Here is a 57167-nt window from a genome sequence, read left to right on the forward strand (position 1 = left end):
GGCCATGGCCGTAATTCCAAACATGATGCTCGACGAAGTGCCGACCGGCGAAGACGAAAGCGGCAATGTCGAGTATTTTGGTCCCAACGGTTCGGCCGAAACGGCTGCTCGTGTCCGTCCGGCCAAGCCAAGCTTCTCGTTCGCTCCCAAGGAGCACTACGAGATCGGCGTCGCCACCAAGGACATGGACTTCGAAGTGGCGGCCAAGCTATCCGGCAGCCGCTTCGTCATCTTGAAGGGCCAGGTCGCGCGGCTGGAACGTGCCATCGGACAATTCATGCTCGATCTTCACACCACGGAGCACGGCTATCTCGAAGTGCAGCCGCCGCTGCTCGTGCGCGATGAGGCGTTGTTTGGCACCAACCAATTGCCGAAATTCGAGGAAGACCTGTTTTTCACGCCACATGGCGACAGCCGTCTCGCGCTGATCCCGACGGCCGAAGTGCCGCTGACCAATATGGTCCGCGAGTCGATTCTGTCTGAAGAAGAACTGCCGCTGCGCTTTTCGGCGCTGACGCCTTGCTTCCGGTCTGAGGCTGGCTCGGCTGGACGCGATACGCGCGGCATGCTGCGCCAGCATCAGTTCGATAAGGTGGAAATGGTGTCGGTGACGACGCCCGAAGCCTCGATCGAAGAACATGAGCGCATGCTCGTTTGTGCCGAGACAGTGCTGCAACGCCTTGGTCTCCATTACCGGGTTATGACCCTCTGCACCGGCGACGTCGGCTTCGGTGCGCAAAAGACCTACGACATTGAGGTCTGGCTGCCTGGGCAGGATACCTATCGCGAGATTTCGTCTGTTTCTGTCTGCGGTGATTTTCAGGCGCGCCGTATGGAAGCGCGTTATCGCCCTTCCGGCGAAAAGCAGGCGCCAAGGTATGTGCACACGCTCAATGGCTCCGGAACGGCCGTCGGCCGCTGCCTCATCGCGGTGCTCGAAAACTATCAGCAGGAAGACGGCTCCGTGCTGATTCCCGAAGCGTTGCAGCCCTATATGGGCGGGCTCACCTCCATCGGAGGCAAGTAAAGCCATGCGCATCCTCATCACCAATGACGATGGTGTGGATGCGCCCGGCATCGCCATCATGGCGGAAATCGCGGCGGCTTTGTCCGACGACGTTTGGATCGTCGCGCCCGACGGCAATCAATCGGGCGCAGGCCACAGGTTCACCTTGGGCCGCGAACTGGCTCTCGAGCAACTAGGGCCCAAAAGATTTGCAGTTATCGGCGGCTCTCCGGCCGACTGCGTCGTCGCTGGGATGACGCATCTGCTCGGCGATCGGCCTGCGGATCTCGTTCTCTCGGGCGTGAATGCCGGCCAGAACCTTGGCGATATCGTCAACTGTTCTGGCACTGCGGCCGGCGCGCGCGAGGGCGCTTTGCAGGGTGCCATCGGCATCGCGATGAGTCAGGCAATCGATTACGAGAAGAGCCATACGATCGATTGGTCGAACGCGACCCGATTTGGCGCCGCAACTGTCGAAGCGATCCTGCGCTCCAAGGGCGATGAAGACGTCTTTTACAACGTCAATTTTCCCGCGTGTGAGCCGGGTGAAGTCAATGGAATCGCTGCGGTGCCGCATCAGCGCTTTTCACGATCAGCTTTCCGGTATCACCCAAGCGACAGTCACAGCGCGTTCTACGTCTCGATTCCCGAAACGCCACAGCCGCTCGATCCCGGCGCAGATTTCGAGACTTTGAGACGGCAGAACACCATTACGGTGACGCCATTTGCGCTGCAGCAAAGCGAAGCACGCGCTCTCGCAACGCTGGCCGGAATGCGCTTATCCCCAGATCGGCAATCTTAACCTTACCTATTCGACAATTTAGCCATGTCGAATTCACTCAATTCGCATCGACTTTAAATTCGTCTTTACCTTACCGGCCTAGTCTCGATTCCAGTGTTAAGTACCTGCGTGCGAGTTAGCCGATGCGTAAAAACCTGTTAGCCAGGGTGCCTAAAGGTACAGTAGCCGTCGCTGGTTTGATTGTTGCTGCAGTCGGTTTGTCCGGTTGCTCCAGCCTCGGTGCTAGAACTTTTGGTGACCCGACAACTACCGGCTCGGTCGCGCAGTCGCCGGCGCCGCAATCAATGAATCAGCAGATGCCCTCGTCGCTCGGTCCGCAGGGATCGATGCAGGTCGCTGATGCCCGTTTCCTGCCACCAGCGCCGATTGGCTCCTCGTTCGGAGCACCCAGTCAGCCTATTTCGCCCGTTCAGTCGGGCTTCATGCAGCCGGCCGGCGCGACGTCGCCGATCGGAATGGGGGCGGGTTCGCCCTCGGTTCAATCCCAGGATCTTCCTGTACTGAGTCAATCCGCTTCCATGGGAACCTCGCAAGCCATGCCCGCCATGCAGTCCTTGCCCACCGCGCCGGCAATGCCGCCCGCCGTGGCTCTCAATTCCGCTCCTTCCGGTGTCGCTCTTGGCGCGCCTCCATCCAATCTGGCTCTGCCGACCAATAGCAATGTGCCCGTCGCCGCTGCGCAGGGTGCACAGGCTGGGACGTTCACCCACACCATTGCCGGTGGCGAGTCGCTCTACACCATCGCCCGCCGCTACGAGGTCACGACCCAGTCACTCGTGCAGGCCAATGGTCTTTCCTCGCCCGACAAGATCGTCGTTGGCCAGGCGCTGATCATCCCGGGCCGTCCGGACCTCGTCCGCACGCCCACTGCGGCTCCGGCCGCGCAGCCGGTCACCCAGGTTGCAAGCGTCGGCGGCAATCTCGGCGCGCCGCCGGCCCCACTTGGTAGCCGCCCACAGGCAATGCCTCAGGCCGTGCCGCAGCAAGCTGCCGTCGCTCCCGCCGCCACGCCGGCACCGGTTGCTCAGCCAACCGCTGCTCCAGCGCCGACCCAGGTTGCCAACGTTCCGGCCGCCGAACCTGTCGCTTCGGGTAATGACAAGTTCCGTTGGCCAGTCAGCGGCCGCGTCATCACCGATTTCGCCGCATCGCGCGGCACCGGTATCAATATCGACGTGCCGGAAGGCTCTTCGGTCAAGGCCGCCGAAAACGGTACAGTCATCTATGTCGGCTCGGGCGTCGAAGGTTACGGCAACCTGATCCTGATCCGCCATCCCAATGGTTACGTCTCCGCCTATGCCCATCTCGATGGCATGTCGGTTGCCAAGGGTGCTGCAGTGTCACGCGGCGACGCGATCGGTACGGTCGGCATGACGGGTTCGGTGTCCAAGCCCCAGCTGCACTTCGAACTGCGCAAGGGCGCGACCCCGGTCGATCCGATGCCGCTGCTCGCCAGCTAAGCGACATACGTTCAAATTTTAAAGGCCGGAGCCGATCGCTCCGGCCTTTTTGTTTGTGCTCAGACCGCTTTGCCCATCTCACCCGCGAGCGTGCGGATCAGCTGAATGGCGACACGGCCGGATCGTGCGCCTCGTGTTGCGGCCCATTCGATGGCGCGGGCGCGCAGTGTTTCTTCGTCGAGGCCCAGATCATAATGGGCCGCATAGCCGCGGACCATGGCGAGATAGGTGTCCTGATCGCAATTGTGGAAGCCGAGCCATAGGCCGAAGCGGTCCGAAAGCGAGACCTTTTCTTCCACTGCCTCGCCGGGATTGATCGCCGTAGAGCGCTCGTTCTCGATCATGTCTCGCGGCATCAAATGCCGGCGGTTCGAGGTGGCATAGAAAAGGACATTGTCCGGCCGTCCCTCGAGCCCACCATCAAGAATGGTCTTCAGCGATTTGTAGCTGGTCTCGCCACTGTCAAAGCTGAGATCATCGCAAAATACGATGAACCGGGCAGGGGCGCCGGCAATGGCCCGCATCAGTTGCGGCAGGGTCTCGAGATCCTCTCGCGCAATTTCAATAAGGACCAGACGCTCAAAGTCCTCACGCGACGCGATGTCGCCGTGGATCGCCTTGACCAGCGAGCTCTTGCCCATCCCCCGCGCTCCCCATAGCAGGGCGTTGTTCGCGCCATGGCCGCGGGCAAATTGTTCGGTATTGGTCAAAAGCAGATCGCGCACATGGTCGATGCCCCGCAGCATGGACAACGGGACGCGGCTGACGCGCGGCACAGGGAGCAGCGTTCCCGCTTCTCCCTGCCAGTGAAAGGCGTCGGCGATGTCGAGATCGAGGCCAGAAGTGCTCGACGTCTCTGGGACCAACGTAACGGCAATGGCTTCGAGAGCAGTGGCGATACGGCCAAGATAGTCTTTGGTTTTCACCAGTCTATTCCTTCAAAAGACGCGCGGCATTGTGTTCCGTGAATAGCTTTGCAATCACAGGGGCCCAAATGTATAGTCCGCGCGATTTTGGCCGGGGTGCAAGTGCACAAGACCCCATACGCGTCCAGTCTTTTCAAGCGAGACTGTGTGGCGCCCTTCTCCCCACACAAGAAGAATCGTAAGGAGTTCGCCTGATGTTTGTAACGCCCGCTTTTGCGCAGGATGCAGCTGCACCCGCCACGGGAGGTTTCCAGGACATTCTGATCCAGCTTATGCCGATCGTGCTGCTGGTCATCATTTTCTGGCTGCTGATCTTCCGCCCGCAGCAAAAGCGGTTGAAAGCACAGCAGGCTATGCTCTCGGCTATCCGTCGCGGCGACACGGTCGTCACCACCGGCGGCATCGTCGGCAAGGTGACCAAGGCCGTTGACGGCGAAGATCTGGAAGTCGAAATCTCCCAGGGCGTTAAGGTCAAGCTCGTGCGCGGCATGATTGCCGACGTGCGCTCCAAGGCCGAGCCGGTGAACGACAACAAGCCGGCCTAAGCCGGAAACCAATTGGCCGGAGCCCGCGCGGCTCCGGCTTTCTGACTCTTTGAAGCCGCATGTTTTCGTCCCGAACCCGATATCTGCTTCGGGAAACATGCTCTAGGACGCCGTTTCATGAACCAGTCGCCGTTCCGCGTTGCCATCATTCTGATCGTCGCGATTGCGGGCATTCTGTTTGCCGCTCCCAATTTTCTGCCAAAAGACGTGCAGGATTCCTTGCCGGGGTGGCTGCCCAAGCCTGGGCTGGTTCTAGGTCTCGATCTCCAGGGCGGTTCGCACCTGCTGCTCGGCGTTGACGAAAATAGCATCGTTTCCCAGCGCCTTTCCGACGTGCGCCGCGACGCACGAAACGTGCTCGCCAATCAAAATGGTATCGGCAACATCATCACGACCGATGATGCCAAGCGCGCCATCTATATCGAGCTGACCGATCCTGCCCAAAAAGAGCAGGCGATGACGGCACTTCAGGGTATTCAGAACACGGTCAATAACTCGTTGTTCTCGACCGGCGTCGGCGTCAACGAACTCGCATTCAGCGACATGCCGGATGGGCGCATCCAGATTGCTCTGACGCCTGAAGGCATTACCCAGCGCATGAGCTCGCTGGTGTCGCAGTCGGTCGAAGTCATCCGCAATCGTATTGACGAGCTTGGCACGACCGAACCGACCATCCAGCGCCAGGGTGATACCCGCGTTCTCGTCCAGGTTCCGGGCTTCGGCGATTCGACACGCCTCAAGAACATCGTTTCGCAGACCGCGCGCCTGACATTCCACATGGTCTATCCGGGACTGACGGCTGATCAGGCCGAGGCGCAGGGCCTCCCCGCTGGCACCATGATCCTGCCGAGCCAGGATGGTACGCGCGAACTGCTCTATGAAGACGTTGCCCTTGGCGGTGAATCGCTCGTCGATGCCCAGCCATCCTATGATTCTCAGCGCGGTATTCCGGTCGTCAGCTTCAAGTTCGACACGCGCGGCGCCATCACCTTTGGCGAAATCACCTCCGCCAATGTCGGCAAGCGCTTTGCCATCGTCCTCGACAACACCGTGATCACCGCGCCTGTGATCCAACAGCCGATCACTGGCGGCACGGGCCAGATCAGCGGTAACTTCACGACGGCCTCAGCCAACGATCTCGCCGTTCTGCTGCGAGCCGGTGCGCTGCCAGCTAGCCTCAACGTTATCGAAGAACGCACTGTGGACGCCAGCCTCGGCGCCGATTCGATCCGCGCCGGTGTGACTGCCGGTGTCGTCGCCTCCGTGCTGGTCGTCAGCTTCATGATCATCGCCTATGGCGTGTGGGGCGTCTTCGCAAACGTCTCCTTGATCCTCAATGTCATCCTGATCTTCGGCGCTCTGTCCGTCCTCGGCTCGACGCTAACACTGCCCGGTATTGCCGGTATCGTTCTGACGATCGGTATGGCTGTGGACGCCAACGTTCTCATCTACGAACGAATGCGCGAAGAACAGCGGGCAGGGCGCACGCCATTACAGGCTATCAATGCCGGCTTCGAACGCGCCTGGGGCACGATCGTCGACTCGCATTTGACCCAGCTCGTGGCCGCCGTCGTCCTCTATTTCATGGGCTCCGGCCCGGTTCAGGGCTTTGCCGTGACGCTTGGTCTCGGCATTCTGACATCGCTCTTCACCTCCTATACGGTCACGTCCTACCAGGTGAACCTCTGGTTCAAGCGCGTTCGTCCCAAGACCCTCAAAATCCAGCATTTCCGGTTCATTCCGGATGGCACCACCATCCCCTTCATGAAGATCTCGCGCTACGTCATCGCGCTCTCGATCATCATGTCCGTGGTCTCGATCGGGGCGGCCTATTTCAAGGGCTTCAATCTCGGCATCGACTTTGTCGGCGGTACGGCTATCGAACTGCAGCACACGGGCGGGCCGGCTGACGTAGGCCAAGTCCGCACCTTGCTCGATGGGCTCGAACTCGGCGAAATTCAGGTACAGGGCTTTGGTACGCCGGAAGACGTTCTGGTCCGCGTTCAGGCGCAGCAAGGCGGCGAGGGGGCCGACCAGATTGCCGTCCAGAAGGTCAAGGATGCGCTAGCGAGCGCAGACTATGTCGAGCGCCGCACAGAAGCAGTCAGCGGTACGGTTTCGGGCGAATTGGCTTGGACCGGTACGCTCGCCGTCATCATCGCGCTCGGATGTATTCTCCTCTACATCTGGTTCCGCTTCGAGTGGCAGTTCGCGCTCGCGGCCGTCACGACGACGTCGCACGACATCATCATGACTATCGGCCTCTTCTCGCTCACCGGGCTGGAGTTCAATCTCAGCTCGATTGCGGCAGTGCTGACGTTGGTGGGTCTATCGCTCAACGAGACCGTCGTTGTTTCCGACCGTATCCGTGAAAACCTCCGGAAACACCGCAAGATGCCGCTGCCTGAATTGATCGACTTGTCGATCAACCAAACCATCGTGCGTACCTCCTTGACCCAGTTCACCGTGCTGCTGGCCTTGGTGCCGCTGGTGCTGTTTGGCGGTGAAGTGCTCCGCAGCTTCACGATCGCAATGACCTTCGGCTCGCTCGTCGGCATGTATTCTTCGGTGATCATCAACGGCCCGATCCTCATCAATTTCGGCCTCAAGCAGAAGACCGAGGAAGAAGAGGCTGCGGCCAAGAAGGAAAAGGCGACGGATGGCGCATCCGTCTGATCCAAGCGCAGCCGGCGCGGGGCATTTCCCGCGCCAGGTCGGCATCGACGCCTATGGCAATGGCGGCTTCCGTTTTGCGGATATGTCCCATCGAGGGTCATTGCTGTGCCTGCCTACAGGCATGCATAGCTGGGCGGTCGAGACGACTTCGCAATTGACCCTCGAAGCGCTGCAGCCCGTCCTTGCATTGGCCAGTCAGCTTGACGTCTTGCTCATCGGGCTCGGGTCCGACATCAGCTTCATCGCCCCTTCGATCCGCGACGCGTTTCGCGAGCATCGCGTGATCGTCGAGGCGATCCAAACCGGTGGCGCCGTACGAACCTACAACGTCCTGCTGGCCGAAGAGCGCGCGGTCGCAGGCGCCTTCATTGCCGTCGAGAACGCACGCTGATGGCTTCCGAGAGTTTTGCTCACGCTGCCAATGTGCTGCGCGAGACTGACCGTGATCGCTACATTTCGACTTTGGCTTTGCCGGCCCAACATCGCGACGGGGTTGTCGCTTTGCTGGCGTTCAACGCCGAAGTAGCGGGGATTCGCGAGCGCGTGAGCGGCCCGGCCCCGGGCGAAATTCGGCTGCAATGGTGGAACGATGCACTGACCGGCGAAGGGCACGGCTCGGTCAGGCAAAATCCAGTGGCGGATGCGCTGCTGGATACGCTGGATCGATATGCCCTGCCGCCCGGTACGCTGCAGCGACTGATCGGCGCGCGGCGGTTCGACCTCTACGATGATCCTATGCCCGATCTCGAAACGTTCGAGGGCTATGCCGGAGAGACGGCGTCGACACTGCTTCAGCTCAGCGCCATGATTCTCAATGAGGGGTTGCCAGTGGAGCCGGGCGATGCGGCCGGGCATCTCGGTGTAGCGCAGGCCATGGTTGGGCACCTTCGGGCCTTTGGCTATGTTTCGTCGCAAGGTCGAATCGTCCTGCCTTGGGCAGTACTCGAGGCCAATGGCGTGCGCGAAAGCGAGGTGTTTTCGGGCACTGAGAGCGAAGGACTGCACGAGGCACTGGGGCAGATTGCCGAGCTGGCTTCAGGTCATCTCGAAAAGGCCCGGATCGCCATCGAGGCGGCGCCGGCCGCAATCAGGCCGGCCTTCGCGATCTATCCGATTGTCGCGTCGCAGCTCAAACAGTGGCACGGCCAAAAGCATGGGGCTTTCGCTGCAAGCAAGAACGAGCCTGATTGGCGCAAGATAGCGCGGGTCGCGTGGTGGACGCTGCGCAACCGGTAGTTGCGCAGCTTTCGTTTATTGCCAGACCTTTAGATCGTCGAGAGCGCGGCTGGTAATGGCACGGCGCTTGGCCATGGTCTTTTCAGGACCGCGCCAGCGCTTGACGCCTTCGGGCTTGGTGATCGTCACTTCGGGAAAGAGGCCAAAATTGACGTTCATCGGCTGGAAGCTGCGGGCGCCGCTATAGCTTTCAGCTTCGATGTGCCCGCCGGTGACGTGGCCGATCAGCGCGCCAAGCGCGGTCGTGACGGGTGGCAGGGTCAGCGTTTCGCCACGGGCTTCGGCCGCAGTCAGGCGGCCAGTGATAAGACCGACAGCAGCGCTTTCGACATAGCCTTCGACGCCCGTTACTTGGCCGGCAAAGCGGATGCGCGGATCCGCCTTGAGGCGCATGTCTGGCCCTAAGACCTTCGGCGAATTAATGAATGTGTTGCGATGGAGGCCGCCGAGACGCGCGAATTGCGCGTTTTCGAGGCCCGGGATCATGCGGAAGACTTCGGCCTGGATGCCATAGCGCATCTTGGTCTGGAAGCCGACCATGTTCCAGAGCGTGCCCAGCGCATTGTCCTGGCGAAGCTGGACAATGGCATAGGGTTTGACCGTGGGATTGCGCGGATTGGTCAGCCCAACCGGCTTCATCGGACCGTGACGGAGCGTTTCGTCACCGCGCTCGGCCATGACTTCGATAGGCAGGCAGCCGTCGAAATAGGGGACCTTTTCCCAATCCTTGAATTCATGGAGTGGCGCGGTTTTGAGAGCCTCGACAAAGGCATAGTACTGGTCGCGGTCCATCGGCAGGTTGAGATAGTCTGCACCGGTGCCGCCGGGGCCGGCCTTGTCATAGCGCGATTGCTTCCAGGCGATGTTGTGGTCGATGCTGTCATAGTGGACGATCGGCGCGATGGCATCGAAGAAGGCCAAGGAGTCTTCGCCGGTCTTGGCGAGGATTGCTTCGGCCAATGCAGGCGAGGTGAGCGGGCCGCTGGCGATGATGACGTGACGCCAATCTTCCGGCGGCCAGCCGGCGACTTCCTCGCGCTCGATGGAAATTCGCGGATGATTTTCAATGGCTTGCGTGACCGCGGCCGAAAACGCATGGCGATCGACGGCCAGGGCGCCACCAGCGGGCAGTTTGTGCTCGTCGGCCGCGCGCATGATCAGCGAATTGCAGCGCCGCATCTCTTCGTGGAGGAGTCCGACGGCGTTCTGCTCGTGGTCGTCGGAGCGGAAACTGTTGGAGCAGACGAGCTCGGCAAAGTCCGTGGTCGAATGAGCGTCGGTGGCTTTGACGCCGCGCATTTCGTGGACGATGACAGTGGCGCCGGCTTCAGCGGCTTGCCAAGCGGCTTCAGAACCAGCGAGGCCGCCGCCGATGATGTGAATGGGTTCGTTTGACATGGCGAGCCAATAGCAAGCCCGCCATGTCGCGGCAATGGTTGAGTTAGGCGGCGCGGCGTTCGTGGCGGCCTTCGTTGATTTCTTCGGCGATCTTTTCGCAGAAGGCATCGAGGTCGCCCGGATTGCGGCTGGTGATCAGGCCCTGATCGGTAACGACCTGGCTATCTTCCCAGAGGCCGCCGGCGTTGATCACATCGGTCTTGATCGAATTGTAAGAGGTCACCTTGCGGCCCTTCACGATACCAGCTTCAACGAGCAGCCAAGGCGCGTGACAAACGGCTGCGACGACCTTTTTGTTGTCCCAGAAGGACTTGATGAATGCGATGGCATCGGGCTCTACACGCAGCAAGTCGGGATTGATCTGGCCGCCAGGAAGCACGATGGCGTCATAGTCGTCCTGCTTCGCGTCCTTGAGAGTCTTGTCGACGGGGACAGCATTGCCCCAATCCTTCTTGTCCCATCCCTTGATCTCGCCCGCTTCGAGCGAAATGACATGCACCGTGGCGCCGGCCTCCCGCAGCTTGTGCAGGGGAACTTCCAGTTCCGACTGCTCGAAGCCATTGGTGGCGACGATGGCGATCATTTTACCGGATAGATTTTGCACGGGGATAACTCCTCTGTTGCCAGGTTGGGCTAGGGCAACGAAGGGGAGTGGAGCGAGTTCCGGCCCGGCTGATCACAAGGCGCCGAAAACGAAAACACCCGCGTCTCAGAAAGATGCGGGTGTTCGGTTTATAGTGTGTAGGCAGTAAGACTTAGAGCGAATTTGCATGATCGCGAGCAACGCGATTGATATCGGTGCGCGAAATGCCCAGATCGTTGAGCTGACGATTGTCGAGAGCGCCGAGTTCACGAACGGTCTGCTGGTAAGCGGCCCACTTCTTGAAGGTTTTACGAATGTCCATTTGAATTCTCCTGTCGTTTGCAAGGAGAGATATAGTCTAACCCAACCCGGGCGAGCAGATGGAGAATGCTCAGACAAGCCATGCATTCTGTGCAGGCCAAATGGGGTCGTCGTTAAGCCTCGGTTAAGGCGCACGGCAAAAGCATGGCCGCCGGTGGGCAAACCGGCGGCCATGCTGTCTTTTGGGTGAGGCGTGACTAGCGGTCGAAGAGCGACTTGGTCATCTTCGAGAAGTCTGGGCCCGAAAGGCCCAGTAAATCGGCATCTCTCGTCGAGGGAACGTCCATTTCCCGCAACGTCTGCTTGATGTCGACGAGGCGCTTTATGCGCCAGACGGCACGTACAAACATGGGTCTATTCCCATCCGGCTGGTGGCGGCAAAGTGAGGATCGGCGCATTTTTGCTGCTTCGCCATCGGGCAAACAGCAGGCGCGGCATGCGTGGCGCGCATGCCAATTTAACCATTTTTCAGCATGACGCTTCGGCGACTGTCTAACTATCCGTCACTAAACGGGTATCTTCGGGTAACAACACGTTATCATCGAGCGCGTCCTAAGCCCGAATGCGACAAAGGGACGCTCGCTTTTGGCGAACGTCCCCTTCTTGTGATCGCTTGCCGCAGCCTATTCGGCGGCGCGGGTCGCATATTGAGGACGGCGGTCCATGACTTCCTTGAGGAAGTGACCGGTATGCGAGCGCGTGTTCGTGGCCACCTCTTCGGGGGTGCCGATGGCAACCACCTCGCCGCCGCCGTCGCCGCCCTCGGGACCCATATCGATGATCCAATCGGCCGTCTTGATGACTTCGAGATTGTGCTCGATGACGATCACAGTATTGCCGCCGTCGACCAGCTCGTGGAGAACTTCGAGAAGTTTGGCCACGTCGTGGAAATGGAGACCAGTGGTCGGCTCGTCGAGCATGTAGAGCGTGCGACCAGTGGCGCGCTTGGACAGCTCCTTAGAGAGTTTTACGCGTTGGGCTTCGCCGCCTGAGAGGGTCGTGGCCGGTTGGCCGACCTTGACGTAGCCGAGGCCGACGCGCTGCAGGGTGGCGAACTTGTCGCGGATGACCGGGACGGCCGAGAAGAACTCGACGCCTTCATCGATCGTCATATCGAGGACGTCGGAGATCGACTTACCCTTGAACTGGACTTCGAGCGTTTCGCGGTTGTAGCGCTTGCCCTTGCAGACGTCGCAGGTGACGTAAACATCGGGCAGGAAGTGCATCTCAATCTTGAGGACACCATCGCCTTCGCACTTCTCGCAGCGGCCGCCCTTGACGTTGAAGGAGAAACGGCCCGGTCCATAACCGCGCGCTTTCGCTTCCGGCAGGCCGGAAAACCACTCGCGCAGCGGCGTGAACGCGCCGGTATAGGTCGCAGGATTGGACCGTGGGGTGCGGCCGATCGGCGACTGATCGATATCGATGACCTTGTCGAGGAATTCGAGCCCGGTCAGCGAGTCATGCGGGGCAGGGACAACGCGGGCGCCGTTCAGACGACGCGCGATGGCCTGGTACATGGTGTCGATCATCAGGGTCGATTTGCCGCCGCCGCTAACGCCCGTGATGGCGACGAACAGACCGAGCGGGACATCGACCGACACGTTCTTGAGATTGTTGCCAGTCGCGCCTTTGATCGACAGCGCCTTGCCCTTCTTGCCCTCGCGGCGTTCGGGCGGGATCTGAATGCCCATGCGGCCCGAGAGATATTTGCCCGTCAGGGAATCGGGGTGATTGAGAATGTCCTGCGGCGTGCCCTCGGCGACGATATGGCCGCCATTGACGCCAGCGCCGGGACCGATGTCGAGCACGTAGTCGGCCGTCAGGATCGCATCTTCATCGTGTTCGACGACGATGACGGTGTTGCCCAGATCGCGGAGGCGCTGCAGGGTTTCAAGGAGGCGGGCATTGTCGCGCTGGTGGAGACCGATGGAGGGCTCGTCGAGCACATAGAGCACGCCGGTCAGACCCGAGCCGATCTGGCTGGCCAGACGAATGCGCTGGCTCTCGCCACCCGATAGCGTGCCCGAATTGCGCGACATGGACAGGTATTCAAGGCCCACATCGTTGAGGAAGTTGAGGCGCTCGCGGATTTCCTTGAGGATGCGCTCGCCGATCTGGCTCTGCGTTGCCGAGAGCTTGTCGGAGAGATCGACGAACCACTTCGACGCTACCTTGATCGACATATTGCTGACCTGGCCGATATGAAGGCCATCGATCTTGACCGCCAGCGTTTCGGGCTTGAGGCGATAACCGCCGCAGGCAACGCATGGCTTGGCCGACATGTAGCGCTCGATTTCTTCGCGCATGCCGGCGCTTTCGGTTTCCTTGTAGCGACGCTCAAGATTGCCGATGACGCCCTCGAAGGGCTTGCTGGTCTTGTATTGACGGAGGCCATCGTCATAGACGAAATCTATCGCTACCTTTCCCGTGCCGAACAGCACGGCGTGCTGAACCTCGAACGGCAGCTCGTTCCATGCCGTACCCGTCGAGGCACCGTAGTGCTTTACGACGGCTTGCAGGGTCTGCTGGTAATAGGGTGCAGAGGTTTTAGACCATGGCAGGATGGCGCCATCGCGCAGCGACAGGCTGGCATCCGGCACGATCTGATCGGGATCGATCTTCTGCTCGGTGCCAAGACCATCGCAAACCGGGCAAGCGCCAAAGGGGTTGTTGAAGGAAAAGAGCCGCGGCTCGATTTCGGCAATGGTGAAGCCGGAGACGGGGCAGGCGAACTTTTCCGAGAACGTGATCTGGCGAGCAGAACCGTCTTCGTTTTTCTCATCGGCATATTCGACCAGCGCGATGCCTTCGGCCAACTTCAGCGCGGTTTCAAAACTTTCGGCAAGACGGCCGGAAATATCGGGCGAGACGACGACGCGATCGACCACGACCTCGATGTCATGCTTGAATTTCTTGTCGAGCGTCGGAGCGTCTTCGATTTCATGGTATTCGCCATCGATCTTGACGCGCTGGAAGCCCTTGCGCATCAAATCGGCCAATTCCTTCTTGTACTCGCCCTTGCGGCCGCGGGCGATCGGCGCAAGCAGATAAAGGCGCGTGCCTTCGGGCAGCTCCATGGTGCGATCTACCATCTGGGAGACGGTCTGGCTTTCGATGGGCAGGCCCGTGGCGGGGGAATAGGGAATGCCGACGCGGGCGAACAGCAGGCGCAGGTAATCGTAGATTTCCGTGACCGTGCCAACGGTCGAGCGCGGGTTACGCGATGTTGTCTTCTGCTCGATGGAAATGGCGGGCGAAAGGCCTTCGATGTGCTCGACATCGGGCTTTTGCATCATCTCGAGGAACTGGCGGGCGTAGGCCGAGAGCGATTCCACATAGCGACGCTGGCCTTCGGCATAGATCGTATCAAAGGCGAGGGACGATTTTCCGGAGCCGGAAAGGCCCGTCATGACGATCAGGCTATCGCGCGGCAGCTTGACGTCGATGCCCTTCAAATTGTGTTCGCGGGCACCACGGACGATGATTTCGCGGTTCTGGCTGGGCGTAGGCTTCATGGTTCGCGTCCGTGGCTTGTCGCGCCGCAAGGCGCAGCAGCAGTGGGGTCAAAAAGGGCCGGGGAGCCCATGAGATAAGCGTCTTGTGGCGCGGCTGCAAGGCATGACCGCATAGGTGTCCTGACCGCGGCGATAACATTAGCGCGCGGCCCGGGACTTCCCAAAACAGTGTCGTTCGTCATGAACATTTGCAGAACAGGCCAGAGTCCGTCAAGAGGTCGAGGTCATGGTCAGCCCATGCCAGGCGGTGAAAGCAGCAACGGCGAGGAAGAGCGCGCCAGCACTTCTTCCAATCCAGATAGTGGCCGCCGGGTTGCCCACAAGCGCATCACGTCCGCGGCCGGCTGCGAGAGCGAGGGAGCCATAAACCGCGCCTTGCATGGCAACGGTGATGATGCCGAGGGCGAGCGCCTGGGACCAGACGGGGCCGAATTGGGGTCGCACGAATTGCGGGAAGACGGCCAGCACAAAGAGATAGGCCTTTGGATTGATGAGGCAGGTGATGAGGCCCTGACGAAAAGCGGCGCTTTCGGAACGGGTCGTCGCGCGGCCAATGTTATCGACCGTGATAGCGCTGCGTAGGAGCGTGTATCCGATCCATGCCATATAGGCTGCGCCAGCGAGGATCATGGCCTGGAAGAGCATGGTCGGGAGTTGCGTCAGGACCCCGACGGCAAGCGTGCCGAACAGCGCGTGGACGGCGCCACCGAGCATGACGCCGGCGAGGGCAGCAAAGCCCATGGAGCGGCCGCCGGTCAGCGCATTGGCGAGGATGAAAAACATATCCATGCCCGGCACGACGATGATGCCGAAGACAAGGATGGTATAAAGCCACAGCGCCTGCGCGTAATCCATGATGCTCCCCGGTGCTGAAAGGGGAATGGATGAGGCGTGCTGACAGGGTTTGTCAGGAGGGGCTCAATCGTCCTTTAGATAATTGCCGCCATCGATGACGAGAAGATCCGTCGAGTCCCGATCAGGCGCGAAAATCGAGAGCGTTTCGGTCTTGCCGTCGTCGCCCTTGAGGGTGAGTTCGTAGCCCGCGACCTCATAGGTGCCTGAACTTGCCGGGCGATCGCTGGAGACGGTGACGCCACCCATATCCGAGCTTGAAGACCCGCCACTCCAGCCATCGCGGGTGAACTTTCCATCGGGGGTGAATTTGACCGTACGCTGGACCGCAACGCTGCCGGAGCTGGTCGCTGTCATGCCGCTCGAGGCCCAGGTATAGGTCCAGGAGCCGTCGAAGCGCGTGCCGGTGTCGAATTTGGGCAAGCGGAAATAGTCGCCCTCATCGATCTTGAGATCGTCGCCGGATTTTTCGAGCGGCAGGGTTTCGGTTTCGACGACGCCAAAATCGTTGAGCATGGAGCGCATTTCGATTTTGCGCTCGCCACCGAACCAGCCGCCGCCTGTGACTTTATAGGTGCCGCAATCGGTTGGGTTTTCGGAGCACCACGCGGCGAGGTCCGTGCCGGCGGGCAGTTCGGTGCTGAACAAGCCTGCCTTGTCGAAGACCATGATCTCGCTATCCGAGGTGAAATCGAGGCCGCCAAAGGCGTTGGGCATGAGGCCGGTGCTAAGATGGGTGAAAACGCCTTCGAGGCCGCCATCGCCGGACTGAGGCTCAAGACCCTTGTCGCTGTCGCCGGCAAAACGCACGGAGCGGACGAGGGCTTCGAAGGCATCTTCGGCCTCATCTTCATGATCGCTGCGGGTGTTCATGAAGATGAGGCCGGCCAGAAGCTGTTCGTCCTCGCTCGCAATGCCGGCAATGGTCTGGCCGAGCGAAATGTCATCCTGATAACCGCAGCAGCGGTATTCGACCTTGATCGCGTGGCCATTGAGCGTGGTGCCCGCGCTGTCGGTCATCGGGTCTTCTTCGGTCATGCCATCGACCCAACTGACCATCTCCGCGACATTCGCATCGAGCTGGGCGGGGCCGGCCTTGGCGCCGACGAGCTGGATCATCGCCGCGGCGAAATCATCGTCCTCGGTCTTGGGAAATTTCTTGGTGAGCAGAATGCCTTCGGTATTTTTCTGCAGCTCCCAACCGTCGGGCGCTTCGAAGGTGATGGAGCCGAGTTTCATCTCCTCGGCAAGCGCTGGCAGCGCAGCGAGCAGACCGAGGGCGAGTGTGACAGACGGCAGGAGGGGCCGTTTCATGGCGCGAAATCCGCTCTTTTCGACACGGCGCCAGACGAACCGGTGGCTTTGGCGAGAATGAGGCGAAGGGTAAGGCAGCCAACCGCAATGGGCGATTGACTCGCAACGAACGAGAACATAAAGTGAACAAAATGCAAAGGTGTGAGCATCCGGCAGATTTGCGCCTGCTCGGACGCGAGACGGGCTAAAGTGCGCGGACGAGCGGGAGGCTGCGCAAGAGGCGGCTCACTCCGCGCTCGATCACAGAAGCGTCCCGCGACCTTGCAGACCGGGACTGAATTGGAAGGATATGCGCCATGGCTGGCAGCGTGAATAAAGTCATTCTGGTGGGCAATCTCGGCAATGAGCCCGAGGTGCGGACCCTGCCGAGCGGCGGCAAGGTGGTGAACCTGTCGATCGCGACATCCGAACGCTGGCGCGACCGCAATAGCGGTGAGCAGCGCGAAAAGACCGAATGGCACCGCGTGGTGATCTTCTCGGAAGGTCTTGCCAAGGTCGCTGAGCAATATCTGCGCAAGGGCAGCAAGGTCTATCTCGAAGGCCAGCTCCAGACGCGCAAATGGCAGGACCAATCCGGCCAGGACAAATATTCGACCGAGATCGTGCTTCAGGGCTTTAACGCCTCGATGGTGCTGCTCGATGGCCGCGGCGATGGCGCCGGCGCGGGTGCAAATGAAGGTGGCGGCGGTGGCTATGGCGGCAATGATGGCGGCTTCCGCGGCGTCAGCAATTCCGGCGGTGGTGGTGGCGCACGTCGTCCCTCGTCCAACGCGCCGGCTTTTGAATCCGGCGGTCTTGACGACGACATCCCGTTCTGAGGATTTTGATCAAAAGGGTCGCTTCGGCGGCCCTTTTTGTTGGTTAGGCTGACGGGGCAGAGGGGCGCGACAGCACATAGGTGGCGCAGGCGCCGAGGACGACCGCGACGAGCAGCGCCAGCCATGGGCCTGGATGGGCACTGATCCAGAAGAGCACATAACCGAGCGCCATGCCGGAGCAGGCCAAGGCTTTTGCGCGCGGAGCGATGACGCCGTGAGTGCGCCAATTGGTGATGGTAGGGCCGAGGATGGGGTGACCGAGGAGCCAGGTTTCCAGTCGGCGCGACGATTTCGAAAAACACCAGGCGGCAAGGATCAGAAATATCGTAGTTGGCATCAGCGGCAGGAAGGCGCCGATGATGCCGAGAGCGGTCATGACGAGGCCGAGGGCGAGATAGACCGCCCGCATGGTGCGCGTCTTGGCGAGGGCCGATTGCGGTTCGCTCATGAGTTGTCGGTGTCCAGCCAGATCGTCACCGGACCATCATTGACCAGCGCGACCTTCATGTCGGAGCCGAAGATGCCATTGGCAATAGGGGCGCCGGTTGCGGCGAGCGCCTCGGAGAAATGCGTGTAGAGCGCGTGACCGCGCTCGGGTGGAGCGGCGCGCGAAAAGCCGGGTCGATTGCCCTTGGTGTCGGCCGCGAGGGTGAACTGGCTGATGACGAGAGCGCTGCCGCCAATGTCAAGCAGCGAGCGGTTCATGCGGCCGTCATCGTCCTGGAAGATGCAGAGTTTTGCGATCTTTTGCGCCAGCCAGGAGGACTTTTGCTCGGTGTCCTCCTGCATGGCGCAAATCAGGACGAGCACGCCCGGGCCGATCTCGCCGGTGATGGCACCATCGACGGTAACGGAGGCGGACAGGACGCGTTGAATGAGGGCTCGCATGGGTGTGGTTTAGCGCCGGATGTGCCGGGTGCCCAGCGGAGATGTGTGGCGGGGAACTTTGGTGATAAAGGCGAACTGCAACTTGGTGGATTCCGCAAAACCTAGCACTACAGGCGCCGTTTGCCTTCAATGCCTTGGGAATCTTTGAGCTTCTTCAAACTCAGTTCTTCCCTCGGGTTCGACCCGAGGTCACTGGGGGAGTTAGATGCTTTTGTGGGTGGGCGAGTGGCCCTCGGGTCAAGCCCGAGGGAAGAGCGGTGGGTGGGGTGAATACACTGGAGGTGGCTAACCTCTTGTGCTTGCTTGGCTTTGAACCTCAACTGCTCGCATCCGCCGCATCATTTTGACCGTTGGCGGCACCCTGCGGCAAGAACTAGCAACTATTGCAACGTCAGTTCCGCGGAAGCGAAATCTCTTGTCTCGAGCAACAGCATTGCCGTTTTCATGTCCATACCCCGCGCAAGCTCCCGCAGTGCCAACCCTTACCGTGTAAACGGCACCTGCGCCGTCAGGCTGTCGCCGGATTCGACGTAGACGACCTCGAAGGACACGCTCATGGAGTCGTCGTTGAGGGCGATCTGGGAGGAGATGTTCATCTCCTTGCCCTCTTCGTCGGGGGTGCGTTCGCGGAGGTTGAAGACGAGGCCACCGCCGCGTTTTTGCCCGACAGCGATGCCGGAGAAGGTTGCGTTGGAGGTCATGGCGGCTTCGTAGCGGCGCGACGCGTCGACATAGGCGATGGTGCCGGCGACGGAGAGATTGGTGCCGGCGAGAGTGCAGCGGCCGCTATAGTTGATCTTCTCCTGATTGCCCTGGGTCAGTGAGAGGCGGCAGACGACGGATTCGGTGGCGGCGCCGACCAGCGTGCCGCGGCCGCGCCATTCACCGATATAGGATTTCAGCAGCGCCACTTCCGCGGGGCCCGCATAGGCGGGCGCCACGGCAATGCCGGTCGAAACCACTACGGCAGCAAAAGCAAGGGCGCGCGAAACGGGTCCGAAATGGGTCATGGTGCAAGGCCTCCAGATGTCACAACGAGCGCCCGGGCTGGTTATCGACGGATCAAAGAACGGCGCCGGAATCGGCGTTGGTTATGGTTATGCCACGGCTTTTCGAGAGCGAGAACGGGCCTCAAGCGGGACGAGGGGCTTCCCCTTCAGTTCCGCCTTCACCTGTGACCGTATCGCCAGTCGGATCGTCCGGAGTGGCGTCGTGATCGGCCGTGCGGACGCGGATCTTGCCCAAGGGATGAAAGAACTTGCCGCCGGCCATAAGGAGCGCAGGCAAGATGAAGAGATCGCCCAGGATGGCGAGGGCCAGCGTGACGACGAAGAGCGAGCCGAACAGGGCAACCTGCGGCAGTTCGGAGAACATGATGATCGCCGTGCCGGCGCAGAGAATGATGGTGGTCGCGACAATGGCGCCGCCGATGCGGAGAAGCGTGTGCTGCACCGCGTCCTCATGAGTGCGACCCTCTTCGCGGCGCCCGTGGAGATAGTGGGATAGGAAATGCACCGTGTCGTCGACAGCGATGCCGAAAGCGATCGTAAGGGCAATGACGGTGGTGAGCTGAAGACCGGAGCCGGACCACCAGAGCCAAGCCTCTGTTCCTAGAATGGGAAAGAGATTGGGGATCGCAGAGGCCAATGCGACGCGGAAAGACTGGAAGGCAAAGCCGATCAGCGCGAGATTGACGAGCACGCTGAGCGTCAGGTCGAGCTGTAGACCGCGGACGATATTGTCTGTGGCGAAGGTCGTGAGCACGCGGAAACCGCCGACTTCGGCATCGGTAATACCGGCGGAGACGAGTTGGCTTTCGACGCGGGCCACGAGATCCTTGAGCTTGTCGCTTTCCATGATGGTGGGCATGAAGCCGGTAACGAGGGCCTGCGAACCGTCATCGGTAACGAAGCGGCGCCGCATAAAGGGGCCCACGGCCTCGAGCACCTCGCCGCGGGTGAAACCGGCGTCCGTGTAATTGGACATGCTTGCAGCGGAAATAACCTTTTTCTCGCCGAGCTCCTTTTCGAGGATGTCGTGGACAACCTGGATACGCGCGAAATCGACCTCGCCGACATCCGGGTTGTGCTCGATCAGGGGCACGCGAATGTAGAGCGGGGCGACGCCGCCGACACCCTCATCAATGTTTTCGGCCGCGGTGAGGGCGGTCGATTCATTGGCGACGAAATCCTCGAATGAAAACCGCGGCTGGATGAGAAAATAGGGGATCAGCAACAGACCGGTGGCGACAATGCCGGCAATGGCGATCGGCCGGCCAAAGCGGCTGGCGAGGAACCAGGACAAGGGCAGGGGAGCCGTCAGCACGACGCTCGACTTCGGCGGCGCCTTGAAACCCATGCGGATGGCGAGCTTGAGCAGCAGCGGTTGGAAGGTCATCGAGCAGGCAAAGAGCAGGAAGGAGCCCATGGCGCCAGCCATGGAGAATTCACGCACGCCTTGGCCCGGCGTTAGGGAGAGCGAGGCGAAGCTGACCATGGAAATGAGCATGGTCAGGGCCGTGGCGGGACCAACGAGCTTGATGGTCGCATCGACCGCCTTGTTGGGCTCCATGCCGTCGCGCCAATAGGCGAGCCAATTGAAGGTGAAGAACATCGACTCGGCAAAGGAGATCACCAGCACCAGCGTCGTGACGATGATGGTGAGGAAGGAGAAGGAGCCGAAGAAGAGAAGGATCATGCCCATAGACCACATGACCGCGAGGAACGGCGTTGCGGCGACGATCAGCGCGCCCGCAATGGAGCGGAGGGCGAGAAGGGCAATGATGGAGCCGAGTGCGAAGCCGTAGACCGTGAACTTGACCTGATCGTCCACGGCGGCATTGAGCATTTCCGTGGTCCAGACCGGCGGGCCGGTGATCTCGATCGAGAGGTCATCGTTCTGGAACGGCGCGATCGTGGCCCGCAGGTTCTCGATCATCGCTTTTGCGCCGCGCTCTTTGACCAGATCCTGATTGGGGAACATGATCATCACCACGCCATCGAGATCGGGCGTGATAAGATTGCGCATCATTGGATCGTTTTGCTGCAGATCCATGAGGGCGAAGGCAACCTCGTCGGCCGTCTGCAGACCTTCGGGCACGGCCGGGACAGAGCCGCCGCCGGGCGATGGCTTGCGCAGCGTGAAGGGTGACATGGTGCCGACGGCATATTCATTGAGCTCGAGCTCAAAGGCGAGGTTTCGGACCTGCTCGATCACCTCGGGCTCGGCGAGCTTGGGCGAATTGACGAGAATATAGAGGTCGTTCTCGAAGGTGCCGAATGTTTCCGAGAGGTGCTCGTAGGCGTCGTAATAGTGGCCCGAATGGGCATAGACGCGCAGGAGATCGCCATCGACATTGGCGCGCGGGATCTGGGTGAAGCAGAGGACGGAAAAGATCAGCACCGCGAGCGCCATGAGGCGCGGGTAGCGGACGGTCGTCAGCCCGATCTGTTCAAGACCAAAGCCGATGGAACGATCATAAGTCAGGCGGGCCAGAAAACGTTTGAACCAGGAAGGGGAAGACACGACGGGCCCGACTCCGCACGCTGACGATCTGACAGAATCTCTATGTGGTTATGAAAGGTGCGTCCAGCGGTCGCGGGGCGGGCAGGGTGGCGCGGCCAGAGTGGGGCCGCGCCAGAGGGCTTATGCGCCGAGGGCGGCTTTGTTTGCCGTGATGAAATCGGCAAAGGTCGTCGGCTTCTTGCCGGTATAGCGTTCGACGGTGTCGGTGACGACGCCATGGTGGCCGGTGACGGCGTCGCGCTGGAAGGCGACGAGAGCGCCGGCAAAGCCTTCGGGGAGGCCGGCGGCGACGAGACCCTGCTGAAGCTGCGGTGGCGTGATAGCCACAACCTGGACGGGCTTGCCAGTCAGCTTGGCGAAGAGTTCCGCACGTTCGACATTGGTGATCGGCGCTGCGCCCGTGACGTCTTCGACCGTCTTGCCTTCGGCATCGAGCAGCGCACCTGCGGCAGTCTTGGCGGCATCGGAGCGGGTGACGTAGGACGTGCCACGGTCCCCGATGAGGCCGAAGAGCTGGCCCGAGGAAATGACGTGACCGGCATCGGCCAGCGTGTTCTCAGCATACATGTGATTGCGCAGGATCGTGAAATCGAGGCCGCTGGCGGCGATTTCCACTTCGGTCCAGAAATGCTCGGGGTTGAGACCGGCATCGGCATCGGGGCGCGCGGCTGGCGCAGAAGTGTAGACGATGTGCTTCACACCGGCGGTTTTGGCGGCGGTAATGATTTCCTTCTGCTGCTCGGCGCGGCGACCGACGGCATCAGTGCTGACGATGAGAAGGCGTTCGACGCCCGCAAGCGCGGTGGACAGCGTCGACGCATCGTCAAAGTCGAGCTTGCGGATTTCGGCGCCCTTGGCGGCCAGGTCTTCAAGCTTCGACGGGTCGCGCGTGCCGGCGATGACGCGGGTGGCGCCACGGGCCAGCAGTTCTTCGACCGCGAGGCGGCCCAGATTGCCAGAGGCGCCGGTGACGAGAAGGGTCGCGTTGCTGAACTTGCTCATGTCATTCTCCATAAATTTCTCTGCTTCGACTCGCTTGCTCCTGTGCATGGAGGAGAGTAAGTATCGAAAGGAGAGTGCTATCTAGGTCTTTTAGGAAAGACTGAAAAGGAGGCACTTTTTCGGGTGAAGATTACCTTGAGGTAAGTGCATGCAAAATGCGACGGGATTGGCCGAGACCTATATCGAACGCTGGAGCGCAGCGGCAGACCTCAGCGGGCCGTGCCCGGTGCGCGATGTGCTCGACAAGATCGGCGACAAGTGGAGCATGCTGCTGGTGATGACGCTCGCCTGCGGCCCCAAGCGCTTCAATGAACTGCATCGCGAAGTACCCGACATTTCGCAAAAAATGTTGACGCAGACGCTGCGCGATTTGCAGCGCGATGGGCTCGTGTCGCGCCATGTCTTCGACACCAAGCCGCCATCGGTGGAATATCGGCTGACTGATCTGGGACACTCGCTCATCGTACCATTCGGCCAGTTGATCGAGTGGGCGAACCAGAGCATGCCCTCAATCGCGAAATCGCGCGTGTCGTTCGATAAGGTCGCTTAGCTCGGAAAAGTCCGGAGTTTTCGCAGGCGGGCTGGCGCGGCAGCATGTTTGCGCTGGCGTTCGGCAGCCTTGCAGTCACGAATAATCCGTCGCACGCGGCGGAGCACGCCGATGCCGACGCCGTCCCGCGCGAGAAGCTCGGGGCCCTCCATCTTGTCGATTTCGCCGAGGGTCGAGAGCCCGGCTGCCTGCAAGCGTTTGCCGATGCCGTCGGTGTCGCGCAGGTCGATGACCGCAATCGTCTGCCAGGTTTGTGCGCCGCGAAGCCAGGCGCGATAGGTGTCTGCCATACTATTCCAATTTCGACTTACCGATGCCGGGCCAACGTTTTAGTCTCAACCCGGGTTCACAGCCTCTACACTTTGCACAGCGCACAGATCCATTCGTTTCCGGAGGTCATCATGGATTTCGCCACACCCAACCTGCCATCCCGCAGCTTCGACGCGACCGAGGACTTTTACCGTCTGCTGGGATTTCTGCGCAGCTATCGCGATGACGGCTGGATGATCCTCCAACGTGGCACAATCCAACTGGAGTTCTTCGCGCACCCCGACCTCGATCCGGCAACGAGCTGGTTTAGCTGTTGTCTTAGGCTCGATGAGCTCGACCAATTTTATGATGCCTGCCGGGCGGCGAACCTGCCTGACACGCGCACCGGCTGGCCGCGCATCCATCCGCCGCGGCGCGAGTCATGGGGCGGAACGGTCGCGGCTTTGATCGATCTCGACGGCACGCTGCTGCGCCTGATCCAGAACTGAAGCGATCTCCACAGCCGAATGCCCATAAATTGGCATTTTTCGCCGAGATCGCCTATCATTTGCGGAACAAGAATCAACGTAGAATCACCCCGTGACAGATACGCCTCAAGGTGCGAGCGGCGACATCGCTCCGATCTACATCACCGACGAAATGCGCAAGAGCTATCTCGACTACGCGATGAGCGTGATCGTGAGCCGCGCCCTGCCGGATGTGCGCGACGGGTTGAAGCCGGTGCACCGCCGCATTCTCTTCTCGATGAGCGAAAACGGCTACGAATATAACAAGCCGTTCCGCAAATCGGCCCGTGTCGTCGGCGACGTTATCGGTAAATACCACCCGCATGGCGACAGCGCGGTCTATATGGCTCTCGTGCGTATGGCGCAGGAATTTTCGATGGGCGAAATGCTCGTCGAGGGCCAAGGCAATTTCGGCTCGGTCGACGGCGATATGCCGGCGGCCATGCGTTACACCGAAGTCCGTATGCGCAAGATCACGGGCTTCATGCTCGACGATCTCGACAAGGACACTGTCGATTTTCGCGACAACTATGACGGGTCCGAGCGCGAGCCGACCGTCTTGCCGGCGCGGTTCCCAAATATGCTGGTCAATGGCGGCGGTGGCATCGCCGTGGGCATGGCGACCAATATCCCGACGCACAATCTCGCCGAAACGATCAACGCGGCTCTGGCTGTGCTCGATAATCCCTTCATCACCACGGAAGAACTGATCGAAGTTCTGCCGGGTCCGGATTTCCCGACGGGCGGCATCATTCTCGGTCGCGCAGGCATCCGCCAGGCGTATGAAACCGGACGCGGTTCGATCATCGTGCGTGGGCGCTCGACCGTCGAGGAAGTGCGCAAGGAACGCGAAGCTATCGTCATCACCGAGATCCCGTATCAGGTGAACAAGGCGACGATGGTCGAACGCATTGCCGAACTGGTGCGCGAGAAGCGCATCGAAGGCATTGCCGATCTTCGCGACGAATCCAGCCGCGAAGGCATGCGCGTCGTCATCGAAGTGAAGCGCGATGCGCTGCCCGATGTGGTGCTGAACCAACTCTATCGCTTCACGGCGCTGCAATCCTCGTTCGGTTGCAACTTCGTGGCGCTCAACGGCGGCAAGCCGGAGCTGATGAATCTCAAGCAGATTCTTGATTGCTTCATCGCTTTCCGTGAGGAAGTGGTGACGCGTCGTGCGCGGTTCTTGCTCAACAAGGCCCGCGATCGCGCCCATATCCTCGTCGGTCTCGCCGTTGCCGTGGCCAATATCGACGAAGTCATTGCGCTCATCCGCACCGCGCCCGATCCGGCGACGGCCCGCGAGCAGTTGATGACGCGCCGCTGGCCTTCGGCCGATGTCGAGCCGCTGATCAAGCTGATCGACGATCCGCGGCACCGCATCAATGACGACGGCACGTTCAACCTTTCGGAAGAACAGGCCCGCGCCATCCTCGAACTGCGTCTTGCGCGTTTGACCGCTCTCGGTCGCGACGAAATCGGGGAAGAGCTCAATGGGCTCGGCGCCGAAATCGAAGATTATCTCGATATTCTTCGTTCGCGTGAGCGGGTTCGCTCGATCATCCGCGAAGAACTCGAAGCCGTGCGCGAAGAGTTCGGCCGTCCGCGCCGCACCGAAATCAGCGACCATGCCGCCGATTTTGACGACGAGGACCTGATCGCGCGCGAAGACATGGTCGTGACCGTCAGCCATGCCGGTTACATCAAGCGCGTGCCGCTCTCGACCTATCGGGCGCAGAACCGCGGCGGCAAGGGCCGCTCTGGCATGTCGACGCGCGAAGAAGATTTCGTGGCGCGGCTGTTCGTTGCCAATACGCATACGCCGGTGCTGTTCTTCACCAGCCGCGGCATAGCCTATAAGCTCAAGGTCTGGCGCCTGCCGCTTTCGGCGGCCAATGCCAAGGGCAAGGCGCTGATCAATATCCTGCCGCTCGAGCAGGGCGAGCGGATCACCTCGATCATGCCGCTGCCCGAGGACGAAACCTCGTGGGGCAATCTCGACATCATGTTCGCGACGACGCGCGGCACCGTGCGCCGTAACTCGCTCGCCGATTTTGTCGAAGTGCGCCAGAACGGCAAGATCGCCATGAAACTCGATGATGGCGATGAGATCGTCGGCGTCGATACCTGCACGATCAACAATGACCTGTTGCTGACGACAGCCCTGGGTCAGGCCATCCGCTTCCGCGTCGACGATGTGCGTCTCTTCAAGGGCCGCGATTCCATGGGCGTGCGCGGCATTCAGCTTGCCGATGGCGACAAGGTCATTTCGATGGCCGTGATCAACCACTCGGACGCCGATGCCGAGCAGCGCGCGGCCTATCTCAAGATGAGCCGCGCGGTGCGGGGTGAAGCCGAGGCCGAAGAGCCGAGCACGGACGAAGCCGATGTCGTGGCCGGTGCGCTTGAGCCGGAACTCTATGCGTCGATGAGTGCCAGCGAGCAGTTCATCCTCGCCATTTCCGAGAATGGCTATGGCAAGCGCACCTCGAGCCACGAATACCGGATCACCGGGCGTGGCGGTAAGGGCATCGTCGCCATGGCGGTCAACAAGCGCAATGGCAATCTGGTCGCGAGCTTCCCGGTGGAAGACGAAGACCAGATCATGCTGATCAGCGATGGCGGCCAGACCATTCGTCTGCCGGTGGGCGGCGACAAGCCGATCCGCATCGTCAGCCGCGGCAGCCAGGGCGTCATCGTCTTTGATACCGCCGATGGCGAAAAGGTCGTGTCGGTCGAGCGGATCAGCGAGCCTGAAGGCGACGAGGAAGACGGTGGCGAGGCGCCACCACCACCCGAGACCACAGAGAACTAGGATCGGGGGCGCTAAGGCGCCCCTCGTCTTTTCGGGGGCTGATCGACCGCAAAGCCAATCCGAAGATCTCGATATCTTCCGCGCCAAGCTGGAGCGTGCGTTATGAGTGATGGTCAAAAAGCCAATTATGGCGCACTTCTGAAACTGCCGTTGCCACGGCGTCTGGCGCTGGCCAGCGTGCCGGCTGACTTTGCGGACTGGCTTGATTATGCGGCCGTGATTGCGCTGGTCGTCTATGCCTGGGGCGAGGGGCCGTTGGCGCTGGCTCTTTTTGCTCTCGCCCTGAGCCTGCCCTACGTGCTGGTGGGGCCATTTGTGGCGGTGTTTGTCGACCGTGCGCCGATCCGCACCGTGCTCATCTTCAGCAATCTCGGGCGCGCATTGGCAACGTTGAGCTTGGCATTCACGGGTGACACGCTGGTTCTGCTAGCGCTGGTTTTCGTGCGTGGATGCATCGATTCCGCTTTTACCCCGGCGCGGCAGGCGGCCATCCAGACCAGTACGCCAGAGCATCTCCGTGGCGTTGCCAATGGCTTGCACCAGGCGATCAACCAGACATCCAAGATCGCGGGCCCGGCAATTGGCGGCTTGCTGCTCGTCGTCTGGCCAGCGCAGAATATTTTTGTGCTCAATGCGGCGCTGTCGCTGACGGCGACGCTAATTGCCGTCTCGCTCGTTTTGCCGCCGCGGCCACCGTCAACCGAAGAGCGCGGGCGTTTCTTCACCGAGTCACTCAAGGGTATCAGCGAATATCGACGCGGCCGGCGATTAATGGTGGCGCTGATCTTTGCCTCCTGCGCCTATTTCGCCTTCTTCCTTTATGACGCGCTGATCGCGCTTCTGGCCAAAGGCTTTGGCTTCGACGAAACCGCCTTTGGCCTCGCGATTTCCGCCGCGGGATTGGGTGGGCTGCTGGGGGCACTCGTTGCGGGTCAAATGGCCGGTAAACGGCCGATGCCCACCATGGCATTGGCAGCCGTCATTTCAGGGGCGACGACCGCGGCAGTGGCTGCCTCGGCAATGATGGGCTGGACCGTGCAATTGCCGGCGTTTCTCCTGGTGCTGTGCTTCATGGGTGGAGCGACGGCGTTCATGCTTGTGCCCTATCGGACCATCGTTCAGACCGACGCACCGCCGGACCGGATTGCGCGCGTCTTTGCGGCGGGCGAAGCGGTGATCACCATGACCATGCTGTCCGCGCCATTGATCGGCAGCGCGATCGCGAGCCATTGGGGGACGCCGGCGGCGTTTCTTGCCGGGGGTGTGCTGCTGCTGGCTTTGGGCGCCATCACCCTTGTTGCGCACCGCGTAGATTGACCAAGCGATCAGACCCGCGCCTAGGCTGCGCGGCGGAGGACTTGCAAGCTCTCTCGATATTTGCTTGCTGATCAGGCTGCTGGAGAGCCGTCATGATCGACCCTGCTATTCTTGTTCCTTATATCGGTGCCTGCTTTTTGCTCGCGATCGTGCCGGGGCCTACGGTGACAGTCATCGTCGCCAATTCACTGTCGCGCGGCACGTCGGCAGGGCTCGCGATCATCGCGGGGACGCAGGCGGGCTTTTTGGTGATGACCATCATCGTCGCGCTCGGCATGCAGGCAATGGTCGCCTTCATGGGGGCAGCCTTCGATTGGCTTAAATTGATTGGCGCGGCTTACCTGATCTGGCTTGGGATCAAGATGTTTCTGAGCGATGGGCATCTCGGCGTGGCGGAGACGGATCGGCGGAAATCGATCGGCCGGATCGCATTCGAAGGGTTTCTGGTCCTGATTTCTAATCCTAAGGTCCTGATTTTTCTCGGAGCCTTCCTGCCGCAGTTCGTCGATACCTCGCGCCCGGCTTTTCCGCAGGTGCTGATACTCGGGCTGATCTTCATGCTTGTCGCTGCCTCGACAGACAGCGTCTATGCCCTGCTTGCCGGTCGAGCACGGAGTGTCTTGAGTGCTGCGCGGGTGCGTCTCGTTGCCCGTGGCGCGGGCGTGCTGCTGATGTTCGGCGGCGTCTGGCTCGCGCTGCAGAAGCGGGCTTAGTTGCCTGCGCCAACGCTTTGCACGGTGGCAACGCTTCGTGGTCCCCACGCTTGCCACGCATCGCGCCGCGTGACAAAAACCATTTGAAAACAAGAGGGAGGGGCAGATGAACGCTCTCGTTGGATTCTATCCGGGCTCGTTCGATCCACTGACCAATGGGCATCTCGATGTCATCGAGCGCGCTTGCAAGCTGGTCGATACGCTGGTGGTTGGCGTTGGCGTCAGCGCCACCAAGAAGAACCCGCTTTTCACCCATGAGGCGCGGTTTGCGATCCTGGAACAGGCGCTTGCTCCGGTCGGGCTGCGCACCAATACGGTTTTCAAGATCGTGGATTTTTCTGGCCTGATGGTCAATGCGGCCCGTGAGCATGGCGCCAAGCTCATCATTCGCGGCCTGCGCGACACCACGGACTACAATTATGAAATGCAGATGGTGGGCATGAACGCGCAGATGGCGCCGGACCTGCAGACCGTTTTCCTGCCCTCGAGCCCACCCGTGCGGCATATCTCGGCCACATTGGTGCGTCAGATCGCCGAGATGGGCGGGGATATTTCCGCCTTCGTTCCGCCAATCGTCTTCAAGGCCCTGAAAGCATCATGATGACCATTTCCCGCCGCCTCTTCTCCGGCCTCGCTCTGGCTGCCCTCGTCGCGACCGCCGCGCCTGTCATGGCGCAGGAAGGCAAGCCGCACCTGATCTTGACGCTCGAAGACGGCACGGTTGATATCGAACTGCTGCCTGAACTTGCGCCGAAGCATGTCGAGCGCGTCATCGAGCTGACCAAGGAAGGCGCCTATGACGGCGTGGTGTTTCACCGCGTGATCGACGGCTTCATGGCCCAGACCGGCGACGTGCAATATGGCAAGTCCGGCGCGCCGGGCTTCAACCTGTCGCAAGCCGGCATGGGCGGTTCGGACAAGCCGGACGTCGAAGCCGAGTTCAATTCCGAGAGCTTCCAGCGCGGCGTTGTCGGCGCGGCCCGCTCGCAGGACCCGAACTCGTTCAACTCGCAATTCTTCATAACCTATGCCGATGCGAGCTTCCTCGACGGCCAATACACGGTGTTCGGCAAGGTCGTTTCCGGCATGGAAGCTGTCGACGCGCTGGAAAAGGGCCCACAGGAAGCCAATGGCGCCGTGGCCAATCCGGACAAGATCGAGAAGGCTGTGATCGAGTATAAATAAGGGTTGCGGCGATTGCCGACACCCCCTCCCAGCCTCCCCCATCTAGGGGGAGGTGTCGGGCTGGTGGTGGGGCGAGATCGAGCCAAATACTCGATGTAGCACCTCCCCCTTGATGGGGGAGGCCGGGAGGGGGTGCCCCCGATGCTCCCTCAAAACCTTGCGCTCTCCAACCATTCGGCCTAAATCCGGGCCACCTCTTTTGAACGAAAGCGAAAATCATGGCAGATTACGCCGATCCCGAAAACACCCTCGTCATCGAAACGACCAAGGGCAATGTGGTTATCGCGATGCGTCCAGACCTGGCTCCCGGCCATGTCGATCACATCAAGAAGCTGGCCCGCGAAGGCGCTTATGACGGCGTCGTGTTTCACCGCGTGATCGACGGCTTCATGGCCCAGACTGGCGACGTGAAATTCGGCAATTCCGAAAAGCCCGATTTCAATCCGTCGCGCGCCGGCACGGGTGGTTCGCAGTATCCGAACCTCAAGCAGGAATTCTCGGCCGAGCCGCACGTTCGTGGCGTTGCCTCGATGGCCCGCGCTCAGGATCCGAACAGTGCCAATTCGCAGTTCTTCATCTGCTTCCAGGACGCGCGCTTCCTCGACCGTCAGTACACGGTCTGGGGTCAGGTGATCGAAGGCATGGAAAATGTCGACCAGATCAAGCGCGGCGAGCCGGTGATCAATCCGGACAAGATGGTCTCGGTCAAGGTCGCGGCCGACATCGCAGAATAAGTGAACTGGCGGCTTTCATAGCCGCCAATTTTTTGCCTGGGCCCAAGCGGAACGTTCGAAGTTGAAGATGGATACTCTCCTCTGGGCGCTGATGGGCGTCTTTGCGGGTGCCTGCATTGCCGTGCAGGCGCCAATCAATGCCAGCCTCGGACGAGCCCTCGAAGTGCCGATCGCGGCGGCGGCGGTGTCCTTCCTGGCGGGTGGCGTGGTGCTCTGGGCGCTGGCTTTCGGCTATAGTCATCTGACGGCGACGCCAATCAATTTTGCGGCTCCCGCGCAGTGGACATTGGTGGCCGGCGGCCTGCTCGGTGCGTTTTACGTATTCTCCAATATCACCCTGACGCCGATGATTGGCGCCGCGGCGGTGATGGCGCTGTCGGTGGCCGGGCAGTTGATGGCGGGGCTTATGCTCGACAAGGTCGGGTTCATGGGCATGGCCGTGCGCGAGATTACCATGGGCCGCGTGGCCGGTGCCGCTCTCTTGATCGTCGGTGCGGTGATGATCCGCGTGCTCTAGGCATGGCTGCTGTTCGACGCGTTCGGCAACTTCGGCGTTAGTGACCCGTTCCCGCCCGCAAGAAGGCATGCTATCGAGCCATCATGCGTGTATCCGAATTCGACTTTGACCTGCCCGAAACTCTGATCGCCCTCCATCCGGCCGAACCGCGCGATTCTGCACGGCTCTTGCTGGTGCGGCCGGGCGAAAAGCTGGAAGATCGGCATATCCCGGATCTGTTGGATATCCTGGAGCCGGGCGACGTGCTGGTGGTCAATGACACGCGCGTTCTGCCGGCCGAACTCAAGGGCAGCCGCATCCGGGGCGAATTGCGGGCCAATGTCTCGTTCAACCTTCACAAGCGGGTCGATGCGCATACCTGGCGCGCTTTTGCGCGGCCGGCCAAGAAGCTGGCGCTGCTCGATGAGCTGGAACTGGGCAATGGTCAGGCTGATGCGCTGAAGGCCCGCGTCGCCGGCAAGGGCGATACGGGAGAAGTGACGCTCAAATTCGAACTCGGCGGCGCAGCGCTCGATGAAGCCATCAAATCCCATGGCGCCATGCCGCTGCCGCCCTATATCGGCGCCAAGCGCGGCGTCGAGGAACGCGATAAGGTCGACTATCAAACTGTCTATGCGGCCGAAGATGGCGCCGTTGCCGCGCCGACTGCGGGGCTGCATTTCACCGAGCGGCTACTGCAGCAATTGACCGAGCGCGGCGTGACCATGGAACGCGTGACGCTGCATGTCGGGGCAGGGACCTTCCTGCCGATGAAGGCGGAAGACACCGACGACCACGTGATGCATTCGGAATGGGGCGAGATCGATCAGGCGACGGTCGAGCGCATCAATGCCAAGCGCGCGGCAGGTGGTCGGGTCATTGCCGTCGGGACGACAAGTCTGCGGCTGCTGGAAACGGCCTCGCGCGCAACAGGTACCCTGCAGCCCTTCATGGGCGACACCGACATCTTCATCACGCCCGGATTTCGGTTTGGGACGGTCGATGTGCTGATGACCAATTTCCATCTGCCGAAATCGACGCTCTTCATGCTGGTCAGCGCCTTCGCCGGTTTCGACACCATGAAGGCGGCTTATGCGCACGCGATAGCAAACGGTTACCGGTTCTATTCCTATGGCGACTCCTCGCTACTGTTCCGCGATCGGTCGCGCGACAGGGATGACGATATTTGACGGGCAAACGCCGCCCAATCGTCCGCTATACCAAGCGCATCGTTTCCGTCCTTGAGACCATCTCCGCTGGGGGTGACGAGAAGCTGACCTTCGATCGGCTGATCGAGGCAATGGGGCCGGGCGCGCATCGGCTGCTGATCCTGATGCTGACGCTGCTCAACATGATTCCGGGTCCGCCTGGATTCGGCGGCACGCTGGCCTGGACGACTTTTGCCGTCGCCCTGTTCATGGTGCTCGGGAAGCCGATCCGGCTGCCGAACATTATCGGCCACCGGAAGCTACCAATTGCGCCGCTGCTGAAAGGTAGCCAGCAGGTCGTGAAAGTGACGGGGATCATCGCCCGCTTTTCCAAGCCGCGCATGCGCTGGCTGACCGGCGCCGCGGCGACTGTGCCTTATGGCATCTTCGCCATGGTGATCAGCGTCGCGATGACGGTGCCGATCCCATTCGCCAATGCCGTGCCCAATGTCGGGCTCTGCGTGCTGGCATTTTCGATGCTCAATCGGGATGGGGCCGGCGTGATCGCCGGCACCCTGATCTGTCTGATCGGTCTAGGCGTGGAAGTCGCCCTGGTCCTGGCGGCGCTCAACCTCGGCGGCAGCGCCTGGAACGCGGTCTTCTAGCTTAACCGGCGGCGCTTTCGTGGACGAGATTGCCGGAGAAGCCGCATGAGGCGCCGTGATATTCGAGGCACCCGTCGCGCTCTTCCATCACCACTGTGCCATCTTCATTGAAGGTGAGGCCGACTTCGCAATAGCGCTCGGAAAACATCGGCGAGTCGCTTTCCGGATCGTACATTTCGTTCTCGACGAAGAAATTGCCGCCGCCTTCCGAGAGCAGCACTTCGCCCTCGATGCCGCCGGCGCAGCCCGGCATGTCGTTTTCCATGGGCACGACGGTTTCGATCGAAATGCCATAAGCGTCGTCTTCGATGTGGTTCAGCTCAAGCGTCAGATCGCCTTCACCGCTCCCGAGATAGGTGCCGCTATAGTCGGTAGCGTCCTGGGCAAAGATGGGCATGGAGGTGCCGAGCAGGGCGGCAGCGAGAAGCGCGGTGCGGAACATTGAAACCTCAACAGTAATCACAGGTTTGCGATTTGCGCAGGGGAGCATGGCGAAAATCCGGCATGATGGATCTGCAACCATCTCAAGGCTGGAGATTTTCGACAACGGAGCCGCAAACAGGAGCGCGTCGTGCAGGAAGCCGAAATCTTTGGAATCTCAACCGCCTGGATCATAGCCAATGTCTGGTCCATGGTCATCGCCATCGTCGTCCTGGTGGCTGGTTGGATCATTGCCAACCTCGTCTCCCGCTACGTCACTGGGCTCATGAGTTCGCGGCTGCGCAATAATGCGACGGTCGCGCCGCTGGCAGGGCAGGCGGTGCGCTATGGCATCCTGTTCGTCACCATCATCATCGTGCTTGGACAGTTCGGCGTCGAGACGGCGTCGATTCTTGCAGTGCTTGGTGCGGCCGGCTTGGCGATTGCTTTGGCCTTGCAAGGCACGTTGTCCAATATCGCGGCCGGGATCATGCTGGTCTTTCTGCGGCCCTTCAACACCGGCGACTATATCGATGCTGATGGCATTGTCGGCACGGTCGTCGAGGTTGGGCTTTTCGCGACGCAATTGCGAACCATCGATGGGCTGTATCTTTTCGCGCCGAACTCGAAACTCTCGAATGCCAAAATCATCAATTACAGCCGCGAAAAATCGCGCGTGGTCGAGGTGAAATTCAACGTGCCGCGCGCGGCCAATCTCGATGCGGTGCGCGCTGCCATCGGCACGGCGCTCGCGACGGAGTTTTCGGATGAGGGCATGAAGTCGGAAATCTGGCTCGATACCCTGGCCGATACCAATATGACGCTTGCGGCCCGCGTGCCGGTGCGGAGCAGGGATTGGTGGGAAGCCCGCTCGATCATCCAGGAGCGGATCAAAACCGTGCTGGAAGAAAACAACAATTTCGCGCCGGCAGCCGCCTGAGCTTTTGATCGCATTGCACATGGGGCAGGGTCTTTCTTCCTGCGGGCCAACCCGCTAGAACCCGCCCCATGAGCACGACGAGCAAACTAGTAACCTTCTCCCTCACGGCGAGCGACGGCATGGCCCGGCGCGGCCGCATCGACACGCCCCGTGGCGAAATCAACACGCCGGCCTTCATGCCCGTGGGCACGGCTGGCACCGTGAAAGCGATGTATCCCGAGCAGGTCCGCGAGACCGGCGCGGATATTCTCCTCGGCAACACCTATCACCTGATGCTGCGTCCCGGCGCCGAGCGCGTCGCGTCGCTTGGCGGCCTGCATGATTTCATGGATTGGCAGCGCCCGATCCTGACCGATAGTGGCGGCTTTCAGGTCATGTCGCTGGCAAAGCTCCGGAAGCTGACGGAAAAGGGCGTGACCTTCAAATCGCATATCGATGGGTCGTCTTACGAACTGACGCCGGAGCGCTCGATCGAAATCCAGACGCTCCTTGATAGCGACATCATCATGCAGCTTGACGAGTGCATCGCCCTGCCGGCGGAGCGCAAGGAAATCGAGCGGGCGATGGAACTGTCGCTGCGCTGGGCAGATCGCTCGAAGACCGCCTTCAACAACCAGCAGAACCGAATGCTCTTCGGCATCGTGCAGGGGGGCGACGACGCAGAACTGCGCGCCAAATCGGCAGCCGGTTTGAAATCGATTGGCTTTGATGGTTATTCGATCGGCGGTCTGGCCGTGGGCGAGCCGCAGGAAGTGATGTTCCGTGTGCTCTCCGACATCACGCCGGAACTGCCTTGGGACAGGCCACGCTATCTGATGGGGGTCGGCAAGCCTGACGATATTCTGGGCGGCATCGAGCGTGGCGTCGACATGTTCGACTGCGTGCATCCGACGCGCGCCGGGCGACACGGCCATGCCTATACGCGCTTTGGCGTCATCAACCTGAAGAATGCGCGGCATAAGGATGATCACCGGCCGCTCGACGAGGCATCGCCCAACCCGAACTGCCGGCGCTGGAGCCGCGCCTATCTCCACCATCTGGTAAGGACGGAAGAGATTTTGGGCGCAATGGTGCTTTCGCAGATCAACCTTGCCTATTATCAAGAGCTGACTGCGGGCGCGCGGGCGGCGATCGAGGCCGGCCGCATGGCCGATTTTGCGGCCGAAACGCGCGCCGCCTGGGCTGCCGGCGACCTGCCGGTCCTATAAAAATTCCACTTGGAGAAGACTGTCATGGCAAAGTCGGGACGCAAGGCCGGGTTCGAAACGCTGGGCAAGCTCAAGAAGGCGATCGAGAGCCAGCCGATGCGGCTGTTGTTCGCCGAGGACCCGAACCGCTTCCAGCGGTTCTCCGCCAGCGGCGCTGAAATCCTCCTCGACTATTCCAAGAACCGCGTCGATGAAGAGGTGATGACCGCCCTGTTCGACCTGGCGCGCGCTGCAGGTGTCGAAGAACGCCGCGCCCAGATGTGCGAAGGCGAGCATATCAACATCACCGAAGACCGCGCCGTGATGCACATGGCGCTGCGCTATCAGGGCGACAAGCCGGTCGAAGTCGACGGCAAAGACGTCATGCCCGATGTGCGGGCTGTGCTCAAAGCCATCGAGAGTTACACCAACGCGGTGCGTTCGGGCGAAATCCGCGGCCATGGCGGCGAGCAGATCACTGACGTCGTCAATATCGGCATCGGCGGCTCAGACCTTGGCCCCGTCATGGTCACGCTGGCGCTCGCGCCCTATACGCGGCCAGACCTGCGCGCCCATTACGTGTCCAATGTCGATGGCGCCCATATCCACGACACGCTGAAGGGGCTCGACCCCAAGAAGACACTGTTCATCGTGGCGTCCAAGACCTTTACGACCGACGAAACCATGACCAACGCCCATTCGGCGCGGAAGTGGCTGGCCGACGCGCTGGGCGAAGAGGCGGTGCCGAGCCACTTTGCGGCGGTGTCAACCAATATCGAAGGCTGCGCCAAGTTCGGGATCAACGAAGACCGCATCTTCGGCTTCTGGGACTGGGTCGGCGGCCGCTATTCGGTGTGGTCGGCGATCGGCCTGCCGGTGGCACTGGCCGTCGGCTACGACAATTTCGCAAAGTTCCTCGCCGGCGCCGATGCCATGGACCGGCATTTCCTCGAAACGCCGCTCGAGAGCAATCTGCCCGTCATCATGGGCTTGCTCGGTGTCTGGTATCGCAATGCGTGGGGTTTCTCGACCCATGCCGTGCTGCCCTACGACCAGCGGCTGAGCCGTTTCCCGGCCTATCTGCAGCAGCAGGATATGGAATCCAACGGCAAGTCAGTGACCCTGAATGGCAAGGACGTCGGCTGGTCGACGGGCCCCATCGTCTGGGGCGAGCCAGGCACCAATGGCCAACACGCGTTCTACCAGTTGATCCACCAGGGCACCGACGTCATCCCCTGCGATTTCCTGATCGCTGCGCAGCCGCATGAGAGCCTGCCGCCGCATCACGACAAGCTCGTGGCCAATGTTCTGGCGCAGTCCGAAGCCTTGATGCTGGGCAAGACCTCGGAAGAGGTTGTCGACGAACTCAAGGCTGAGGGCCTCGACAAGGACAAGATCAAGGAACTGACGCCGCATAAGGTGTTCCCTGGCAATCGTCCGTCCAACACGCTGTTTTACAAGCAGCTTACCCCGCAAATCCTCGGTTCGCTCGTCGCGCTTTATGAGCATAAGGTCTTCGTGCAGGGCGTGATCTGGAACGTTAATTCCTACGATCAGTGGGGCGTCGAGCTTGGTAAGCAACTTGCCAAGGCGCTGCTGCCGAAGGTGCAGGGAGAGGCGAGCGGAGAAGGGCACGACAGCTCGACCCAGGGCCTTCTCAAATACTACCTCGCCAACAAGGCTTGATCATTGACCATCACGACTGACGAGCAGCTCGAAAAGCTGAAAGCCATTGGTCGGATCTGCGCTGTGGCCCGCGAGGCCATGGCGGCAGCGATGCGGCCGGGCATGACGACGCTCGAACTCGACGAGATCGGCGCGAAAATCCTGGCTGAGCACGGCGCGATTTCGGCGCCGATCCTGACCTATGATTTTCCCGGTCACACCTGCATCTCGGTCAACGAGGAAATCGCCCATGGCATTCCTGGCGACCGGATGCTGCGGGAAGGCGATCTCGTCAATATCGACGTGTCTGCCGAATTGAATGGGATCTTCGCCGATTGCGGCGCGAGCTATGTGCTTGGCAAAGGCGACAAACGGCTCGATACGCTCTGCCGCGATGGCAAGAAGGCGATGTGGGCGGGGATCAATGCGGTCAAGGCAGGCGCACCGCTTGGCGATATCGGCACAGCCATCGGCAAATTCGCGAAGAAGGGCGGCTACACGCTGATCACCAATCTCGCGAGCCATGGCGTCGGCGATAGCCTCCACGACGAACCGGGCGAAATCCCGACCTGGCCGGATCGCTCGGAGCGCCGGAAGATCGGGAATGGACTGGTGTTCACCATCGAGCCGTTCCTGTCGCTCGGTGGCCGCTATGCGGCGCAGAAGTCGGAAGACGATGAGTGGACGCTGGTGAGCGATCCAATGGCGCCCTGTGTGCAATATGAGCACACGGTTGTGGCGACGCCGCGTGGCGCGCTGGTGGTGACGCTGGCGGCCTGATTATTTGGTTGGGCCAGTCGATAGCCCAGTTTGCCCAGTGACATGATGACAAACTCGGTGTCATCCCGGCCTCGAGCCGGGATCCATCTTGAAATCTCGGGATGGACCCCGGCCTTCGCCGGGGTGACAGCCTTTGGGCTTGGATAGGCTGTCGCTAGATTGCTACAGCCAAACCAGCAGCAGCGGCCCGAGCAGCACCAGACCCACCGCCACTGCAAACCTCAGATTTCCCAATTGCCGCAGCGAGGGCACGCTCAGCGCTGTCGACAGCACGAAATAGCCGGCCAAGGCGATCAGCGCGGGGGCAATGCCGCTGGCCGAAAGCGGCGTATTCTCGTTGAGCTGCAGATAGATCATATGCCCGCCGGCAAAGCCGATCAGCGAGGTGATCACCACGGTTACCGCCTTGGCGGTGATGAGGAGAGCGGTGTCGAGCGTATTGCTGGCCAATGCGAGGGCAATGCCAGTTGCCGTGACATGGACGGCCGCCAGCGTCGCAAATACCTGGTTCTGCGCGAGGAGCGGGATCAGTTCGGGCGGTGCGGTCAGCGGCACGGCGCCGACCATGGGCAGGTTCGCGCCATATTGGGCCATCAGATAGATGATATAGAGCATCACCACCGTGGACGCGGCAAACACGAGCAGGACCGCTGCCAGAACCTTGATCAGGTCCATAGTATCTTGAGACACGCCGCCTCCTGGGCTGAATGGGGCAATATTAGTCGAGGCGGCCGATTCTGAAAGCGCTGCGCCGTGGCGTGGGAAAATCCGCCCGGCCGCCGCGCAGTGCCCGCTTGATTGTCATGGGCTTCCTGAAACCGTCCGATAGCTCCGCCGCATCGGCTCGATAATCGAGCTCGGCATAGGGATCGGTGGTGCTGGGGGAAGCGGTCATGGCACTCAAGGCGAAAGCATTGGTCCGGGTCATGCCTGCGTCACATGGCGGCGTCAAGACAAGGACCGCGCATTGCCAGCCCAATCAAATATGACTAAGCCGGTATAAATTTCCAGCCTTTGCCTTTTCGATGAGCCTGAGCCCGATGTTGAAGCGTTTCTATTCCTACTATCGTCCCTATACCGGGCTCTTCGTTCTCGATTTCGGCTGCGCAGTTTTGGCGGGGCTTCTCGAACTCGCCTTTCCGCTTTCGGTCGCCTATGTCATCGATAAGCTGCTGCCGCAGTCCAATTATTCGCTGATTATCGCGGCCTGCGCGGGCCTTCTCGCCATCTATCTCGTCAGTGCTGCGCTCAAAGCCGTGGTCAATTATTTCGGCCATGTGCTCGGCGTGTCGATGGAAACCGACATGCGGCGCCAGGCTTTCGATCATATGCAGAAGCTGAGCTTCCGCTTCTTCGACAATCACAAGACCGGGCACCTGATTACCCATGTGACCAAGGATCTCGAAGATGTGGGCGAGGTCGCGCATCACGGCCCCGAGGACGTGTTCATCGCGATCATGACCTTCATCGGCGCCTTCGCGCTGATGTTCTTCACCAACTGGAAGCTGGCGATGATCGCCATAGCGCTCGTGCCGGTGATGAGCTGGCTCGTGGGCCGCTATGGCTCGAAGATGACGACGAATTGGCAGGAACTTTTCCGCCGCGTCGGCGACTTCAATGTGCGGGTCGAAGATGCCATTGGCGGCATTCGCGTCGTCAAGGCCTTCGCCAATGAAAGCCACGAATCCGGGCTGTTCCAGAGCAATAACCTGGCCTATCGCAAGACCAAGCTCGAAGCCTATGCGATGATGACGGCAAGCCTGCTCATTACCTTCCTCTCGACCCGGCTCGTGCAGCTCGTGATCATGCTCTCGGGCGCCTGGCTCGTGGTGATCGGCGAATTGACCTATGGCGGCTTTGTGAGCTTCCTGCTTCTGGTCGACGTCTTCCTCCGCCCGATCGACAAGATCACCGGCGTGCTGGAAAGCTATCCCAAGGGCATTGCCGGCTTTAAGCGGTTCACCACTCTCATCGATACCGAACCCGACATTGCCGATCGCCCGGACGCGATCGAGGTCGATCGCCTGACCGGGCACATCCGTTATGAGGGCGTGTCATTCGCCTATGATTCCGGCCGCTCGATCCTGCGCGACGTCAATCTTGACATCCCTGCAGGGGAGACCGTGGCGATCGTCGGGCCATCGGGCGCCGGCAAGACGACGCTATGCTCTCTGCTGCCGCGCTTTTATGAACCGACCGCTGGACGCATCACCGTTGATGGAATCGACATCGCCGATATGACGCAGGCCTCGCTTCGCAAGCAGATCGGCGTCGTGCAGCAGGATGTGTTCCTGTTTGGCGGCACGCTACGCGACAACATCGCCTATGGGGATCTGACGGCGACGGACGCCGATATCATCGCAGCGGCAAAACGCGCGCGGCTCGAGGAAATGATCGCCGGCCTGCCGGCTGGGCTTGATACCGTGGTCGGTGAGCGCGGTGTGAAACTGTCCGGTGGGCAAAAGCAACGTGTCGCCATCGCCCGCATCTTCCTCAAGAACCCGCCGATTCTCATTCTCGACGAGGCGACCTCGGCGCTCGATACCGCGACAGAAGCGGCAATCCAGCAGGCGCTGAATGAACTTTCGGCCGGCCGCACGACGCTGATCATCGCACACCGCCTGGCGACAGTCCGCCATGCTCACCGCATCGTTGTGCTGACGGAGAACGGCATCGCCGAACAGGGCGCACACGACGATCTGCTCAGCCGCCGCGGTATCTATTCGCAGCTGCATTCGGCCCAACAGTTGGGACTTGTCGGCTGATGTGGTTGGGGGAGAGTGGTACGCCGGGAGGGGTTCGAACCCTCGACCATTCGATTAAAAGTCGAATGCTCTACCACTGAGCTACCGGCGCACTTGTCGTCACGAACGCCCTGCGGCGTTGGCGCGGAAAATAGCTAGGATGATCCCGGAGTCAACCTCTATTGCGCCGGGTCGTTCCAAGCCTGGGGATGGCGGCTCAGCGCGCCATGCTGACGCCGGCATAGCTGGCAGGCGAACAGGCGATTTCGCGCTGCTCGAGCTTGGCACAAAGATCACGGGCATCCGAGAGCTTGGCGATCGGCCCAAGAACGATGCGCTGCTGGTTGCTGTCGGTCGCATTGGAGAGAAGCGGGGTCAGGTCCACGGTCAGCGAGCCGAGCTGCACTTCGAGATTGCGCCACTGCATCGCTGCCTGGCCGGGCGAGAAGCTCGAACCAACAGCAACGGCGTAGCCAACCTGCGCGCCACTGGCGCTGGCAAGCTGGATGGGCGCCGGAATCGGCTGCTCGAGCGGGGATTGGCGCACGACGACGGTGCCGCCATCGGCCTCGAACTGCTGGGATGGCGTGCCAGTGATCGACGCGGTCGTCACGGTCCGGTCTATCGGCGCGACGGTCGGACGCGATTCCATGATGACGGGCAGGGCGACTTCCAGTGCACCGAGGCGACGCGCGGCTTCTCCGCCGGACTGTTCCTGCAGCGAGAAGCGCGTGGTCAGGGTATCATTCTGGCGGCGCAACTCTGCCGTGGCCGCGCGCAATTCGGCAACTTGCTGGCGGATCTGTACAATCGAAACCGCGTCATTGCGCGGCGAATGCAACGCCAGAAGTGCGCTGCTGGGCAAAAGTGTCGTCAGATTGGCACCCAGAACGGCAAGCCCGGTGCACACAAGCGCAGCGACGCCCCATGCGGTAACATCGGATTGCGTGATATCTTCTGGAATAGTGGCCAATCGTCCGTCCTCGACAGCCCAGCGAATCATGGGCATTACACGGCCTATTAAAGAGAGATTTCGTTATCTAATCGCCAATGACCGCAGCCTTACAATCGTGGCAATTGGTAAACAGAAGACGACGAGGCGGAGTGCCCCGATGACTGACTTGCTTTCCATCATTCTCGCAGCGGGCGAAGGCACGCGCATGAAATCGGCCTTGCCCAAGGTTTTGCATCCTGTGGGCGGCCTCCCGGTGGTGAGCCACGTGTTGCGCACGGCAAAAGCCGCGGGCTCGACCATCGCCGTTGTCGTGGGCCCAAACCACGAGGCTGTGGAAGCAGCGGTGACCCGGTTTGAAGCCAGCGCGCATATTTCCAAGCAAGTTGACCGTCTAGGGACGGGCCATGCCGTGCAGCAGGCAAGAGCGGCTTATGAAGCGGCGCAGGGCCATGTACTCGTGCTTTATGCCGACAATCCGCTGATCACGGGCGAAACGATTGCCAGAATTGTCGAGAAGCTCGATGGCGGCGCCGACATGGTTGTCGTCGGCTTCCGTCCGGAAAACCCGACGGGCTATGGCCGGCTCCTCACCAAGGACGGACAGATCTTCGCCATTCGCGAGCACAAGGACGCGACCGAAGAAGAACGGCAGATTGGCCTCTGCAATTCCGGCATCATGGGATTCCGGGGCGAGGTTCTGCGCTCGGTCATCGACCGGATCGAGAACAAGAATGCCAAGGGCGAATATTACCTGACCGACGCGGTAGAGCTGGCAGCGGGCGACGCTCGCCGCGTCGATTTCATCGAGGCCGATGCCGCGGAATTGGTGGGCGTCGATGACCGCGTGAAACTGGCCGAAGCCGAGGCGACGTTCCAGGAGTTCAAGCGCAACGAAGCCATGGAAAACGGCGTCACCTTGCGCGATCCGAAAAGTGTCTGGTTTTCCTGGGACACCGAGCTTGGCCGCGACGTCACCGTCTTTCCCAATGTCGTTTTTGGTCCAGGCGTCAAAATCGCCGACAATGTCGAAATTCGCGCTTTCTGTGATATCGAAGATGTCGTCATTGGCGAGGGATCAAGCATCGGTCCGTTCGCGCGCATCCGCGGCGGCGCCGAATTGGGACGGGACGTGCACCTCGGCAATTTCGTCGAGGTGAAAAAATCCAAGATCGGCGATGGCACGAAGGCCGGGCATCTCAGCTATCTTGGCGATGCTGAGATCGGGACGAAGACCAATATCGGCGCGGGCACCATTACGTGTAATTATGATGGTGTGAACAAGGACAAGACCATTATCGGCGACAATGCCTTTATCGGGTCCAACGCCTCGCTGGTTGCGCCGGTCACGATCGGCAATGGTGCTTATACCGCATCAGGCAGCGTCATCACCGAAGATGTGCCGGATGACGCGCTGGCCTTTGGCCGCGCGAGCCAAGTGAACAAGCCGGGCTATGCGCCCAAACTGCGCGAAAAGGCGCTGGCCAAAAAAGCGGCCAAGGGGAAATAAGATGTGCGGCATTGTTGGAATCGTCGGTAACGCGCCGGTTGCGGATCGTCTGGTCGATGCCCTGAGGCGGCTGGAATATCGCGGCTATGACAGCGCGGGCGTTGCTACGCTTGAAAGCGGCTTCATCGCTCGCCGTCGCGCCGAGGGCAAGCTTGGCAATCTGGCCACCAAGCTCGGCATGGAGCCGCTTGGCGGGCATATCGGCATCGGCCACACGCGCTGGGCCACGCATGGCGCGCCGACCGAAACGAACGCCCATCCGCATGCCACCGATCGCGTCGCCGTAGTCCACAATGGCATCATAGAGAACTTTCGCGAGCTTCTGGCCGATCTCGCTCAGGACGGCTACCTGCCTCAGACGCAGACGGATACCGAATCTGTCGCTCTCTGGGTCACCCGCGAAGTTGCCAACGGCGCAGACCCTGAACTCGCCGTCGCGCGCACGCTGAAAAAGCTGAAGGGCGCCTTTGCACTCGCCTTCATGTTCAAGGGCGAGACCAATCTGCTGATAGCGGCCCGCCATGGCGCACCGCTGGCCGTCGGCTATGGCACGACCGAAATGTATCTCGGCTCGGACGCCATGGCGCTGGCGCCGTTTACGTCCAAGCTTACCTATCTTGAAGATGGCGATTGGGCCGTGATCACCCCGGCTGGCGTCACTATCCGCGATGGCAAGGACGCCATCGTGCAGCGCGAGCAGATGCTCTCGCAGGCCTCGGCGCTTCTGGTCGACAAGGGCAATCATCGCCACTTCATGGCCAAGGAAATCTACGAGCAGCCGGAGACCATCTCGCACACGCTCAGCCACTATGTGGATATGGGCGCAGAGAAAGTGGCGATCCGCGAAAACCTGCCCTTCGATTTCGCTGATCTTTCTCGGCTAACCATGAGCGCCTGCGGCACGGCTTACTATGCTGGCGCGGTCGCCAAATACTGGTTCGAGCGCTATGCGCGGCTGCCGGTCGATATCGATGTGGCAAGCGAATTCCGCTATCGCGAACCACCGCTCGACAAGAATGGTCTGTCGCTCTTCATTTCCCAGTCGGGCGAAACCGCTGACACGCTGGCCGCTTTGCGCTATTGCGCCAGCCAGGGTCAGCATGTGGCAAGCTTGGTCAACACGCTGGAATCCACCATTGCGCGCGAGTCCGGTGTCGTCTTCCCGATCCTCTGCGGCCCTGAAATCGGCGTTGCCTCGACCAAGGCGCTCACTGCGCAATTGACCTCGCTTGCCAGTCTTGCGATCGCTGCTGGCCGCGCCCGTGGCGTTGTCAGCGCCGAGGAGGAAGCCGAGCTTGTTCGTGCGCTCACGGCGCTGCCATCGGCCGTCTCGACAGCGCTGGGTTCAGAAGGCCAGATCATCGAAATTTCCAAGCGCCTCTCCAAGGCCAAGGACGTGCTTTATCTCGGCCGTGGCCCGATGTTCCCCATCGCCATGGAAGGCGCGCTAAAACTCAAGGAAATCAGCTATATCCACGCTGAAGGCTATGCCGCGGGCGAATTGAAGCACGGGCCGATCGCGCTGGTTGACGAAGCCATGCCCGTGATCGTCGTCGCCCCATCGGACGAGCTGGTCGACAAGACCCTGAGCAATATGCAGGAAGTCGCGGCCCGCGGGGGCAAGATCATCCTGATCACCGATGCCGAAGGCGCCAAGACCGTGGGACATGGCGTCGCCGACATCATCGAAATCCCGCATGTGCACGCCTTTGTCGCGCCGATATTGGCGACGATACCCGTACAGTTGCTGGCCTATCATACTGCCGTGTTCATGGGTACGGACGTGGATCAGCCGAGGAATTTGGCGAAGTCGGTTACGGTGGAGTAGGCAGCACATCATTCCGCCCTTCGTCATTGCCGGGCTCGTCCCGGCAATCCATCTCGCCTCCGCATGGACCACCAGGACAAGGCCGGTGGTGACGATGGAGCTGCGGGTAGGTCGATTTAGCCCGCCCTTATCAGCGGAATCGCTAGATCCTTCCTGAACAAATAAAGCAGTGTGCGCGCCGCCTCGCCCTCGTCACCAGTCAGCGCGGGGTTGCGCTGCATGAGCGCCTTCGCGTCGTCGTGCGCGAACTCCAAAAGGTGGCGGTGCACGTCGGGGACGGCGAGGCGGTAGCCGGGCATGCCGGATTGGCGAGTGCCCAAAATATCGCCCTGGCCACGAAGTTCGAGATCGCGTTCGGCGATTTCAAAACCGTCCTCGGTGGATTTGATCGTTTCGAGACGCGCTTTCGCAGTTTCGCTGACCGGGTCTTTGTAGAGTAAAAGGCACGCTGAGCGCTGGGAGCCGCGACCGACGCGGCCGCGAAGCTGGTGGAGCTGGGCGAGGCCGAAGCGCTCCGCATGCTCGATGATCATGATCGTAGCATTGGGCACGTCGACGCCGACTTCGATGACGGTGGTGGCGACTAGTAGCTTGATTTCGTTGGCCTTGAAGCGGGCCATGACCTCCTGCTTGGCGGCGCCGGACATGCGGCCATGGACGAGAGCGACGTCGAGGCCGAAGATTTTTTGCAGTTCAGCAAAACGGTCCTCGGCTGAAACGACCTCGAGGGTTTCGCTTTCTTCGACCAGTGGGCAGACCCAATAGGCTTGGGCGCCTTCGGCTAGGCGCGACTGCAGACGAGAGATGACCCGGTCATAATCGCCGATCGAGAGAACGGCGGTGTCGATCGGTTGGCGGCCGCGCGGTTTTTCGCGGAGGACGCTGACGGCCATGTCGCCAAAATGGGTGAGGACGAGCGTGCGCGGGATGGGCGTTGCGGTCATGACGAGTAGGTCGGTGTGCCGGCCTTTTTCAGAGAGCGCCAGGCGTTGGTGGACGCCGAAACGGTGTTGTTCGTCGACGACGGTCAGGCCTAAGTCCTTGAATTCGACGCCGGATTGAAAGAGGGCGTGGGTGCCGACAGCGATGGTGGTCGAGCCATCGGCGAGGCCGGCGAGGATGGCGCGGCGCTCGCCGGCGGGCATTTTGCCGGTGAGGAGCGCGCAACCGAGGCCGGCCGCGTCGCAGATCGGTTTGATGGTCCTAAAGTGTTGGGAGGCCAGCAATTCCGTCGGTGCCATCAGCGCGGATTGGGCGCCGGATTCGGCCATCGCAGCCATCGCCATCAGGGCGACGACGGTCTTGCCGGAGCCGACATCGCCCTGTAAAAGCCGGGACATGCGCTCGGGCGAGGCGAGGTCGGCGCGGATTTCTTCGATGGCCTGGTTTTGCCCTTCAGTCAGCGAAAACGGTAACGCTTGGGCAACCTTTGACGTAACCTTTCCCGTAAATCGGCGCGCGACGCCGGCTTCCGACACCATCGACGAGCGAAGAAGCTGGAGCGTGATCTGACCGGCGAGATATTCGTCATAGGCGAGGCGTTGCCGGGCAGGGGCCCAGAGTTCGGCTTCACCCGGATTTTCCGGCAGATGCACCATGCGCATGGCTTCGGCAAAGGTCGGCCACTTGCGTTGCGCAAGGGTGGTGTCGTCGATCCATTCGGGTAATGGAGGGACGGCCTCTACTGCCTGGCGCACGAGCTTGGCGAGGGCTTTTGAGCTCAGGCCATTGGTGAGCGGATAGACGGGCTCAACGAGCGGCAGAGTGGCGAATTTTTCTGCCTCGACGACGTAGTCCGGATGCGTGATCTGCTTTTCGCCGTTGAAGAAATCGATCTTGCCCGAGACATAGCGCTCCTCGCCGACCGGCAGCGCCTTTTCGACCCAGCCGCCTTGGGCCCGGAAGAAGACGAGGCTGATATCGCCGCTCTCATCATGGGCGAAGACCCGATGCGGAATGTGCTCGCGTCCGCGCGGCGGGGGCTGGTGGCGGTCAATGTGGAGTTTGAGCGTGACGATCTGGTTGAGATAGGCCTCGGCAATGCCGACCTGCCGACGCCGATCGACAACGCCGGACGGCATATGCATCAGGATGTCGAGGACGATGGCTTCTTGGCCATCGGGCGCGCCGAAAAACCGCGTCAGCAGCGCGCCGAGTTTGTCCCCGACACCCTTGATGGCGTGGAGTGAGCGGAACAGCGGTTGAAGAGTTTCTGGGCGCGACACGAGTGATTCTCCTGCCCGAAACGTCGCACAAAAGAACAGGAGAAGAACAGAGCGGAACCGGTTGCGTTCAGGCGGGTTGCGGAAGACCAGGAGAAAAAGCCATGAGCAAGACCATCATCACCGCCGCCCTGTTGGCCAGCCTGATGGCTGGCGCCAGTTTCGCGCAGGAAAAGGCGCCGCTGGTTGAATTGACCGACCCCAATGCCTCGATCGCCGTTCTCGGCCTGACGGTCGATCAGACGGTCGGCAAGGAAGTCTATGACAGCGAGGGCAAGCTGCTCGGAACGGTCGGCAAGGTTTTGGGTGACGATGCCGATACCCCGATGGCTGTGACTGTCGGCGGCGGCGGCAGGATCGTCGTGCTGGAACTGGCGAGCGCTGAACTGATCAACAATCGCATCGTCACCCAGCTCAGTGGCGAAGAATATGAGGGGCTTCCGCCGTTTGAGGAATAGGCGTCCTGGCGCTGTGGCAGAGGGTGACAAGCCTTTTCAACCCGCGTAAGAGACATGTCCAAATCGGGAACAAACTTGCATCATGGTGTCTCAAATGACGGCCGGTGAGGACATTGCTATTCGTCGCAAGCGCTTGCGCTATCGCGCCTGGCATCGGGGCACCAAAGAGATGGATCTGGTGCTCGGGCCATTTTGCGATGCCAATATCGAGGGCTTCGACACAGCAACGCTCGACCGGCTCGAAGCGCTGATGAACGAGGAAGACCCGCCGCTGCTCAAATGGGTGATGCGGCAGGAAGAGCCGCCGGAGCATGTCGATCGTGATTTCCTTGACCGGGTGATCGCCGACCATCAGGCACGGATCGAAAAATGAACGAGATGACTGGTCTTCCCTCCGTGCGGACGATGTCCAACGTGCCCGATGGCATGCAGCCGATGGTTCTGGCCAAGCTGGTGGAAGACCGGCTCAAAGTCGCGCCGGACGATGCCGCGAGCCTCGTTTTCGTCGCGCGCGATGGACGTCGCCTGCAGCGCATGGCGGAGGTTCTGGGTGCCATGCTGCCCGGCCACACCATACTGACGCTGCCCGCCTGGGACTGCCTGCCCTATGATCGCGTCTCGCCCAATAACGTAACCATCGCTGCACGCATGAGCACGCTGGCGACGCTCACCAGTGGCGCCAAGGGCGTTGTGGTGCTGACGGCGGTCAATGCGCTGATTCAGAAGCTCCCGCCGCGCGATGTAGTCGAGAGCATGTCGTTTTCGGCTGCGGTCGGTCGTATCGTGGACAGCGAAAAGCTGATCGCCTGGGCCGCCAACAATGGCTATTTGCGCGTGCCGACGGTGCGCGAGAGCGGTGAATTCGCGGTGCGGGGTGGGCTGGTCGATCTCTATCCGGCGAGCGCTGCAGCGCCGCTGCGATTCGACTTTTTCGGTAGCCAGCTCGAATCGATCCGCACCTTCGATCCCGATACCCAGCGCACCACAGGCACGCTGAAGCGCATCGATCTGACGCCGATGAGCGAAGTCATCCTCAATGAGGAGACCATCCGGCGCTTCCGGCAGAATTACACAGCGACCTTTGGCGGCAACACCGTCGACGACACGCTCTATGCCTCGGTCAGCGGCGGCTCGCGCTATTCAGGCACCGAACACTGGCTGCCGTTTTTCTACGATCACATGGATCGGTTGGCCGACTATGTCGGCGATGCGCCCTTCGTGTTCGACGATCAGGTTGGTGAAGCCTTTGCCGAGCGCGCGACGCAAATCCGCGATTATTATGATGCGCGCGAAGCGGCCCGCCTGGCGCCGCCAGTAGCGGGGGCAGGGGCGCCCTATAAGCCCATCAAACCAGAGCTTCTTTATGATCTCGATATGGCGCCGCAGGCTTTGGCCGGCGCCACGGTCATTCAGCTTTCGCCGTTTCTGTCGCCCAACACCAAGAAGGGCGACGATGCCGGCGGCCATATTGCGCCGACCTTTGCCGCCGAACGCCTCGCCTCGGACATCAACCTCTTTCAGGCAGTCGTCGATCGGCTGATGGCTGAACGCCGCGCCGGTCGCCGCGTGATCATTGCCTGCTGGAGCGCAGGCACGCGCGATCGCATGGGGCAGGTTCTCAAGGACCATGGCTTGACTAATCCGCGCATGGCGGAAAACTGGCGCGATGCCGAAACGACCAGCGCGGCGACCACCTCGCTCGTCGTGCTGCCGCTCGAAACCGGCTTCGAGACGCTCGACCTGCTTGTGCTGTCCGAGCAGGATATCTTAGGCGAACGTATTCTCCGCCCGCAGCGCAAGAAGAAGGCTTCCGACGCACTGACCGAGGCGGCGTCTCTGTCAGCAGGCGATCTCGTCGTCCATGTCGATCATGGTATCGGCCGCTTCCTTGGCCTCAAGGTCATCGAGGCAGGGGGCGCACCGCATGAATGCGTCGAACTGCAATATGCCGGCGAGACAAAGCTTTATCTGCCGGTCGAAAACATCGAGCTGCTGACCCGTTATGGGTCGGACGATGCCTCGGTCACGCTCGACAAGCTCGGCGGCGTCGCCTGGCAGGCCAAGAAGGGCAAGCTCAAGAAGCGCATTCGCGAAATGGCGGAGCAACTCATCAAGCTCGCTGCACAGCGCCTGCTCACCAAGGCGGATGTTATCGACATCAACGCCGGCGCCTATGACGAATTTGCCTCCCGCTTCCCCTATGAGGAAACGGAAGACCAGCTTACGGCCATCAAGGCGGTTTTCGACGATATCACCACGGGCAAGGTCATGGATCGCCTTGTCTGCGGCGACGTCGGTTTCGGCAAGACCGAAGTCGCGCTGCGCGCGGCCTTTGCCGTTGCCCTATCAGGCAAGCAAGTGGCGGTTGTCGTGCCGACGACCCTTCTGGCGCGCCAGCACTTCAAGACCTTCTCCGAGCGCTTCCAGGGCCTGCCAGTTCGCGTGCGCCATGCCTCGCGCATGGTTAGTGCCAATGAACTCAAGGCCACCAAGGAAGGCCTCGCCGATGGTCAGGTCGACATCGTCGTCGGCACCCATGCGCTTCTGTCCAAGACCATCAAGTTCAAAGACCTGGGCATGCTCATCATCGACGAAGAGCAGCACTTTGGCGTGTCGCACAAGGAACGCCTCAAGGAGCTCAAGGCCAATGTGCATGTGCTGACGCTGACGGCAACGCCGATTCCGCGCACGCTGCAACTCGCGCTCACCGGTGTGCGCGATCTTAGCCTTCTCGCGACGCCGCCAGTCGATCGCCTCACCATCCGCACCTTCATCTCGCCATTCGATCCGCTCTCGATCCGCGAGGCGCTGCTGCGCGAAAAGTATCGCGGCGGGCAGAGTTTCTACGTCGTGCCGCGGATCAAGGATCAGCCCGATATTGCGGAATTCCTGCGCCAGCAGGTGCCCGAAGTCAGCTTCGTCACCGCCAATGGCCAGATGCCGCCGGGCGAACTCGACGACATCATGAATGCCTTTTACGACGGCAAGTTCGACGTCCTCTTGGCAACGACCATCGTCGAATCCGGGCTCGATATTCCCAATGCCAATACGCTGATCGTGCATCGCGCCGACAACTTTGGCCTGGCGCAGCTCTATCAGATCCGCGGCCGCGTCGGTCGCGGCAAGCAGCGCGCCTATGCGCTGTTCACCGTGCCGCCGGACAAGAAGCTCACCGACACGGCCGAGCGCCGCCTGGGCGTGCTGCAATCGCTCGAAAGCCTCGGCGCAGGCTTCCAGCTCGCGAGCCACGATCTCGATATTCGCGGTGCGGGTAATCTCCTCGGCGACGAACAGTCGGGCCATATCCGCGAGGTCGGTTACGAGCTCTACCAATCCATGCTGGAAGAGGCTGTTGCCGCGCTTAAGAATGGCGAGGAAGAATACGAGGATCGCAACGAGTGGAGCCCGGCGATTTCGCTCGGCATGCCGGTGATGATCCCCGAACACTATGTGCCCGACCTGACCCTGCGTATGCAGCTTTATCGCAAGCTCGGCGATCTCACCGACATTCGCGATATCGATGCGGCAGGTGCCGAACTCATCGATCGATTCGGGCCGCTTCCTGAGGAAGTGGAGGCGCTGCTCAAGGTCATTCTGGTGAAGTCGCTTTGTCGCCTCGCCAATGTCGAGAAGGTCGATGCCGGCCCCAAGGGCGCGGTGCTGACTTTGCGCAACAACGAGTTTCCCAATCCGGTGGCACTGGTCAAAATGGTCAGCGACCCCGCCAATCAGGTTCGCATCAAGCCCGATCAGAAGCTGGTCTTTGCGCGCAATTGGCCGACACCGGAGCAGCGTCTCAAGGGCACAGCAGCAATCCTCTCGAAAATGTCGAAGATGGCGGAGGCGAGCGCCTGAGGCCAATGCGGTCCCCGGCGCAGATTTCGTAAAATCTTTGTCGAACAAGCCTGACGCGCCTCGTCGGGATGGCAGAAGATCGTGCCCACGGGCGGCACGACGCCATCGAGGAATTCGCCATGACCATCACCATTACCGCCTTCGAACGCTCGCCGGATGGCGGCAAGGGTCTGGCGCGGGATACCCGCGTGCGCTGGGCGCTCGAGGAAGTCGGTCAAAGTTACGACGTGCAATTCGTATCCTTCGCCGGCCTCAAAGAGCCGGCCTATCGGGCGGTGCAGCCGTTCGGACAAATCCCGGCCTATCTCGAAGACGATCTGGTGCTGTTCGAAACCGGGTCGATCATTCTCCATATCGCCGAGCGCCACGAGGGTCTTTTGCCGCGCGACGCGCACGGGCGAGCCCGCGCCATCACCTGGATGTTCGCGGCCATCGGGACTGTCGAGCCGCCAATCCTCGACCTCGTGACGGTTAGATTGGTGGAAGGAAAGGAAGCCTGGGCGGCAGAACGGCTGCCGCTGGTGGAGGCGCGCATCCATGCGCGTCTTGCCGAACTATCCACCTATCTGGGCGACAAGGAATGGCTGGAAGACCAGTTCACTGCGGGCGACTTGATGATGGTTCATGTGCTGCAGCGGCTCAAGCCATCCGGCCTGCTCGCCCGCAACGAAACGCTTGCGGCCTATGTTGCAAGAGCCGAAGCGCGACCCGCTTACCAGCGCGCCTTTGCCGCGCAGCTTGCGATCAATGGCCTCACTGGTGCCTGAGTTTGGCATTGGCCCAATGCTGTCTGATCGGCCTTCCCCGTAAATGTTTAGTGAGGCACGCCATATTCCCTGCGGTGCGCGGGGCTCATAATATTTTGGCAAGGGGTTCCGGTCATGTTATTGCCCGATTTGAGCCCTTGAAGGGCAGGTAAGTTTCTAGGTGGCGGAGTGCCGCCGAGACCGCCAAGGAAGGCAAGGACACTCTATGGAATTCAGGAAACCCCTCGTTGCCGTGGTTACGGCAGCCGCGCTGCTTCTTTCGCCGATGACGGCCTTTGCCCAGGATACCACTGCCCCCGCTGCCGAAACCCCGGCCGCTCCTGCTCCTGCAGCAGGCGATGCGGCAGCGGCTCCGGCTGCCACTCCGGCCCAGAACTGGCTCAAGGTTTGCGATCCGCTGCCCGATGGGCAGAAGGCATGCATCATGCGCCAGGTGGTTCTGGCCAATGGTCAGTTCCTCGGCTCGTTCCTGCTGCGTGACGATCCGGGTCAGGAATCGCGTCTTCTCGCCGTTGCTGCCGTGCCGCTTGGGGTGCTGCTGCCATTCGGCCTGACCTGGCAGATCGACGGCGCCAAGCCCGTTCGCGTGCCCTACATGATCTGTGACCCGACTTCGTGCGCGACCCAGCTCGTGATCAACGAGCAGTATGTCAATTCGCTCAAGGGCGGCGGCAAGCTGACGCTGACAGCAAAGAACCGCCAGAACCAGGACCTCGCCATCGAGATCAACCTCGCAGGTTTCACCGCTGCCTATGACAGCGATTCTGCAATGACCTTCGAGCAGTTCCAGCAGGAAACCTCGGGCGAGAACGCTCTCGAGCAGGTTCTTCAGGATCGCGCCGAAACGCTTCGTCAGCAGTTGACCGACCAGACCAATGCGCCTGCTGCCCCGGCTGCCGGTACCGAAACGCCGGCGACCCCGCCAGCACAGTAAAAGCTTTCGGGCTTTTGAAACACGAAGGGCGCGACCTCGGTCGCGCCCTTTTTATTTTGGCTTCTGGATTTGGACTTAAGCCGATCGACGGCCCATGCCCAGCGAGAACGCGCCGCGCCTCAGTGGCGGCATTAGTTTGAGGGCCCAAAGACCGGCCGCGCGCAGCGCCTGGCTCGGCAACATTTCGGCGAGCAGCGAGCGGAAGAGGGTGTCGACCATGGTGCCGGTGCGCGCCAAGTCGGCAGCCCGACGCTCGGCATAGGCCTGGCTGGCCGTTTCTGCCCAATCGGGATGACTGCGATCGACGCACGAAAGCACGGCCACCAGATCGGCAACGTCGCGAAGGCCAAGGTTGAGCCCCTGCGCACCGATCGGCGGGAAAGCGTGCGCAGATTCGCCGACCAGCACGGTTCCATCCCGTCCGGCCTCGGTGACGCTGAGGACGCTGAGCGGGAAAATCACGCTTGGCGAGACGAGTTTGATGTCGCCAAAGAGGTTTTGCGACTTTTGCCGGAAGGCGGCGAGCAGGGCATCTGCGCCGCCGGTCTGTGCAGCCCGCAGAACCGGTTCCTCATCGATCCAAACGAGATTGGCGCGGTTGCCGCCGGCCGGCACCAGCGTAAATGGCCCATGCGGATAATGAAATTCCACGGACGTGCCGCCGATGGAGCGGCCAATTTCGAGATCGCAGACGAGCGCCGATTCTTCGAATTTGTTTTCTCGGGCGGCGATCTGGGACGCGTTGCGGATCAATGACTTCTTGCCATCGGCCCCGACGACGAGTGGTGCCGCCAGTTCGCTGCCATCGGCGAGCGTAACGAAGCCTAACCCATCTTCCCGGCGATAGGCGGTAACCGCCTCGTTGCGCGTGGAAAGGCCCGTTTCCGGCGCTGCGGATTGGAAATTTTCGAGGAGCGCGGCATTGGCGAAATTCCAGCCGAAGGCGTCGAGTCCGGCTTCTTTGGCATCGAAAACCGTTTCAGGCGCGCGGATCAGGCGAGGCGTTGCGTCGATGATGCGGATCGCGCTGAGCTTATGGCCCACACTCGCGGCGCTGTCGATCAGTCCGGCTGACAGCAGGAATTCGACACTTGGCATCATCAGTGCGGAAGTGCGTCGATCAGGCGGCGCCTTTGGCGCAAGGTGCAGCACGGAAAAGCCGGTGCGCGCCAGGCTGACCGCCGACGCCACCCCGGCGAGACCGCCGCCGACGACGATGATATCGGCACTTCGCTCAGTCATTCTGGATCGCCTCTTTTGCACCGAATGTCGCTGGAACCATGCCTCCGAGATAGGAGCCCGCCAGCATTGCCGCAAGGAACAGCCAGATCCCTTCGGGCGGAAAGGCGATCAGCGAAATAGCGGGTCCGGGGCAAATGCCGGACATGCCCCAGCCGATGCCAAAAAGCGCCGCGCCGAGGATGAGGCGCAGATCGATCTGCTTTGTCTTTGGCTCATGAAAATGCGTGTCAAAGAGCGGCGCGTTGCGGCGGCGGCCGAGGCGAACCGCCACGAACATCACGATGATCGCTGGCCCGATCACAAATGCAAGGCTCGGATCCCAGCCGCCCGACGGAATCGCGGTGAAATCGAGAAAGCGCAGTACTTTGAGCGGATCGACCATCTGCGAGACATAGAGTCCAGCGCCAAAGAGCACTCCGCTGAGCGCGGCAGTCGCCAGATAGGGCAGGCGGGTCATCAGACGATCCCCGTGACGGTAACGGTGAGGATGGCGACACCGAAAAACACAGCGACGGCGACCAATGAGCGAAGCGACAAGCGGGCGAGTCCGCAGACGCCATGACCCGAAGTGCAGCCATTGCCGATGCGCGTTCCGAAGCCGACGAGTAGGCCAGCCGCGATCAACCAGACCGGCATGGGAATGTTCCAACCAGCCGGTGGCGGCACGAGTGTGGCAGCTTTGACGCCGCCCACCCCGAGCTGCGGGAAGAGATGCGCCGTTACCCATGCCCCGGCGATCAACGCAACGAGAAAAATGGCGCGCCAAAGCGCGGAATGCGTCGCCGGCAGCAGATTGCCAAAGATCCCGGATATGCCGGCGATGCGGCCATTGCCGAGCCAGAGTATTGCGGCCGCAAGGCCGATCAGCGAACCGCCGATGGCGGCACTTAAAGGCGAAAACGATTCCATGACGATGCTTCTGGGGTGACGATGGAACCAGAGTCTATCACTTGCCATTGCGGGCATGCCAGCCCGTCTTGAGCCGGGCGATGGTGCGGCTTGCCGCAGGGGATCACGAAAATCGACGCCGTAATCATTGTCGCCGACGAATGGAAGACACGAGGCTCTTGCCTTTGTCTCGCGCCGCCCCTCACATCCTCACATAGTCAGATCGACCTGCGCGCCGCAGCGATTCCTCATTTCGGAGCCCATGATGCTTGAGCTTCTCTACGATCCCAATGTTTGGGTCGCCTTTCTCACCCTGACGGTCATGGAGATCGTGCTGGGGATCGACAATATCGTCTTCATCTCCGTCCTCGTCTCGCGCCTACCGCGCGAGCAGGCCGAATTTGCCCGCAAGCTCGGCATTGGCCTCGCGCTGGTCTTCCGCATTGTGCTGCTGTTCCTGATAAGCTGGATCGTACAGCTACAGGATCCGGTCTTTACTGCGTTCGAGCATGCCTTCTCCTGGAAGGACATTATCCTCATCGCCGGTGGCGGTTTTCTGATCTACAAGGCGACGCACGAAATGCACGCCGCGATCGAAGAGCCGCATGAAGTCGGGTTGAAGGAAGCAGCGACCGCGAGCCTCCAGGCAATCCTCGTGCAGATCGTCGTCATCGATATGGTGTTCTCGATCGATTCGATCATCACCGCCGTCGGCATGGTGCCTGCCGATCAGGTTGCCGTCATGGTTGCGGCGGTGCTCGTCGCCGTGGGCGTCATGTTCGTCGCTTCCGGCCCGATCGCCAAGTTTGTCGCCGATCACCCGACCACCAAGATGCTGGCTCTGGCCTTTCTCCTGCTCATCGGCGTGACGCTCGTGGCAGATGGTTTGGGCTTCCACATTCCCAAGGGCTACATCTATTCGGCCATGGCCTTCTCCGTGCTGGTCGAAGCGGTCAATATCTTCGCCAAGAGCCGCAAAGCGCGTTCCGCAGGCGGAACGCACCGCGTAACGCCATTTACCGGTGATACCGGTTCGGTTTCGGCCGAGGCCGGTGTCGCGGCCGTCACGAAGCGCCCGCAATCCCCCAATGTGCGGCAGGCCCAATCGCGTCCCAAATCGGCGCCACGCAAGCCGAAGACGCCGCGATGACCCAGGCAATCGTCATCCGCCAGACCGGCGGACCAGACGTCATGGCGCTCGAAGACTGGCCGGTTTCCCAACCAGGACCCGGCCAGGCTTTGATCCAGCAGACCGCCATCGGCCTCAACTTCATCGACACCTACCAGCGCTCCGGGCTCTATCCCGTGGCGCTGCCCTTTGTGGGTGGAAATGAAGGGGCAGGGGTGGTTACAGCCGTCGGACCGGACGTGACATCAGTCAAGGTCGGCGACCGCGTCTGTTATCAAGGCCAGATCGGTGCCTATGCCAAGGAGCGTTTGATTGCGGCAGACCGGTTGGTGCCGATCCCGGACGGCATCAGCGACGAGACGGCGGCGGCTGTCATG

Annotated in this window: 55 protein-coding genes and 1 tRNA gene (2 of these 56 only partly in view); 33 read left to right on the forward strand and 23 right to left on the reverse strand. The window is 61.1% G+C overall.

Annotation, left to right across the window (positions count from 1 at the left end; all coding sequences use genetic code 11):
• From serS to ASE94_RS09430, 3 genes are all read left to right on the forward strand, one after another.
• Window positions 1–1027, forward strand: the 3' portion of a protein-coding gene (gene serS / locus ASE94_RS09420; protein WP_062630200.1) for a serine--tRNA ligase. The gene continues 302 nt to the left of window position 1, outside the view; only the last 1027 of its 1329 coding nucleotides appear in the window; the start codon falls outside the window, past its left edge; it ends in the stop codon at window positions 1025–1027.
• 4 nt (window positions 1028–1031) lie between these two features.
• Window positions 1032–1808: a 5'/3'-nucleotidase SurE gene (gene surE, locus ASE94_RS09425; protein ID WP_062630201.1), complete on the forward strand. Its 777-nt coding sequence runs from the start codon at window positions 1032–1034 to the stop codon at window positions 1806–1808.
• A 518-nt stretch (window positions 1809–2326) separates the two neighbouring features.
• Window positions 2327–3268: a M23 family metallopeptidase gene (locus tag ASE94_RS09430; protein WP_162236077.1), complete on the forward strand. Its 942-nt coding sequence runs from the start codon at window positions 2327–2329 to the stop codon at window positions 3266–3268.
• 59 nt (window positions 3269–3327) lie between these two features.
• Here the strand turns inward: ASE94_RS09430 and ASE94_RS09435 are convergent, their stop codons facing one another.
• Window positions 3328–4194, reverse strand: coding sequence for an ATP-binding protein (locus ASE94_RS09435; protein ID WP_062630203.1), 867 nt, complete (start codon window positions 4192–4194; stop codon window positions 3328–3330).
• A 194-nt stretch (window positions 4195–4388) separates the two neighbouring features.
• On the opposite strand from ASE94_RS09435, the gene yajC reads away from it, so the two are divergent.
• The 4 genes from yajC (at window position 4389) to ASE94_RS09455 (ending at window position 8651) form a co-directional block, all read left to right on the forward strand.
• Entirely contained in the window at window positions 4389–4739 is a 351-nt protein-coding gene (gene yajC, locus ASE94_RS09440) for a preprotein translocase subunit YajC (RefSeq protein ID WP_061907435.1), read from the forward strand.
• A 117-nt stretch (window positions 4740–4856) separates the two neighbouring features.
• Complete coding sequence (secD, locus tag ASE94_RS09445; RefSeq protein ID WP_062630204.1) at window positions 4857–7415, forward strand: protein translocase subunit SecD; 2559 nt, start codon at window positions 4857–4859, stop codon at window positions 7413–7415.
• Entirely contained in the window at window positions 7399–7806 is a 408-nt protein-coding gene (locus tag ASE94_RS09450; protein WP_062630205.1) for an MTH938/NDUFAF3 family protein, read from the forward strand. Before secD ends, ASE94_RS09450 begins: the two co-directional genes overlap by 17 nt.
• On the forward strand, window positions 7806–8651 hold the full coding sequence (locus ASE94_RS09455; protein WP_062630206.1) for a squalene/phytoene synthase family protein: 846 nt from the start codon (window positions 7806–7808) through the stop codon (window positions 8649–8651). Before ASE94_RS09450 ends, ASE94_RS09455 begins: the two co-directional genes overlap by 1 nt.
• A 15-nt stretch (window positions 8652–8666) precedes the next feature.
• On the opposite strand, the gene trmFO is transcribed toward ASE94_RS09455, so the two are convergent.
• The 7 genes from trmFO to ASE94_RS09480 all read right to left on the reverse strand — a co-directional run bounded on the left by trmFO (window position 8667) and on the right by ASE94_RS09480 (window position 16637).
• On the reverse strand, window positions 8667–10049 hold the full coding sequence (trmFO, locus tag ASE94_RS09460; RefSeq protein ID WP_062630207.1) for a methylenetetrahydrofolate--tRNA-(uracil(54)-C(5))-methyltransferase (FADH(2)-oxidizing) TrmFO: 1383 nt from the start codon (window positions 10047–10049) through the stop codon (window positions 8667–8669).
• A 43-nt stretch (window positions 10050–10092) separates the two neighbouring features.
• Window positions 10093–10653, reverse strand: coding sequence for a type 1 glutamine amidotransferase domain-containing protein (locus ASE94_RS09465; protein WP_061907440.1), 561 nt, complete (start codon window positions 10651–10653; stop codon window positions 10093–10095).
• A 151-nt stretch (window positions 10654–10804) separates the two neighbouring features.
• Window positions 10805–10954, reverse strand: a complete 150-nt coding sequence (locus tag ASE94_RS20640) for a DUF1127 domain-containing protein (protein ID WP_082461137.1) — start codon at window positions 10952–10954, stop codon at window positions 10805–10807.
• Between the two features lie 196 nt (window positions 10955–11150).
• A complete protein-coding gene (locus ASE94_RS20975; protein WP_156352093.1) occupies window positions 11151–11303 on the reverse strand; it encodes a hypothetical protein in 153 nt (50 codons plus the stop codon).
• A gap of 273 nt (window positions 11304–11576) precedes the next feature.
• Window positions 11577–14471, reverse strand: coding sequence for an excinuclease ABC subunit UvrA (gene uvrA, locus ASE94_RS09470; RefSeq protein WP_062630208.1), 2895 nt, complete (start codon window positions 14469–14471; stop codon window positions 11577–11579).
• A gap of 210 nt (window positions 14472–14681) precedes the next feature.
• Window positions 14682–15326: a LysE family translocator gene (locus ASE94_RS09475; protein WP_062630209.1), complete on the reverse strand. Its 645-nt coding sequence runs from the start codon at window positions 15324–15326 to the stop codon at window positions 14682–14684.
• 63 nt (window positions 15327–15389) lie between these two features.
• On the reverse strand, window positions 15390–16637 hold the full coding sequence (locus tag ASE94_RS09480) for a hypothetical protein (RefSeq protein WP_062630210.1): 1248 nt from the start codon (window positions 16635–16637) through the stop codon (window positions 15390–15392).
• Between the two features lie 296 nt (window positions 16638–16933).
• On the opposite strand from ASE94_RS09480, the gene ssb reads away from it, so the two are divergent.
• Complete coding sequence (gene ssb / locus ASE94_RS09485) at window positions 16934–17455, forward strand: single-stranded DNA-binding protein (protein ID WP_061907444.1); 522 nt, start codon at window positions 16934–16936, stop codon at window positions 17453–17455.
• A gap of 43 nt (window positions 17456–17498) precedes the next feature.
• On the opposite strand, the gene ASE94_RS09490 is transcribed toward ssb, so the two are convergent.
• The 5 genes from ASE94_RS09490 to ASE94_RS09510 all read right to left on the reverse strand — a co-directional run bounded on the left by ASE94_RS09490 (window position 17499) and on the right by ASE94_RS09510 (window position 22870).
• Entirely contained in the window at window positions 17499–17903 is a 405-nt protein-coding gene (locus ASE94_RS09490) for a YbaN family protein (protein WP_062630211.1), read from the reverse strand.
• Window positions 17900–18343: a D-aminoacyl-tRNA deacylase gene (dtd, locus tag ASE94_RS09495; protein WP_062630212.1), complete on the reverse strand. Its 444-nt coding sequence runs from the start codon at window positions 18341–18343 to the stop codon at window positions 17900–17902. The genes ASE94_RS09490 and dtd overlap by 4 nt, the downstream gene beginning before the upstream one ends.
• 482 nt (window positions 18344–18825) lie before the next feature.
• The gene (locus ASE94_RS09500; RefSeq protein ID WP_062630213.1) at window positions 18826–19353 is read right to left on the reverse strand and encodes a hypothetical protein; all 528 of its coding nucleotides are present in this window, start codon (window positions 19351–19353) and stop codon (window positions 18826–18828) included.
• Between the two features lie 121 nt (window positions 19354–19474).
• Window positions 19475–21868, reverse strand: a complete 2394-nt coding sequence (locus tag ASE94_RS09505; protein ID WP_062630214.1) for an MMPL family transporter — start codon at window positions 21866–21868, stop codon at window positions 19475–19477.
• A 120-nt stretch (window positions 21869–21988) separates the two neighbouring features.
• Entirely contained in the window at window positions 21989–22870 is an 882-nt protein-coding gene (locus tag ASE94_RS09510) for an SDR family oxidoreductase (RefSeq protein WP_062630449.1), read from the reverse strand.
• Window positions 22871–23018: 148 nt separating this feature from the next.
• On the opposite strand from ASE94_RS09510, the gene ASE94_RS09515 reads away from it, so the two are divergent.
• Window positions 23019–23420, forward strand: coding sequence for a helix-turn-helix domain-containing protein (locus tag ASE94_RS09515; protein WP_061907375.1), 402 nt, complete (start codon window positions 23019–23021; stop codon window positions 23418–23420).
• On the opposite strand, the gene ASE94_RS09520 is transcribed toward ASE94_RS09515, so the two are convergent.
• Complete coding sequence (locus tag ASE94_RS09520) at window positions 23417–23710, reverse strand: hypothetical protein (RefSeq protein ID WP_062630215.1); 294 nt, start codon at window positions 23708–23710, stop codon at window positions 23417–23419. The genes ASE94_RS09515 and ASE94_RS09520 overlap by 4 nt on opposite strands.
• A gap of 108 nt (window positions 23711–23818) precedes the next feature.
• On the opposite strand from ASE94_RS09520, the gene ASE94_RS09525 reads away from it, so the two are divergent.
• From ASE94_RS09525 to ASE94_RS09570, 10 genes are all read left to right on the forward strand, one after another.
• Window positions 23819–24178, forward strand: coding sequence for a bleomycin resistance protein (locus ASE94_RS09525; RefSeq protein ID WP_062630450.1), 360 nt, complete (start codon window positions 23819–23821; stop codon window positions 24176–24178).
• Between the two features lie 91 nt (window positions 24179–24269).
• Window positions 24270–27011, forward strand: coding sequence for a DNA gyrase subunit A (gene gyrA, locus ASE94_RS09530; RefSeq protein WP_062630216.1), 2742 nt, complete (start codon window positions 24270–24272; stop codon window positions 27009–27011).
• Window positions 27012–27113: 102 nt separating this feature from the next.
• Entirely contained in the window at window positions 27114–28328 is a 1215-nt protein-coding gene (locus ASE94_RS09535; RefSeq protein ID WP_062630217.1) for an MFS transporter, read from the forward strand.
• A gap of 92 nt (window positions 28329–28420) precedes the next feature.
• A complete protein-coding gene (locus ASE94_RS09540) occupies window positions 28421–29041 on the forward strand; it encodes a LysE family translocator (RefSeq protein WP_062630218.1) in 621 nt (206 codons plus the stop codon).
• 106 nt (window positions 29042–29147) lie between these two features.
• Window positions 29148–29642, forward strand: coding sequence for a pantetheine-phosphate adenylyltransferase (coaD, locus tag ASE94_RS09545; protein WP_061907369.1), 495 nt, complete (start codon window positions 29148–29150; stop codon window positions 29640–29642).
• Window positions 29639–30226, forward strand: coding sequence for a peptidylprolyl isomerase (locus ASE94_RS09550; RefSeq protein WP_200913631.1), 588 nt, complete (start codon window positions 29639–29641; stop codon window positions 30224–30226). The genes coaD and ASE94_RS09550 overlap by 4 nt, the downstream gene beginning before the upstream one ends.
• Window positions 30227–30444: 218 nt before the next feature.
• Window positions 30445–30960 carry a peptidylprolyl isomerase gene (locus ASE94_RS09555; protein WP_061907368.1) on the forward strand — a complete coding sequence of 172 codons (516 nt, stop codon included), beginning with the start codon at window positions 30445–30447 and terminating at the stop codon, window positions 30958–30960.
• Window positions 30961–31027: 67 nt separating this feature from the next.
• Window positions 31028–31477, forward strand: coding sequence for a DMT family transporter (locus ASE94_RS09560; protein ID WP_062630219.1), 450 nt, complete (start codon window positions 31028–31030; stop codon window positions 31475–31477).
• 83 nt (window positions 31478–31560) lie between these two features.
• Window positions 31561–32646, forward strand: coding sequence for a tRNA preQ1(34) S-adenosylmethionine ribosyltransferase-isomerase QueA (gene queA / locus ASE94_RS09565; protein WP_062630220.1), 1086 nt, complete (start codon window positions 31561–31563; stop codon window positions 32644–32646).
• Window positions 32643–33269, forward strand: a complete 627-nt coding sequence (locus ASE94_RS09570) for an exopolysaccharide biosynthesis protein (protein WP_062630221.1) — start codon at window positions 32643–32645, stop codon at window positions 33267–33269. Before queA ends, ASE94_RS09570 begins: the two co-directional genes overlap by 4 nt.
• A gap of 1 nt (window position 33270) precedes the next feature.
• Here the strand turns inward: ASE94_RS09570 and ASE94_RS09575 are convergent, their stop codons facing one another.
• Window positions 33271–33711: a hypothetical protein gene (locus ASE94_RS09575; protein ID WP_062630222.1), complete on the reverse strand. Its 441-nt coding sequence runs from the start codon at window positions 33709–33711 to the stop codon at window positions 33271–33273.
• Window positions 33712–33840: 129 nt separating this feature from the next.
• On the opposite strand from ASE94_RS09575, the gene ASE94_RS09580 reads away from it, so the two are divergent.
• The 4 genes from ASE94_RS09580 (at window position 33841) to map (ending at window position 38261) form a co-directional block, all read left to right on the forward strand.
• Window positions 33841–34629 (forward strand): mechanosensitive ion channel domain-containing protein, encoded by a 789-nt coding sequence (locus tag ASE94_RS09580; RefSeq protein ID WP_062630223.1) that lies wholly within the window; start codon window positions 33841–33843, stop codon window positions 34627–34629.
• Window positions 34630–34697: 68 nt separating this feature from the next.
• A complete protein-coding gene (gene tgt, locus ASE94_RS09585) occupies window positions 34698–35837 on the forward strand; it encodes a tRNA guanosine(34) transglycosylase Tgt (RefSeq protein WP_061907362.1) in 1140 nt (379 codons plus the stop codon).
• Between the two features lie 24 nt (window positions 35838–35861).
• Complete coding sequence (gene pgi / locus ASE94_RS09590) at window positions 35862–37502, forward strand: glucose-6-phosphate isomerase (protein ID WP_062630224.1); 1641 nt, start codon at window positions 35862–35864, stop codon at window positions 37500–37502.
• Window positions 37503–37505: 3 nt separating this feature from the next.
• Window positions 37506–38261 (forward strand): type I methionyl aminopeptidase, encoded by a 756-nt coding sequence (gene map, locus ASE94_RS09595; protein ID WP_062630225.1) that lies wholly within the window; start codon window positions 37506–37508, stop codon window positions 38259–38261.
• 162 nt (window positions 38262–38423) lie between these two features.
• Here map and ASE94_RS09600 read toward each other — a convergent pair whose 3' ends face one another.
• Window positions 38424–38951: a hypothetical protein gene (locus ASE94_RS09600; RefSeq protein ID WP_156352094.1), complete on the reverse strand. Its 528-nt coding sequence runs from the start codon at window positions 38949–38951 to the stop codon at window positions 38424–38426.
• 28 nt (window positions 38952–38979) lie between these two features.
• Complete coding sequence (locus tag ASE94_RS09605) at window positions 38980–39189, reverse strand: hypothetical protein (RefSeq protein ID WP_062630227.1); 210 nt, start codon at window positions 39187–39189, stop codon at window positions 38980–38982.
• Between the two features lie 112 nt (window positions 39190–39301).
• On the opposite strand from ASE94_RS09605, the gene ASE94_RS09610 reads away from it, so the two are divergent.
• Window positions 39302–41026 carry an ABC transporter ATP-binding protein gene (locus tag ASE94_RS09610; protein ID WP_062630228.1) on the forward strand — a complete coding sequence of 575 codons (1725 nt, stop codon included), beginning with the start codon at window positions 39302–39304 and terminating at the stop codon, window positions 41024–41026.
• A 16-nt stretch (window positions 41027–41042) separates the two neighbouring features.
• On the opposite strand, the gene ASE94_RS09615 is transcribed toward ASE94_RS09610, so the two are convergent.
• Window positions 41043–41117, reverse strand: a tRNA-Lys gene (locus ASE94_RS09615).
• 105 nt (window positions 41118–41222) lie between these two features.
• Window positions 41223–42014: a hypothetical protein gene (locus ASE94_RS09620; RefSeq protein WP_062630229.1), complete on the reverse strand. Its 792-nt coding sequence runs from the start codon at window positions 42012–42014 to the stop codon at window positions 41223–41225.
• 103 nt (window positions 42015–42117) lie between these two features.
• Here ASE94_RS09620 and glmU point away from each other — a divergent pair, with 103 nt between their 5' ends.
• Window positions 42118–43467, forward strand: a complete 1350-nt coding sequence (glmU, locus tag ASE94_RS09625; protein WP_062630230.1) for a bifunctional UDP-N-acetylglucosamine diphosphorylase/glucosamine-1-phosphate N-acetyltransferase GlmU — start codon at window positions 42118–42120, stop codon at window positions 43465–43467.
• A 1-nt stretch (window position 43468) separates the two neighbouring features.
• Complete coding sequence (gene glmS, locus ASE94_RS09630; RefSeq protein WP_062630231.1) at window positions 43469–45295, forward strand: glutamine--fructose-6-phosphate transaminase (isomerizing); 1827 nt, start codon at window positions 43469–43471, stop codon at window positions 45293–45295.
• Between the two features lie 116 nt (window positions 45296–45411).
• Here glmS and recG read toward each other — a convergent pair whose 3' ends face one another.
• Window positions 45412–47520, reverse strand: coding sequence for an ATP-dependent DNA helicase RecG (gene recG, locus ASE94_RS09635; RefSeq protein WP_062630232.1), 2109 nt, complete (start codon window positions 47518–47520; stop codon window positions 45412–45414).
• A 101-nt stretch (window positions 47521–47621) separates the two neighbouring features.
• Between recG and ASE94_RS09640 the strand changes: the two genes are divergently transcribed.
• The 5 genes from ASE94_RS09640 (at window position 47622) to ASE94_RS09660 (ending at window position 53531) form a co-directional block, all read left to right on the forward strand.
• Window positions 47622–47975, forward strand: coding sequence for a PRC-barrel domain-containing protein (locus ASE94_RS09640; RefSeq protein ID WP_062630233.1), 354 nt, complete (start codon window positions 47622–47624; stop codon window positions 47973–47975).
• 94 nt (window positions 47976–48069) lie between these two features.
• Complete coding sequence (locus tag ASE94_RS09645) at window positions 48070–48348, forward strand: succinate dehydrogenase assembly factor 2 (RefSeq protein WP_062630234.1); 279 nt, start codon at window positions 48070–48072, stop codon at window positions 48346–48348.
• Complete coding sequence (mfd, locus tag ASE94_RS09650) at window positions 48345–51830, forward strand: transcription-repair coupling factor (protein WP_062630235.1); 3486 nt, start codon at window positions 48345–48347, stop codon at window positions 51828–51830. The genes ASE94_RS09645 and mfd overlap by 4 nt, the downstream gene beginning before the upstream one ends.
• Window positions 51831–51949: 119 nt before the next feature.
• A complete protein-coding gene (locus ASE94_RS09655) occupies window positions 51950–52597 on the forward strand; it encodes a glutathione S-transferase family protein (protein WP_062630452.1) in 648 nt (215 codons plus the stop codon).
• 205 nt (window positions 52598–52802) lie between these two features.
• The gene (locus ASE94_RS09660; protein WP_061907350.1) at window positions 52803–53531 is read left to right on the forward strand and encodes an invasion associated locus B family protein; all 729 of its coding nucleotides are present in this window, start codon (window positions 52803–52805) and stop codon (window positions 53529–53531) included.
• A 75-nt stretch (window positions 53532–53606) separates the two neighbouring features.
• Here the strand turns inward: ASE94_RS09660 and ASE94_RS09665 are convergent, their stop codons facing one another.
• From ASE94_RS09665 to ASE94_RS09675, 3 genes are read right to left on the reverse strand one after another with little or no spacing between them, the layout of a single operon-like run.
• Window positions 53607–54773 carry an FAD-dependent monooxygenase gene (locus ASE94_RS09665; RefSeq protein ID WP_062630236.1) on the reverse strand — a complete coding sequence of 389 codons (1167 nt, stop codon included), beginning with the start codon at window positions 54771–54773 and terminating at the stop codon, window positions 53607–53609.
• A complete protein-coding gene (locus ASE94_RS09670) occupies window positions 54766–55230 on the reverse strand; it encodes a DUF6691 family protein (protein ID WP_062630237.1) in 465 nt (154 codons plus the stop codon). Before ASE94_RS09670 ends, ASE94_RS09665 begins: the two co-directional genes overlap by 8 nt.
• Window positions 55230–55682: a YeeE/YedE family protein gene (locus tag ASE94_RS09675; protein WP_062630238.1), complete on the reverse strand. Its 453-nt coding sequence runs from the start codon at window positions 55680–55682 to the stop codon at window positions 55230–55232. The genes ASE94_RS09670 and ASE94_RS09675 overlap by 1 nt, the downstream gene beginning before the upstream one ends.
• A gap of 241 nt (window positions 55683–55923) precedes the next feature.
• On the opposite strand from ASE94_RS09675, the gene ASE94_RS09680 reads away from it, so the two are divergent.
• Window positions 55924–56811, forward strand: a complete 888-nt coding sequence (locus tag ASE94_RS09680; protein ID WP_348270964.1) for a TerC family protein — start codon at window positions 55924–55926, stop codon at window positions 56809–56811.
• Window positions 56808–57167 carry the 5' end (the start) of a quinone oxidoreductase gene (locus ASE94_RS09685; protein WP_062630239.1) on the forward strand. It continues 612 nt past the right edge of the window, so the window shows 360 of its 972 coding nt (coding positions 1–360); the start codon lies at window positions 56808–56810; the stop codon falls past the right edge of the window. Before ASE94_RS09680 ends, ASE94_RS09685 begins: the two co-directional genes overlap by 4 nt.

Source organism: Devosia sp. Leaf64, from assembly GCF_001421945.1.
Lineage (GTDB): Bacteria > Pseudomonadota > Alphaproteobacteria > Rhizobiales > Devosiaceae > Devosia.

Coding starts and splice junctions, on each gene's coding strand:
- surE (WP_062630201.1), top strand. CDS start 1,032: ATGCGCATCCTCATCACCAATGACGATGGTGTGGATGCGCCCGGCATC.
- ASE94_RS09430 (WP_162236077.1), top strand. CDS start 2,327: ATGGGAACCTCGCAAGCCATGCCCGCCATGCAGTCCTTGCCCACCGCG.
- yajC (WP_061907435.1), top strand. CDS start 4,389: ATGTTTGTAACGCCCGCTTTTGCGCAGGATGCAGCTGCACCCGCCACG.
- secD (WP_062630204.1), top strand. CDS start 4,857: ATGAACCAGTCGCCGTTCCGCGTTGCCATCATTCTGATCGTCGCGATT.
- ASE94_RS09450 (WP_062630205.1), top strand. CDS start 7,399: ATGGCGCATCCGTCTGATCCAAGCGCAGCCGGCGCGGGGCATTTCCCG.
- ASE94_RS09455 (WP_062630206.1), top strand. CDS start 7,806: ATGGCTTCCGAGAGTTTTGCTCACGCTGCCAATGTGCTGCGCGAGACT.
- trmFO (WP_062630207.1), bottom strand. CDS start 10,049: ATGTCAAACGAACCCATTCACATCATCGGCGGCGGCCTCGCTGGTTCT.
- ASE94_RS20640 (WP_082461137.1), bottom strand. CDS start 10,954: ATGGACATTCGTAAAACCTTCAAGAAGTGGGCCGCTTACCAGCAGACC.
- ASE94_RS20975 (WP_156352093.1), bottom strand. CDS start 11,303: ATGTTTGTACGTGCCGTCTGGCGCATAAAGCGCCTCGTCGACATCAAG.
- uvrA (WP_062630208.1), bottom strand. CDS start 14,471: ATGAAGCCTACGCCCAGCCAGAACCGCGAAATCATCGTCCGTGGTGCC.
- ASE94_RS09475 (WP_062630209.1), bottom strand. CDS start 15,326: ATGGATTACGCGCAGGCGCTGTGGCTTTATACCATCCTTGTCTTCGGC.
- ASE94_RS09480 (WP_062630210.1), bottom strand. CDS start 16,637: ATGAAACGGCCCCTCCTGCCGTCTGTCACACTCGCCCTCGGTCTGCTC.
- ssb (WP_061907444.1), top strand. CDS start 16,934: ATGGCTGGCAGCGTGAATAAAGTCATTCTGGTGGGCAATCTCGGCAAT.
- ASE94_RS09490 (WP_062630211.1), bottom strand. CDS start 17,903: ATGAGCGAACCGCAATCGGCCCTCGCCAAGACGCGCACCATGCGGGCG.
- dtd (WP_062630212.1), bottom strand. CDS start 18,343: ATGCGAGCCCTCATTCAACGCGTCCTGTCCGCCTCCGTTACCGTCGAT.
- ASE94_RS09500 (WP_062630213.1), bottom strand. CDS start 19,353: ATGACCCATTTCGGACCCGTTTCGCGCGCCCTTGCTTTTGCTGCCGTA.
- ASE94_RS09510 (WP_062630449.1), bottom strand. CDS start 22,870: ATGAGCAAGTTCAGCAACGCGACCCTTCTCGTCACCGGCGCCTCTGGC.
- ASE94_RS09515 (WP_061907375.1), top strand. CDS start 23,019: ATGCAAAATGCGACGGGATTGGCCGAGACCTATATCGAACGCTGGAGC.
- ASE94_RS09520 (WP_062630215.1), bottom strand. CDS start 23,710: ATGGCAGACACCTATCGCGCCTGGCTTCGCGGCGCACAAACCTGGCAG.
- ASE94_RS09535 (WP_062630217.1), top strand. CDS start 27,114: ATGAGTGATGGTCAAAAAGCCAATTATGGCGCACTTCTGAAACTGCCG.
- ASE94_RS09540 (WP_062630218.1), top strand. CDS start 28,421: ATGATCGACCCTGCTATTCTTGTTCCTTATATCGGTGCCTGCTTTTTG.
- coaD (WP_061907369.1), top strand. CDS start 29,148: ATGAACGCTCTCGTTGGATTCTATCCGGGCTCGTTCGATCCACTGACC.
- ASE94_RS09550 (WP_200913631.1), top strand. CDS start 29,639: ATGATGACCATTTCCCGCCGCCTCTTCTCCGGCCTCGCTCTGGCTGCC.
- ASE94_RS09555 (WP_061907368.1), top strand. CDS start 30,445: ATGGCAGATTACGCCGATCCCGAAAACACCCTCGTCATCGAAACGACC.
- ASE94_RS09560 (WP_062630219.1), top strand. CDS start 31,028: ATGGATACTCTCCTCTGGGCGCTGATGGGCGTCTTTGCGGGTGCCTGC.
- queA (WP_062630220.1), top strand. CDS start 31,561: ATGCGTGTATCCGAATTCGACTTTGACCTGCCCGAAACTCTGATCGCC.
- ASE94_RS09575 (WP_062630222.1), bottom strand. CDS start 33,711: ATGTTCCGCACCGCGCTTCTCGCTGCCGCCCTGCTCGGCACCTCCATG.
- tgt (WP_061907362.1), top strand. CDS start 34,698: ATGAGCACGACGAGCAAACTAGTAACCTTCTCCCTCACGGCGAGCGAC.
- pgi (WP_062630224.1), top strand. CDS start 35,862: ATGGCAAAGTCGGGACGCAAGGCCGGGTTCGAAACGCTGGGCAAGCTC.
- ASE94_RS09605 (WP_062630227.1), bottom strand. CDS start 39,189: ATGACCCGGACCAATGCTTTCGCCTTGAGTGCCATGACCGCTTCCCCC.
- ASE94_RS09610 (WP_062630228.1), top strand. CDS start 39,302: ATGTTGAAGCGTTTCTATTCCTACTATCGTCCCTATACCGGGCTCTTC.
- ASE94_RS09620 (WP_062630229.1), bottom strand. CDS start 42,014: ATGCCCATGATTCGCTGGGCTGTCGAGGACGGACGATTGGCCACTATT.
- glmU (WP_062630230.1), top strand. CDS start 42,118: ATGACTGACTTGCTTTCCATCATTCTCGCAGCGGGCGAAGGCACGCGC.
- glmS (WP_062630231.1), top strand. CDS start 43,469: ATGTGCGGCATTGTTGGAATCGTCGGTAACGCGCCGGTTGCGGATCGT.
- ASE94_RS09640 (WP_062630233.1), top strand. CDS start 47,622: ATGAGCAAGACCATCATCACCGCCGCCCTGTTGGCCAGCCTGATGGCT.
- ASE94_RS09645 (WP_062630234.1), top strand. CDS start 48,070: ATGACGGCCGGTGAGGACATTGCTATTCGTCGCAAGCGCTTGCGCTAT.
- mfd (WP_062630235.1), top strand. CDS start 48,345: ATGAACGAGATGACTGGTCTTCCCTCCGTGCGGACGATGTCCAACGTG.
- ASE94_RS09655 (WP_062630452.1), top strand. CDS start 51,950: ATGACCATCACCATTACCGCCTTCGAACGCTCGCCGGATGGCGGCAAG.
- ASE94_RS09660 (WP_061907350.1), top strand. CDS start 52,803: ATGGAATTCAGGAAACCCCTCGTTGCCGTGGTTACGGCAGCCGCGCTG.
- ASE94_RS09665 (WP_062630236.1), bottom strand. CDS start 54,773: ATGACTGAGCGAAGTGCCGATATCATCGTCGTCGGCGGCGGTCTCGCC.
- ASE94_RS09670 (WP_062630237.1), bottom strand. CDS start 55,230: ATGACCCGCCTGCCCTATCTGGCGACTGCCGCGCTCAGCGGAGTGCTC.
- ASE94_RS09675 (WP_062630238.1), bottom strand. CDS start 55,682: ATGGAATCGTTTTCGCCTTTAAGTGCCGCCATCGGCGGTTCGCTGATC.
- ASE94_RS09680 (WP_348270964.1), top strand. CDS start 55,924: ATGATGCTTGAGCTTCTCTACGATCCCAATGTTTGGGTCGCCTTTCTC.